This is a genomic window from Gilliamella sp. ESL0443, assembly GCF_019469165.1.
GTDB classification, from domain to species: domain Bacteria; phylum Pseudomonadota; class Gammaproteobacteria; order Enterobacterales; family Orbaceae; genus Gilliamella; species Gilliamella apicola_E.
On the sequence record NZ_CP048263.1, the window covers coordinates 576,715 to 634,385 of the forward strand.

The 57,671-nt window shown below is 35.9% G+C and carries 43 protein-coding genes and 1 pseudogene (1 of these 44 running past the window's edge); 13 read left to right on the forward strand and 31 right to left on the reverse strand.

Features of this window, described 5'->3' with window-relative positions; genetic code table 11:
• Nucleotides 1–158 precede the first annotated feature (158 nt).
• The 7 genes from ruvC to GYM76_RS02700 all read right to left on the reverse strand — a co-directional run bounded on the left by ruvC (nucleotide 159) and on the right by GYM76_RS02700 (nucleotide 5,638).
• A complete protein-coding gene (gene ruvC / locus GYM76_RS02670; RefSeq protein WP_065563411.1) occupies nucleotides 159–647 on the reverse strand; it encodes a crossover junction endodeoxyribonuclease RuvC in 489 nt (162 codons plus the stop codon).
• Nucleotides 647–1,390: a YebC/PmpR family DNA-binding transcriptional regulator gene (locus GYM76_RS02675; protein ID WP_034883630.1), complete on the reverse strand. Its 744-nt coding sequence runs from the start codon at nucleotides 1,388–1,390 to the stop codon at nucleotides 647–649. The genes ruvC and GYM76_RS02675 overlap by 1 nt, the downstream gene beginning before the upstream one ends.
• 369 nt (nucleotides 1,391–1,759) lie before the next feature.
• Complete coding sequence (gene fis, locus GYM76_RS02680; RefSeq protein WP_034883623.1) at nucleotides 1,760–2,056, reverse strand: DNA-binding transcriptional regulator Fis; 297 nt, start codon at nucleotides 2,054–2,056, stop codon at nucleotides 1,760–1,762.
• Between the two features lie 16 nt (nucleotides 2,057–2,072).
• Complete coding sequence (gene dusB / locus GYM76_RS02685; protein ID WP_220225792.1) at nucleotides 2,073–3,071, reverse strand: tRNA dihydrouridine synthase DusB; 999 nt, start codon at nucleotides 3,069–3,071, stop codon at nucleotides 2,073–2,075.
• 36 nt (nucleotides 3,072–3,107) lie between these two features.
• On the reverse strand, nucleotides 3,108–3,974 hold the full coding sequence (prmA, locus tag GYM76_RS02690) for a 50S ribosomal protein L11 methyltransferase (protein ID WP_220225793.1): 867 nt from the start codon (nucleotides 3,972–3,974) through the stop codon (nucleotides 3,108–3,110).
• Entirely contained in the window at nucleotides 3,949–5,400 is a 1,452-nt protein-coding gene (panF, locus tag GYM76_RS02695; RefSeq protein WP_065563415.1) for a sodium/pantothenate symporter, read from the reverse strand. Before panF ends, prmA begins: the two co-directional genes overlap by 26 nt.
• A 10-nt stretch (nucleotides 5,401–5,410) precedes the next feature.
• Nucleotides 5,411–5,638, reverse strand: coding sequence for a YhdT family protein (locus GYM76_RS02700; RefSeq protein ID WP_065563416.1), 228 nt, complete (start codon nucleotides 5,636–5,638; stop codon nucleotides 5,411–5,413).
• A gap of 172 nt (nucleotides 5,639–5,810) precedes the next feature.
• On the opposite strand from GYM76_RS02700, the gene ilvC reads away from it, so the two are divergent.
• Entirely contained in the window at nucleotides 5,811–7,289 is a 1,479-nt protein-coding gene (gene ilvC / locus GYM76_RS02705; RefSeq protein WP_065733793.1) for a ketol-acid reductoisomerase, read from the forward strand.
• A gap of 295 nt (nucleotides 7,290–7,584) precedes the next feature.
• Nucleotides 7,585–8,154, forward strand: coding sequence for a cell division protein ZapC (locus tag GYM76_RS02710; protein WP_220225794.1), 570 nt, complete (start codon nucleotides 7,585–7,587; stop codon nucleotides 8,152–8,154).
• A gap of 373 nt (nucleotides 8,155–8,527) precedes the next feature.
• On the opposite strand, the gene GYM76_RS02715 is transcribed toward GYM76_RS02710, so the two are convergent.
• The 3 genes from GYM76_RS02715 to greB all read right to left on the reverse strand — a co-directional run bounded on the left by GYM76_RS02715 (nucleotide 8,528) and on the right by greB (nucleotide 10,826).
• On the reverse strand, nucleotides 8,528–9,637 hold the full coding sequence (locus tag GYM76_RS02715; protein WP_370632602.1) for a YcbX family protein: 1,110 nt from the start codon (nucleotides 9,635–9,637) through the stop codon (nucleotides 8,528–8,530).
• A gap of 93 nt (nucleotides 9,638–9,730) precedes the next feature.
• A complete protein-coding gene (locus GYM76_RS02720; RefSeq protein ID WP_220225796.1) occupies nucleotides 9,731–10,303 on the reverse strand; it encodes a hypothetical protein in 573 nt (190 codons plus the stop codon).
• A 40-nt stretch (nucleotides 10,304–10,343) separates the two neighbouring features.
• Nucleotides 10,344–10,826, reverse strand: coding sequence for a transcription elongation factor GreB (gene greB / locus GYM76_RS02725; protein ID WP_220225797.1), 483 nt, complete (start codon nucleotides 10,824–10,826; stop codon nucleotides 10,344–10,346).
• Nucleotides 10,827–10,870: 44 nt separating this feature from the next.
• Between greB and GYM76_RS02730 the strand changes: the two are divergent.
• Together GYM76_RS02730 and GYM76_RS02735 are read left to right on the forward strand one after the other, a co-directional pair.
• Nucleotides 10,871–13,039 (forward strand): annotated as a pseudogene (locus GYM76_RS02730) (Tex family protein); the annotation flags it as partial.
• 743 nt (nucleotides 13,040–13,782) lie between these two features.
• A complete protein-coding gene (locus GYM76_RS02735) occupies nucleotides 13,783–15,252 on the forward strand; it encodes a hypothetical protein (protein WP_220225799.1) in 1,470 nt (489 codons plus the stop codon).
• Between the two features lie 213 nt (nucleotides 15,253–15,465).
• Here GYM76_RS02735 and GYM76_RS02740 read toward each other — a convergent pair whose 3' ends face one another.
• The 10 genes from GYM76_RS02740 to GYM76_RS02785 form a co-directional block, all read right to left on the reverse strand.
• Nucleotides 15,466–16,335, reverse strand: coding sequence for a YjjW family glycine radical enzyme activase (locus GYM76_RS02740; protein WP_065563171.1), 870 nt, complete (start codon nucleotides 16,333–16,335; stop codon nucleotides 15,466–15,468).
• The gene (locus tag GYM76_RS02745) at nucleotides 16,310–17,857 is read right to left on the reverse strand and encodes a YjjI family glycine radical enzyme (RefSeq protein ID WP_370632585.1); all 1,548 of its coding nucleotides are present in this window, start codon (nucleotides 17,855–17,857) and stop codon (nucleotides 16,310–16,312) included. The genes GYM76_RS02740 and GYM76_RS02745 overlap by 26 nt, the downstream gene beginning before the upstream one ends.
• A 112-nt stretch (nucleotides 17,858–17,969) precedes the next feature.
• Nucleotides 17,970–19,643, reverse strand: coding sequence for a bifunctional UDP-sugar hydrolase/5'-nucleotidase UshA (gene ushA / locus GYM76_RS02750; protein WP_065563169.1), 1,674 nt, complete (start codon nucleotides 19,641–19,643; stop codon nucleotides 17,970–17,972).
• Between the two features lie 25 nt (nucleotides 19,644–19,668).
• The gene (locus tag GYM76_RS02755; RefSeq protein WP_220225801.1) at nucleotides 19,669–20,970 is read right to left on the reverse strand and encodes a pyrimidine-nucleoside phosphorylase; all 1,302 of its coding nucleotides are present in this window, start codon (nucleotides 20,968–20,970) and stop codon (nucleotides 19,669–19,671) included.
• Nucleotides 20,971–21,126: 156 nt separating this feature from the next.
• On the reverse strand, nucleotides 21,127–21,543 hold the full coding sequence (locus tag GYM76_RS02760; protein ID WP_370632586.1) for a cytidine deaminase: 417 nt from the start codon (nucleotides 21,541–21,543) through the stop codon (nucleotides 21,127–21,129).
• A gap of 10 nt (nucleotides 21,544–21,553) precedes the next feature.
• Nucleotides 21,554–23,515: a bifunctional 2',3'-cyclic-nucleotide 2'-phosphodiesterase/3'-nucleotidase gene (locus GYM76_RS02765; protein ID WP_220225803.1), complete on the reverse strand. Its 1,962-nt coding sequence runs from the start codon at nucleotides 23,513–23,515 to the stop codon at nucleotides 21,554–21,556.
• Nucleotides 23,516–23,541: 26 nt separating this feature from the next.
• Complete coding sequence (gene add, locus GYM76_RS02770) at nucleotides 23,542–24,705, reverse strand: adenosine deaminase (protein ID WP_220225804.1); 1,164 nt, start codon at nucleotides 24,703–24,705, stop codon at nucleotides 23,542–23,544.
• 259 nt (nucleotides 24,706–24,964) lie between these two features.
• Complete coding sequence (locus tag GYM76_RS02775; protein ID WP_065733810.1) at nucleotides 24,965–26,203, reverse strand: nucleoside permease; 1,239 nt, start codon at nucleotides 26,201–26,203, stop codon at nucleotides 24,965–24,967.
• A gap of 189 nt (nucleotides 26,204–26,392) precedes the next feature.
• Entirely contained in the window at nucleotides 26,393–27,109 is a 717-nt protein-coding gene (deoD, locus tag GYM76_RS02780) for a purine-nucleoside phosphorylase (protein WP_220225805.1), read from the reverse strand.
• Between the two features lie 43 nt (nucleotides 27,110–27,152).
• Entirely contained in the window at nucleotides 27,153–28,382 is a 1,230-nt protein-coding gene (locus tag GYM76_RS02785) for a phosphopentomutase (protein WP_065563162.1), read from the reverse strand.
• A gap of 482 nt (nucleotides 28,383–28,864) precedes the next feature.
• Between GYM76_RS02785 and murB the strand changes: the two genes are divergently transcribed.
• The 3 genes from murB to birA are packed head-to-tail and all read left to right on the forward strand — an operon-like array spanning nucleotide 28,865 to nucleotide 31,998.
• Entirely contained in the window at nucleotides 28,865–29,875 is a 1,011-nt protein-coding gene (gene murB / locus GYM76_RS02790; protein ID WP_220225806.1) for a UDP-N-acetylmuramate dehydrogenase, read from the forward strand.
• A 49-nt stretch (nucleotides 29,876–29,924) separates the two neighbouring features.
• Nucleotides 29,925–31,037 carry an MFS transporter gene (locus GYM76_RS02795; RefSeq protein ID WP_220225807.1) on the forward strand — a complete coding sequence of 371 codons (1,113 nt, stop codon included), beginning with the start codon at nucleotides 29,925–29,927 and terminating at the stop codon, nucleotides 31,035–31,037.
• Between the two features lie 7 nt (nucleotides 31,038–31,044).
• Nucleotides 31,045–31,998 (forward strand): bifunctional biotin--[acetyl-CoA-carboxylase] ligase/biotin operon repressor BirA, encoded by a 954-nt coding sequence (birA, locus tag GYM76_RS02800; RefSeq protein ID WP_220225808.1) that lies wholly within the window; start codon nucleotides 31,045–31,047, stop codon nucleotides 31,996–31,998.
• Between the two features lie 75 nt (nucleotides 31,999–32,073).
• Here birA and GYM76_RS02805 read toward each other — a convergent pair whose 3' ends face one another.
• The 6 genes from GYM76_RS02805 to GYM76_RS02830 form a co-directional block, all read right to left on the reverse strand.
• A complete protein-coding gene (locus GYM76_RS02805; protein WP_220225809.1) occupies nucleotides 32,074–33,189 on the reverse strand; it encodes an ABC transporter permease in 1,116 nt (371 codons plus the stop codon).
• Between the two features lie 19 nt (nucleotides 33,190–33,208).
• Nucleotides 33,209–34,327, reverse strand: a complete 1,119-nt coding sequence (locus GYM76_RS02810; RefSeq protein WP_220225810.1) for an ABC transporter permease — start codon at nucleotides 34,325–34,327, stop codon at nucleotides 33,209–33,211.
• Entirely contained in the window at nucleotides 34,324–36,054 is a 1,731-nt protein-coding gene (locus GYM76_RS02815) for an ATP-binding cassette domain-containing protein (protein WP_220225811.1), read from the reverse strand. The genes GYM76_RS02810 and GYM76_RS02815 overlap by 4 nt, the downstream gene beginning before the upstream one ends.
• An 11-nt stretch (nucleotides 36,055–36,065) precedes the next feature.
• A complete protein-coding gene (gene hlyD / locus GYM76_RS02820; RefSeq protein ID WP_220225812.1) occupies nucleotides 36,066–37,055 on the reverse strand; it encodes a secretion protein HlyD in 990 nt (329 codons plus the stop codon).
• Between the two features lie 17 nt (nucleotides 37,056–37,072).
• The gene (locus tag GYM76_RS02825) at nucleotides 37,073–37,567 is read right to left on the reverse strand and encodes a MarR family transcriptional regulator (protein WP_220225813.1); all 495 of its coding nucleotides are present in this window, start codon (nucleotides 37,565–37,567) and stop codon (nucleotides 37,073–37,075) included.
• 446 nt (nucleotides 37,568–38,013) lie between these two features.
• Nucleotides 38,014–40,320, reverse strand: coding sequence for a zinc/cadmium/mercury/lead-transporting ATPase (locus GYM76_RS02830; protein WP_220225814.1), 2,307 nt, complete (start codon nucleotides 40,318–40,320; stop codon nucleotides 38,014–38,016).
• A gap of 975 nt (nucleotides 40,321–41,295) precedes the next feature.
• On the opposite strand from GYM76_RS02830, the gene GYM76_RS02835 reads away from it, so the two are divergent.
• The 3 genes from GYM76_RS02835 (at nucleotide 41,296) to GYM76_RS02845 (ending at nucleotide 46,357) form a co-directional block, all read left to right on the forward strand.
• The gene (locus GYM76_RS02835; RefSeq protein ID WP_220225815.1) at nucleotides 41,296–42,666 is read left to right on the forward strand and encodes a hypothetical protein; all 1,371 of its coding nucleotides are present in this window, start codon (nucleotides 41,296–41,298) and stop codon (nucleotides 42,664–42,666) included.
• Between the two features lie 1,046 nt (nucleotides 42,667–43,712).
• Nucleotides 43,713–44,861: a hypothetical protein gene (locus GYM76_RS02840; RefSeq protein ID WP_220225816.1), complete on the forward strand. Its 1,149-nt coding sequence runs from the start codon at nucleotides 43,713–43,715 to the stop codon at nucleotides 44,859–44,861.
• A 314-nt stretch (nucleotides 44,862–45,175) separates the two neighbouring features.
• Nucleotides 45,176–46,357 carry a sugar efflux transporter gene (locus tag GYM76_RS02845; protein WP_220225817.1) on the forward strand — a complete coding sequence of 394 codons (1,182 nt, stop codon included), beginning with the start codon at nucleotides 45,176–45,178 and terminating at the stop codon, nucleotides 46,355–46,357.
• Between the two features lie 54 nt (nucleotides 46,358–46,411).
• On the opposite strand, the gene surE is transcribed toward GYM76_RS02845, so the two are convergent.
• Complete coding sequence (gene surE, locus GYM76_RS02850; protein WP_220225818.1) at nucleotides 46,412–47,188, reverse strand: 5'/3'-nucleotidase SurE; 777 nt, start codon at nucleotides 47,186–47,188, stop codon at nucleotides 46,412–46,414.
• 23 nt (nucleotides 47,189–47,211) lie between these two features.
• A complete protein-coding gene (locus GYM76_RS02855; RefSeq protein ID WP_220225819.1) occupies nucleotides 47,212–48,060 on the reverse strand; it encodes a neutral zinc metallopeptidase in 849 nt (282 codons plus the stop codon).
• Between the two features lie 272 nt (nucleotides 48,061–48,332).
• Here GYM76_RS02855 and proP point away from each other — a divergent pair, with 272 nt between their 5' ends.
• Both proP and dld read left to right on the forward strand, forming a co-directional pair.
• Nucleotides 48,333–49,811, forward strand: coding sequence for a glycine betaine/L-proline transporter ProP (gene proP, locus GYM76_RS02860; RefSeq protein WP_220225820.1), 1,479 nt, complete (start codon nucleotides 48,333–48,335; stop codon nucleotides 49,809–49,811).
• Nucleotides 49,812–50,611: 800 nt separating this feature from the next.
• Complete coding sequence (dld, locus tag GYM76_RS02865; RefSeq protein WP_220225821.1) at nucleotides 50,612–52,318, forward strand: D-lactate dehydrogenase; 1,707 nt, start codon at nucleotides 50,612–50,614, stop codon at nucleotides 52,316–52,318.
• A gap of 59 nt (nucleotides 52,319–52,377) precedes the next feature.
• Here dld and mutS read toward each other — a convergent pair whose 3' ends face one another.
• Complete coding sequence (gene mutS, locus GYM76_RS02870) at nucleotides 52,378–54,930, reverse strand: DNA mismatch repair protein MutS (RefSeq protein WP_220225822.1); 2,553 nt, start codon at nucleotides 54,928–54,930, stop codon at nucleotides 52,378–52,380.
• A gap of 567 nt (nucleotides 54,931–55,497) precedes the next feature.
• On the opposite strand from mutS, the gene gapA reads away from it, so the two are divergent.
• On the forward strand, nucleotides 55,498–56,496 hold the full coding sequence (gene gapA, locus GYM76_RS02875) for a glyceraldehyde-3-phosphate dehydrogenase (RefSeq protein ID WP_065563148.1): 999 nt from the start codon (nucleotides 55,498–55,500) through the stop codon (nucleotides 56,494–56,496).
• Between the two features lie 134 nt (nucleotides 56,497–56,630).
• Here the strand turns inward: gapA and GYM76_RS02880 are convergent, their stop codons facing one another.
• Together GYM76_RS02880 and ppa are read right to left on the reverse strand one after the other, a co-directional pair.
• Entirely contained in the window at nucleotides 56,631–56,840 is a 210-nt protein-coding gene (locus GYM76_RS02880; protein ID WP_025315032.1) for a cold shock domain-containing protein, read from the reverse strand.
• A 391-nt stretch (nucleotides 56,841–57,231) separates the two neighbouring features.
• Nucleotides 57,232–57,671, reverse strand: the 3' portion of a protein-coding gene (gene ppa, locus GYM76_RS02885) for an inorganic diphosphatase (RefSeq protein ID WP_065563147.1). The gene runs 85 nt beyond the window's last position; the window shows 440 of its 525 coding nt (coding positions 86–525); its start codon lies off the right edge, out of view; it ends in the stop codon at nucleotides 57,232–57,234.

Here is a 57,671-nt window from a genome sequence, read left to right on the forward strand (position 1 = left end):
AAAAAGCACCAATAGTCTTGGTGCTTTTTTTATGTGCTTTTTGGATTAATCGTTTTAAACGATAATTAAGTTTGTATTCAGTTAAATTTTGCGTTGAGGAGCGGGGTTTTTGAGTGATATAAAACAGATATTGAGGTGATTTTTTTAAAGATTGGACTTTATCGATGTGATTTAACTAAGTGTTGGGTCATATGCGCATGGGTAATCGCGATTGCGAGCGCATCAGCGGCATCTGCTTGAGGGCTTGCCGGTAATTTAAGTAATAACTTAACCATGTGCTGTACTTGCTTTTTATCCGCTGCTCCTGTTCCAACTACGCTTTGCTTAACTAATCGTGCGGCATATTCAAAAACGGGTAAATCATTATTAACCGCTGCAACAATGGCAGAACCTCGTGCTTGACCTAATTTTAGCGCAGAATCGGCATTATGAGCCATAAACACTTGTTCAATAGCAAACATGTCAGGTTGAAATTGGAGGATGATTTCGCTTACTCCGGCGTAGACACGTTTTAAACGCGTTGGTAAGTCATCAACTGCAGTACGGATACAACCACTGCCAAGATAGGTTAGTTGTCGTCCCGTTTGGCGAATTACACCGTAACCCGTCAAACGAGAACCTGGGTCAATCCCCAGAATGATAGTCATTAGAGTGCTGCTGCAACTTCGTCTGAAACTTCTCCGTTATGATAAACTTCTTGAACATCATCACAATCTTCAAGCATGTCAATAAGACGTAGTAGTTTTGGTGCAGAATCAATATCCAAGTCAACTTTAGTGGCTGGAATCATTGAAACTTCAGCGGATTCAGCGACTAAGCCTGCTGCATCTAGTGCATCTTTAACTTCACCGAATGATTCAGGTGTTGTAAATACATCAATAGCACCATCGTCATACGTCACAACATCATCAGCACCAGCTTCAAGCGCAGCATCCATGACTTGATCTTCGTCAGTTCCAGTTGGATATGAGATAACGCCTTTTTTGGTGAATAAGTAAGATACAGAACCATCAGTACCTAGGTTTCCACCAGTTTTAGTAAAAGCATGACGAACTTCTGATACCGTGCGGTTTCGATTATCACTTAAGCATTCTACCATTACTGCAGTACCTGCTGGTCCATAACCTTCATAGATGATAGTTTCCATATTAGTATCATCTTCACCACCAACACCACGAGCAATTGCTCTGTTCATGGTATCTCGAGTCATGTTGTTAGATAATGCTTTGTCCATAGCAGCTCGTAGACGAGGGTTAGACGCTGGATCGCCACCACCAAGTTTTGCTGCTGTTACAAGTTCGCGAATAATTTTGGTAAAGATTTTACCGCGCTTAGCATCTTGAGCTGCTTTGCGATGTTTGGTATTGGCCCATTTACTATGACCTGCCATAAAATTCTCCAGATTAAATAATTTAAAAATCGAGCTATTTTAACAAACTTTTAGCTAAAGTTCATTATCAATCTCTTTATTCCTTTTCTGCTGTTAATAATAAAGTTTTTATTAGAGTAATTTCAATAAAAGTTGAGTATGTGGATATACAACATTACTCTTATTTATTGCTGAAAGTTTGAAAAGAATAGTTCTTATAGGTATATAACGTTAAATTGTATTGATAATTAAAAAATCGCTATATAAGCTTTGTGCAACACTTGTTTAGTGCTCTTAGGCTTGAATAAATTTTTAGTTAGTAAAAAATAAAAAAAGCGCCCTATCAATCAGCGCTTTTAATCTATTAAATAATATGGTTTAAAATTTTTACTAACTCATTCCATATTGTTTTAATTTTTTGCGTAAAGTACCACGATTGATACCAAGCATATTTGCTGCTCGAGTTTGATTGCCACGAGTATATTGCATAACCATATCAAGGAATGGGTGTTCAACTTCAGCTAACACTAATTCGTATAGATCAGTAGGATCTTCACCATTTAATTGTGATAAATAGTTTTTTAAAGCTTGTTTTACCGAATCTCGTAAAGGCTTTTGTGTTATTTGGTCTTGAGAGTTTACAGTTGTAAATTTAAGTGCTGCAGCTGTAACGCGTTGTTCTGACATAGTATTTTTAACTCTTTTATTTGTTTCTAATTTGACTAAAAAATGCTTTTAGTGTTTTTACTTGCTCACTTGTATTGCTAAGTACACTAAATAAGCGCCTGAATTGATCACTATCAGCATAACTCTTGGTATACCAATTTACATGCTTTCTGGCAATCCTTAATCCTTTGTATTCTCCATAAAATTGATAAAGATCTTCAAGGTGTGTTAATACAATTTGTTCGACTTCATCAATTGTTTTATTTTTTTTTAACTGTCCGTGTGCTAAATAGAATGCAATTTCTTCAAATATCCAAGGTCGCCCCTGTGCCGCTCGGCCGATCATTATACCATCAGCTTGCGTATATTTGAAAACATCTTTTGCTTGTTCTGGTATACAAATATCACCATTTGCAATTACCGGAATCGTTACCTTTTCTTTCACTGCTTTTATGGAGTCATATTCGACTTCTCCATTGAATAAGCATGCACGACTTCGCCCATGAATAGTAATAGCCTTTATGCCACAATCCTGCGCAATTTGTGCGATTTCAATGCAATTTCTATTATTTTTATCCCATCCAGTCCGAGTTTTTAGTGTTACTGGCACATCAACTGAGCCAACAACTTTTTGCAAAATATTTTTTATTAAATCTGGATGCTGCATTAATGCAGAACCAGCTAATTTTTTATTTACTTTTTTAGCAGGGCATCCCATATTAATATCAATTAATTGAGCACCATGTTTGACATTAAATTCAGCAGCTCTAGCCATTTCATCTGGATCTGAGCCGACAATTTGGACTGCACGTATACCAACATCATCAGTTGAAATCATTCTTAATGCTGATTTGTCAGTATGCCATACATCTGAATTAGCTAAAAACATTTCAGAAATAGTCATTCCTGCACCAAAGCGATGACATAAATTTCTAAATGGTTTATCGCTTATTCCTGCCATAGGGGCCGCAATTAAATTGTTTTTTAATGTGACCTTGCCAATGCTAAGCAAATTAAGGTCGGCTATATTACGCATTTTTCCTCTAAGTTAAAAGGGGGTAATGTCACATTTTTACTTTTTTTTACCAGTAATTCGGCACCACTCTTCTTGCTCAATGATAGGATCAAGTTCAAAATGAGTCTGATATGCTTCATATACACTTTGAGATTGAGTGGCTAAAATACCTGATAATCCTAGTTTTCCATTAGTTTTTACAAGGTTATTGATCTGTGGTTCAAGTTCTTTTAAAGGGCCAGCTAATATGTTTGCGACAACAACATCTGCTTGTAAATTCTTAGGAAGATCTTTTGCTAAATATAGTTCAATTTTTTCACTAACATTATTTCGCTCAGCATTGGCACGACTTGCTTGGATCGCTTGAGGATCAATATCTACTCCAATGACTCGCTTAGCGCCTAATTTTAATGCAGCAATGGCTAAAATACCTGAACCGCAACCATAATCAATCACTATCTTGTTGTTTAGATCTAGACTATCTAACCAAGTTAAACATAATGCTGTTGTCGGGTGGGTCCCCGTTCCAAATGCTAGACCAGGATCTAACATTACGTTGACTGCATTAGGATCAGGAATGTCTCGCCAGCTAGGGCATATCCATAATCTTTTACCAAATTGCATTGGATGAAAGTTATCCATCCACTCTCTTTCCCAATCTTTATCTTCTAGCTGTTCTATTTTATAGGAATATTGATCTAGATTTAGTATCGCTTTTAATTCATCAATATCTATTTGAGCATCATAAAGTCCAACTACGTCGGTGTTTCCCCAAAGTTTCGTTTCACCTGGTAACGGCTCAAAAACAGGGTTATCATAAGTGTCTTGAAAAGTGACTGATACAGCACCTGATTCTTCTAGTTGCTCGCTGATTTGTTCAGCTAATTCATTAGTAGTGTTAATTCTGAGTTGAATCCAAGGCATAGTTTTTTCCTGTTTGGCCAAATAGGTTGGCGATAATAAATACAACTAATCCGATCAGTAACGATGGTATGATTGGATGGAAAGCATAAATCTTAATGTTATAAACAGCGAGAAGAGTATAGCTTATTGCACCAGCTAACATTGAGCAAAGTGCCCCTGTTGCATTCGCTTTTTTCCAGTATAATCCGAGTACTAATGGCCATAAAAATACTGCTTCAAGTCCACCAAATGCGAGTAAATTAAGCCAGATGATCATTTCGGGTGGTTTCCATGCGGCTAATATCAATAATCCACCAAAGAAATAGGTAATGGTAACTGATAATCGAGTTAGCATTTTATCACTAAATTTGGTATTTGGTCTTATCGTTAGGAATAGATCTTTAATAATAACCGATGATACTTGTAGTAGTTGGGCATTAATTGTGGACATTATAGCTGAAAGTGGCGCAGCCAAAAAGATTCCTGCAGCCAAAGGAGGCATAACTTTTATAATTAATGTGGGTACAATTTGATCCGGAATCGTTAAATCACTCACTATCGCACGACCGAGTGCTCCAGATAAATGCATAGTTAACATGATGATTGTTACAACTATAGTACCAATAATAATACCTTGGTGTACCGCTTTACTATCTTTATAGGCCATGCAACGAACAGCAGTATGTGGTAAACCAACAACACCAAAGCAGACTAGAACCCAAAAAGAAGCCATAAAAGGGAAGTCCATAAAATTATTTGGTCCTTGTGGCGTTAATAAAGCCGGATCGATTGTATATAGGCGATCAATAATATTTGTAATTCCACCACCAGCGTAAATAATGGCGACTAAAAGTAAAATGGCACCGATTATCATAACTAAGCCTTGGAAAGCATCATTTAAAATGCTGGCTCTAAACCCCCCAAAAGCCGTATATATTACTGTGCCGAATCCAAAAATAATGAGTCCATTGTCATAAGGAATACCGACAGATGATTCTAATAAACGGGCTCCCCCTACAAATTGTACAGTCATCGCACCAACAAAAGCAGTAATTAAAGCGATACTTGCAAACCATACAATCATTTTACTTTTATAATGAGAATAGAGCATATCACTAAGCGTTATTGCATTGTATTTACGAGCTAAAATAGCAAACTTTTTACCTAAAATGCCCAGTGAAAGTAATACAGTAGGGACTTGGATCATAGATAACAGCACCCAGCCAAGTCCATATTTATAAGCAGCCCCTGGCCCACCAATGAATGAACTGGCACTAATATAAGTTGCAGCCAAGGTCATCGCCAGTAAAAAACCGCCCATGGTGCGATTACCAATAAAATAGTCAGTAAATTGGTTTACTTTCTTTCTTTTTATATAAGCGTAAATTGATAACGCAAATACAAATATAAGGTAAATAATAAGAGGAAGAATAATATCTAATTGCACGCTTAATGGCCTATTCTAATGGAATATTTTTGAATTGTTTTTTTACCACAATATAACATAACAAGATAAAACCAAATGGTACCATTATGCATGACAGCTCAAACCATAATGGCAAACCTATGAAACCTTTTTGATCTTTTAAACTATAAGCGCTAATTACCCATGCAGCGAAATAGATAAGAGTAAGTAACAATGAAAGCTTTGCTTCTTTATTAGCCTGCTTGTAACGAGTATCCATATTAAATAAATGGTTAATTAATTTGGGGGGGACTTAGAGTAAAAGAAAGTGTTTAACTTGGCAAGCTTATTGCAATTTATGCAATATAGTGTTCTAAATATATCAATTTTCGCAATTATGATTTTACGCTATAGTGCTCTGATTAAAAATAATTCAACTCATGGAGAGAATAATGTCTAACTATTTTAATACATTAAATTTACGCGAAAAATTAGAACAACTAGGTCAGTGCCGTTTTATGGCTCGTGATGAATTTGCATCAGAAGCTAATTTTTTAAAAGGCAAAAAGATTGTGATCGTTGGTTGTGGTGCTCAAGGTCTTAACCAAGGGCTAAATATGCGCGATTCTGGTTTAGATATTTCTTACGCTTTACGTAAAGAAGCTATTGCAGAAAAAAGAGCATCATGGAAAAAAGCAACAGAAAATGGCTTTAAAGTTGGAACTTATGAGGAATTAATTCCTACCGCTGATTTAGTTATCAACTTAACTCCAGATAAGCAACATTCAGCTGTAGTACAAGCTGTTCAACCATTGATGAAAAAGGGTGCAGCATTAGGTTATTCACACGGTTTTAACATCGTTGAAGTTGGCGAAAAAATTCGTCCAGATATCACAGTAGTGATGGTTGCGCCAAAATGTCCTGGAACAGAAGTTCGTGAAGAGTATAAACGTGGATTTGGTGTACCAACTCTGATCGCTGTCCATCCTGAAAATGATCCTAAAGGCGAAGGTTTAGCAATTGCTAAAGCATGGGCTGCTGCAACAGGTGGTCATAGAGCGGGTGTTTTACAGTCTTCTTTTGTTGCTGAAGTTAAATCTGATCTTATGGGTGAACAAACGATCTTATGTGGTATGTTGCAAACTGGATCATTACTTTGCTTTGACAAACTTGTCGCAGATGGCGTTGATCCTGCATATGCTTGTAAATTATTACAATTTGGTTGGGAAACGATCACTGAAGCATTAAAACAAGGTGGTATTACGTTAATGATGGATCGTTTATCTAATCCTGCTAAATTACGTGCGAATGCATTAGCTAAAGAATTAAAAGTGATCATGACTGATCTTTACCGTAAACATATGGATGATATTATTTCAGGCGAATTCTCATCAACGATGATGAAAGATTGGGCTAACGATGATGTTAACTTATTGAAATGGCGTAAAGAAACGGGTGAAACTGCATTCGAAAAAGCTGCCGAATATCAAGGTAAGATTGACGAACAAGCTTATTTTGATCAAGGTGTTGTTATGGTAGCAATGGTTAAAGCAGGGGTTGAACTTGCATTTGAAACTATGCTTGAATCTGGTATTTTACCTGAATCAGCTTATTATGAATCACTACATGAGTTACCACTTATTGCAAATACAATAGCTCGTAAACGTTTGTATGAAATGAATGTGGTTATTTCTGATACCGCTGAATATGGTAACTATTTATTTGCTAATGCAGCTGTTCCATTATTAAAAGAGAAATTCATGCCAATGTTACAAGCAGGTGACTTAGGTAAAGCTATACCTGAAGGCAGTGTTGACAATGCACAATTACGTGATGTTAATGAAGCTATTCGTCACCATCCAATTGAGATCGTTGGGCGTAAACTTCGTAGCTATATGACAGATATGAAAAGGATCAATGTAGCAAGTTAATTGATCTTAATCAGTTATGAAAAAGGTGCTAATAAGCACCTTTTTTTATGTCTAAAGTATCTTAACATCAAGCTTTAACTGCATTTAATATTTTGTAAAATTACGATTTGATCACAAAGGATCAAGGATCAAAAAAAGGATCCAACTTAGATCATTCGGATCCTTCTAAAATTTTCATAAAACTTTTAAAAATTAAATAATTAAAAATTTTTTATTTTAACTTTTTATTTATTTTTTATATTAGTTATGGTATATTTTGTTCAAATTTAGTTCAATTTGTAAGGATAAAATATCAATGAAAATGGCTTTTCGACCAACTGATAGCTGGCGTTGGTATTTTGATAAAGAATACGACAGCTTAATGCTTGAAATTTCATCAGAAATGTTATTTCGTTGTAATTATGCAAGCAAAATATTAATACCAGATGTATTTGATGAGTTTTCGTTTTCTGTTGATGACGCGACGGCTTATTATCTATTTTATGATAGTTGCCAATCTTTAGCTTTAAGTGACTCGCAAAAGATTGAATTATCCATTAATGCCATTGTTGCGGCTAATTTTATTAAACCTCAAATGCCAAAAAGTTGGTATTTTTGCCAACAACCTAAGCTATATCGTCCTAAATTAGCGGACATTGTTGAAGTCAGCATGCAAGAAGGTGATCAACGGGTTTTTTTATTAGTCGTTGAAGCGGGTGAAAATGCTTCACTGTGTATTATTGCTCAACCTACATTTGTGGCAATGAATAAAACATTTTATTTTTCCGAAGCAATTAAAGTGATGAATGATCGACTGGCGCCAATCCAAAAAAATGTCATGGATGAGAGTTCGTTGATAGACCTTAAGTTAGAAGCCATTTCGTAAACAATACCATTCTAATCCGACTATTGTCTTGTCAGTAAGACTTAATTTCGATTTAAACCTGCTATATTTTGATTTTGTTATTCACAACAGGTTGTGAAGCAGGCAATGTATTGATCTGTTTAATCGATGACTTAAACGGCATTTCGTTACGGTATCGCAGTTGAACGCTTTAAAACTGAATAAAAATGACTTTAAAGGATAGCATTTAGCATCAACGGTTTTAAATTTAAGCCATATAACATTATTAACGTATTGATTGGCAGGCTAACTTGTCATCATAGTGGGGTAATAATTTATTAAGTGTCAATCAACCATTTTAATCAATAATTAACGATTTATTATTGATAAATCAGAATTCTATAACCAATGATCATTAAGGTTTTTTTATTAATTCAATTTTGATATCACCCTCAGGTATACAACTACAAGCTAAAATACGGTGATCGCGTTTTATTGCAGATTGAGTAAGAGGATTCACTTTTCCTTGTTTTAATACCACTGCACATTTTCCACAAATTCCAACTCTGCATGAATAAGGGAGAGTAATATTATGTTGTTCCAGTTGTTCTAAAATAGTCTGTTGTTGATTTCCTTTGATTGTATTGTTCTCAAAAGTAATATTACACTGTTCGTGGTTAAATCGATTATTTTCGGGAAAAGATTTTAAATACTTTTTGGCCGGTTGCCTTTCAAGTATCTCAACAGGATCGTCAATTGATATTGATCCGACATTGCGAGCTATCATATTCATTCCAAAATCTATTTCCCCTTGCTCATCAGTCCGAAAATAGCGGAGCGTATTGAGTGGTTCATTATTTGCTAAAGGCTTTGCTGTATTAATATTAAAAGTGGTAAGTACACAGCGACTACACGGTTTAACGATATCAAAAATGACATCGCCAATTTTGATGATTTTCCAGCCATCTTCGGCAAAAGGAAGCGCACCTTGAATGATGATATTGCTTCGAAACTGCTGAATATCGAGCTTTTCCAAGCATCTTTGTTGTAAATAATTGAATGATGCTTCATTCAATAGTAGATAAGGATAGCCATCTGCAAAGCTTACCGGTGTTTGAGGATATCGTTTTGTTCGTCTTGTCAAATTAGTGCCAATCCAGCGCAATTGCACATTTTTTTGAAGGATGTGACTAAAAAATTGGTTAAGTCTGATTGGCGCAATATGAGAGGTAAAATGGTTACCCCAAACTTCGGTTGGTTCATTAGTTTCAATAAATTCATCAAATTGAATTGCTATTGATTCGTTATTTGACGTTGAAACAACAATACTGTTGTTAACTATAGCTGTTTTTAGTTTTAAAAGCTCAGGAAATTGTCTTGCGGTGATAAATGTTCCGTCAGGTTCACTAATCATCAATACACGATCATATTTGAATCCCCCTACAACAACATTCGACGTATTTAGGGGAATACCTGCAAGCGATTTAATCGGATAGATAAATAATTGGCTGACAGCGCTCATAATAAATAAAGTGATGAGTAAAAATGATCTTAATTGTAAACTGAATTCATCGTAATTTATAGGCAGTAGATAGTACGCCTATAAATAATCGATTGGCTACATAGGCAGATCTTGTAGAACTTTAGCATATTTTACTACATAGTCTAGGAAAATATTAGCAGAAGAAATGTAATAAACGAAATGTCCTTTAGTTATGATAGCATGAGGACCTTTATTTACTCCGCAGTGGTAACCAGGATTTAATTGAAGCTCTGATTTTTCAATTATTTTCTTATATTTTTCAGCTTCAATCGTAGAATCAAATGTTAATATCAAAACAGAAAAAGAAGGATAATATTTATTGTAAATACGGGTATTACTTTTAAAACCGTACCATTTTATACCAGATCCATTAAATTGATAATATTGATTCGAATTACAATCAGAGAAGCGAACCGAGCCGGATCGTTCAAAATAGAGTCGTTCATCTTGATTGAATCCATCTTGATTAAGTCTCTTAAAGAAAGCATCTAATTTGCCAAATTCGACTTGATCAAATTTTAAGGTTAATTCAGTATATGGTACTGAGGATGTTCTATTATTGAGTTGAAAAAAATAATAAAAAATTATTATTAGTAATATTATTAAAAAAAATATGCATTGAAAAAACAAAATTTTTCTTCTTTTCATACCAATCCTCTAATTCTTTAATGATTAAATTGTTAAAATATTATGAAATTGTAGTATAGCTAATTTCTAGGATAAAAAAATAAGTTTTACCACTAGGTGTCATTACTGATATTTCATCGTCAACTTTATGACCAATTAACGCTCTGGCAACAGGACTATTAATAGAAATCCAATTTTTTTTAGGATCAAATTCATCGGCTCCTACAATGCGGTAAATTTGTACGTGACCGGATTCATCTTCTAGTTTAACCCAAGCACCAAAAAATACTTTGCCTTCTTGCCTTGGATCAGGATCGATAATGGTTAATATTTCTAGGCGTTTTGTTAAAAATCGTACTCGTCTGTCAATTTCACGCAATCGTCGTTTTCCATAAATATATTCTGCATTTTCACTCCGATCGCCAAGGGCTGCCGCATCAGATACAGCTTGAGTAACACGGGGTCTTTCTTCTTTCCATAAATATTTCAATTCACGATCGAGTGCCAAGTAGCCCTCTCTTGTTATATAATTAGCTTTTTGCATAATAAGTTTACATTCCGTTAATCGACGAGATATACAGAGATATCATGATAAATAATCAAATTAGCCATATTATAGCGGGTGAATTAACCGTAAAACCAGAACAAGTTTTAGCTGCCATTCAGTTATTAGATGATGGTAGTACCGTTCCCTTTATTGCTCGATATCGTAAAGAGATGACCGGAGGTCTGGATGATACCCAATTACGTACCTTAGATAGCCGTTTAAGTTATTTGCGAGAACTAGAAGATCGTAAACAAACAATTTTAAAATCAATTGAGGAACAGGGTAAATTAACCCCAGAATTAAGCCAAAAAATTACTGATACGCTTAGTAAAACGGAATTAGAAGATCTTTATCTTCCTTATAAGCCAAAACGTCGTACCCGCGGTCAAATAGCAATCGAGGCGGGGCTTGAATCTCTCGCTGACGATTTATGGCAAAATCCCGATCTCAATCCAGAAATTGAAGCTGAAAAATATATCAATGCAGATAAAGGCATTGCTGATACTAAATCTGCCTTAGATGGTGCCCGTTATATTTTAATGGAGCGTTTTGCTGAAGATGCCGCTTTACTTGCTAAAGTTCGTCATTATCTTTGGAATAACGCACATCTTGTATCTCAAGTTATTACTGGTAAAGAGGAAGAAGGTGCTAAATTTAGAGACTACTTTGCACAAAGTGAACTTATTTCAAAAGTGCCTTCTCATCGTGCTTTAGCTATGTTTAGAGGACGAAATGAAGGATTTTTACAACTTTCACTCAATGCCGATCCACAATTTGAAGAAACGCCAAAAGAGAGCTATTGCGAGCAAATTATTACAGAGCATTTAGGGATTCATTTTAATGATCAACCTGCAGATAAATGGCGTAAAGCAGTTATTAATTGGACATGGCGAATTAAGATTTTAATGCACATGGAAACCGAGCTTATGACCACTTTGCGTGAACGTGCTGAAGAGGAAGCAATTAACGTATTTGCAGCAAATTTACACGATATGTTGATGGCTGCACCTGCAGGTATGAAAGTCACCATGGGAATGGATCCAGGCTTACGAACAGGTGTAAAAATTGCTGTTGTGGATTCTACAGGTAAACTTATTGAGACCGAAACGATTTATCCTCATACAGGACAAGCTGATAAAGCAGCAATGATTGTTGCTGCACTTTGCATCAAACATCAAGTGGAATTAGTTGCAATTGGTAATGGCACGGCATCTCGTGAAACTGAACGTTTTTATCTTGATGTTCAGAAAAAGTATCCGGAAGTAAAAGGGCAAAAAGTTATTGTCAGCGAAGCTGGGGCTTCTGTTTATTCTGCATCAGAGCTTGCTGCTCAAGAGTTCCCTGATCTGGATGTATCAATTCGTGGTGCGGTATCCATTGCTCGTCGTTTACAAGATCCATTAGCTGAGCTAGTAAAAATCGATCCAAAATCCATTGGGGTGGGGCAATATCAGCATGATGTTAGTCAGACCCAATTAGCTAAAAAACTTGATGCGGTGGTTGAAGATGGAGTAAATGCGGTAGGGGTAAATTTAAACACTGCATCAATGATGTTACTTGCCCGTATTGCAGGATTGAATAAAGTTATTGCCCAAAATATTGTAGATTGGCGTAATGAAAATGGTCAATTTACCGATCGCAAACAGTTGTTAAAAGTTAGTCGTTTAGGCCCTAAAGCGTTTGAACAATGTGCTGGTTTTTTACGCATAATGGAGGGTAAAAATCCACTTGATGCATCGGCTGTTCACCCTGAAGCCTATCCGGTTGTCGAACGAATTTTAGAGAAAAATCATAAATCTTTAAAAGAAATTTTAGGTGATACTAATTATCTGAAATCATTAAAAGCGGTTGATTACGTTGATGACCATTTTGGTGTTCCAACTGTCACTGATATTATTAAAGAACTTGATAAACCCGGACGAGATCCAAGGCCTGAATTTAAAACTGCCCAGTTTGCTGATAACATCGAAACAATGGAAGATTTAAAAATAGGCATGATTATGGAGGGTGCGGTAACCAATGTTACCAATTTTGGTGCTTTTGTTGATATTGGTGTACATCAAGATGGTTTAGTTCATATATCAGCATTATCTGATAAATTTATTGAAGATCCACGAACGGTTGTTAAAGCTGGTGATATTGTGAAAGTTAAAGTGATTGAAGTGGATATTGCCCGCAAACGTATTGCTTTATCGATGCGACTTGATGATCCAACAACGCCAAAAGTAGAAGGGGCCAAAGCTCGAACGAATAAATCAACCGGCACTTCTAAAAGTGGACAGTCAGCGCCTATTACAAATAGTGCAATGGGTAATGCTTTTGCTGCAGCTTTTAAAAAAGGAAAATAAATTCAGTTATATTTTATTTGTAAAGGGAGGTTAATGCCTCCTTTTTATTTAACGCTAATTTCAAAATATTTTAATAAAATTATTGATGATAAATCCAGTGATTAAAAATCAAATCACGAGCTCAATCACTTTATTTAGAATTATTATTTTAATAAATATTCATTTGAGAACCATTAAATATCAATAAATTGATATTTCGCTATTCCATATTGTATATATTATTATATACTATGCACAATTGTGTAGATTATTTTTAACATATACAATTAATTATCTTATTTATTCAGCCTGTTAGTAAAGTTAAACTACTTTGCGCTGATCTTTTTAATAGCATTTCTTATTTTGATATTCTTAAATTAGTTTATTAACAACATTTGAATATTACACTTTTTCGATAGCGACATAGTCGTTTTTGCTCTAGATATTAAATAAAAATATACCGTTACATGGATGCAATTTAATAACTTTCTAATGGTTTTTATTGCTTATACCCGTTTTTAAAATTTGAAATTGTAATAGGTAACAATTTTTATCAATCATTTGATAATTCTGTAGTTTATTAAAACTTTAAATCAATAACTTTATTCTAATTTGCAGGAAAGTTTATGAGTAGAGGAATTAGCATGAATAGTAAAATGTTTGTTTCCCCCAAATTTTATTTGATGCAATTAATATTTAATATTACAGCTATTTCTTTTTTTTGCCTTTTTTGCCATACATCTCTAGCCGCATTATCATTTGCTGCAACCACTACGCAATATATTCACGGTAATCCGCCTGAAATTCTAGAATCTGCTGATACAAAAATCTTAAATGGAATTCAATTTAAATTAAATATTGATGGTCTTGATCCTGTGATTGTTTTGCCTGGTACTGATAATAAGATTTCTGTTGCTTACAACACTTCACCAAGTATTTATTCATTTGGGGTAGATACTTCAAGTTTGAATGATAGTGATATAAATGATGTAGATGGTGACAAAGTGGCTACTACCGGCAGTTTTATCATTCAGTCTATTAATACTGAATGGCGGGACTCAAACAATAACATAATTCCTTCTGATTCTACTTCCCAACTTGGTAGTGATGTGTGTAATTCATCGACGGCTAATGCAAAATCATCAGTAAAAGTAACGATTCAATTTGTTGCTAAAACCCAGTACGGTGCTCCTGATCAGTCAGAACCAAGAGAAGTCTCTAAAACATTTCAAGTCAGTGCTGATGATGGTATCTGTTATATTAGGCCTGGTGTATTGGCTCTGATTATGCACAATGGATGGGATGAAGGGGATAACTATGCTCCTTATGGTGCTGATACGATAGATCTTGATGTTCCTTATAACGTAGACCAATTTACTATGCATAAAGGTTTTAAGGCCTCCGCTAAAGATCAAAACGGCAATTACTTCCCAACATATGGTTTCCCGGATGCACGTTTTAGAATTGTGCCGGTAAATCCAATTTCAGATTATAGTTATACCTTGGTTAAAAATCCGAATAATTCACTAATTAGTGCTTCTCGTGATTCAAGCGCTGATTCTAAAAGTGAATTTAAATTTACCGAAAATGTACCAGCTCAAGATAATAAATTTGTAATATTAGTTACCAATAATCGAACGTTAGCACAGTTTTATTACACTTTCTCTATAAAACATTGGTTATATTTTACAAATAATTTGGTGGGCAATTGGCAAAACGCTAATAGTTATTGTCAAAATAATAATGATAGATTACCAATACGAGCTGAGTTATCCAATTCTAGTTTTGCTACCGTTCCAACAACTAATGATAACTATTATGTAAAAAATAATGGATATAGAAGAGCAATCGGTGAAGGATTATTGCCAGAATGGGGTAAAGCCTACTTTTATTCCCCACTTGATTATATTGGGCGAGATATGATGTCTGGTGCGCCAAATTTAAGAAGTTTAATCAATTATGATTTCTATTTTACCAGTGAACCATCATCGGTAAAAGATGTATTAGGTAATTATAGATATTACAGTGTGGGGATGGTAGAAGGTAATATTATTGTTGAACCAGATGTAGCATATACCTTATGTGTTAAATATTAACGTTGATATACAATTAGCTATTTTTTTAAAATCTAAACAGATATTAATGATTTATCTTAATATTTGATTTTGATGTTAATCAAATGAGCAGGTTTTCAAACTGCTCATTTTTATTTCAAAAATCTCATGAGGTAAAAATTTAAGACATTATTTTGGAATTTTATAATAAGCCTGTTAATGGTTTATTAAGCACACACTCATTAAAAAACGCTATTATGATAAATAAACAGTTGGCAAAACAATATTTTTCAGGCCAAATTGTTTTAATTCCATAGCAAAATTTTCGATATGTTGTTTTGAGGCGCTCTGCCATGTTTTGGCTTCACCTCTCACACCATGATTATGAAATGCATTGATTCTAATTTTTATATTTGCATCAAATTGCTTTAAAAAATTAGCTAAATGTTCAGCGTTTTGTTGTAAATCGGTATGCTTAGGAATAATTAGAAATCTGACTTCATATAATTTATTCATTTTTGCAAGATATTCAATTGACTTTTTAACTCTTAAATTTCCCTTGCTAGTTAATGCTTCATGTACTTGATTATCCCATGCTTTAAGATCAATCATTGCCCCATCCATTACGTTGACTATTTTTTGCCAACCCATTTGAGGTAAATATCCATTACTGTCAACAAAACAGCTTAAGTGTTTTAAATCCTGAGCTTGTTTAATCGCACTAAAAAGCTGCTCAATAAACGCTAGTTGCAGTGTTGCCTCACCACCGCTTAGGGTTATTCCGTTTAAAAAAGGTAGATATTTTCGGATAAGTTTTAAAATATCTTCAATACTGTATCGATAAGTCATCGGTGTTGACTGATAGTTACAAGTGTTTATACAAGTATCACATTGCTGGCAAGTTGAACTTTGCCAAATGACTTTGTTGTTGATAAATGATAATGCTTGATGGGGGCAGGAAGCAACACATTCACCACACTCCTTACACCGTGAAATGGTATAAGGATTGTGGCAATTTAAACATTTAAAATTGCAGCCTTGTAAAAAGATGACTAACCGGTTTCCCGGTCCATCAACACAAGAAAAGGGTAAAATTTTATTAACGATTGCCCATGACTTGTTCATGGCTTATTACCCTAGGGGTCCTGCATAAGTAACTATTGTTCACTGTATCTTCGGCTGCTTCACTACCTAAAAATGTGGTATTAATCCGCGAACCTTCTTCTTTATATTTTTTGATATCTGATAATCTCACCATATAACCAGTTACACGCACCAGATCATTACCACTGATATTAGCCGTAAATTCACGGAAACCAAATTTAAATGCTGCTTTACAAATTTGTACTAAGGCTAATGGATTATTTTTAATTGTTTCATCAATAGTTAAAATATCACTAATGCCAGATGTATAATATTTATGGTGTTTAAATAATGCCATAATATGGGTAACAGGATCTGGTTCATGTCCATAAGGGATACGTAAACCAGGTGTTGCACCGCGGTCTGTACTGATACCTGACTGCGCATGTAACATCGCTTTACCTTGCCATGCATGTTTAATTTTATGATTATCAATAAAGTCGGCTAATTGCTCAGAAATGGAGGTAGCTAGTTCATTAGCATCTTCATCAACACCATAGCGACCAGCTAAGTTAGATTTTTCTTGTAGAATATTAACCGCTTCAGCCATAGCATAAATACCAAACATTGGTGCAAATCGAGTTGCGTCAATTAGTCCTTCTTTGACTAAAAAACTATTTTGAAAGAAATTCGATTTTTCATAAAGAAATTCCGATCTCGCTTTGATTAAGTTCAATTGCAATTGGCAATAATAAGGCAGGGTATTTTGTAAAAAGTCGGTAATACTGTTACTTTTTAATGCGACTTCTTTTAAATTAATTCTGGATAAAGTACTACCACCACCCGCAACAGGGAGAGAGTTATAACAACTCACAACACCATAGCCTTTATCATCAAAATCTTTTTTGATCATCATATTATTAGCGATATGTGGTTTTGCTGTTTGGCAGATATTCTCAATTGCTGTATTTAGTAAAGATTCTGGGGTGATATCTTCATCATAAATAAATGTTAAATTAGGCGCAACTTGTTTGAGTTCACGATCAACACGTAAAATTACTCGACAGATCACATTGTCAGTTGGACCAATATTGGCGTGCATAAATGCATCAGGAAGATTGCGATCAAGCATAATCCAAAAACGTTTTAATCGCTGATAAAGCTCTTCTTCTGTTAAATTGCCAACATAAGGTAGTAACACTTTATCTAAACAACCCAAATAAACAGGCATACCAGTGACCGAAGGAACATGATGATAAGCAATTGTCAGCATATTTATGGCATCATCAAAATTTTTTGCAGGCTCAAGCTCTAAATACTCAGATCCTTGTTTAAGGAATTTTGCATAATCTGGTAACACATAACGAGGTTTATACGGTGCATGACCTTCGTACATGTCACAAATTACACGCTCATCTAAGGCTTGCTTAGTTTCACTATCCAAATCAACATAAGGTAAATTATTTTCCGCTGCTAAAGCGAGAAGGTTCGCTTTTTGTTTAGGTGACAGATTGGGATCGGTCACAATATCGTAACAATTTTTTTGAAATTCTGTCATGTTCATAAATACCTCTATATTACCTATATGTTGAAAGCAAAAAATTAAATTTAATGGCTAATTTATAATACCAATTTTACCCGTGCCATTTATATTCTACATTTCTTTTTTAAAACCGTTATTTTTCCAAAATGAAATTAACCGGTTCATAATCTGCCGCATTAATTGGTGAGTGCGCTTCAATATATTCTCTTATCACATCCGCGTCTCGGTAACCTGTATCGACATAAGTTGGTGAAGTATTGGTAACGGGATAACCATCTCCACCAGCCGCTAAATAATCTAACGTGGTAATACGATAAGATTTTTGCAAATCAATTGGCTCATTATTAATTTTAATATCGCTAATCGTATTGCCAGCTAGCGTGATATTTTTTAAGTGAGTATAACCACCAGAACCTTGTTTTTTACTTAATGCAACTTTAAGATATTCCACCAATTCACGGCCGGTTAACTCAAAGTAAACAACTGTATTACCAAAAGGCTCAACTTTCAAAATATCACGATAAGTAATATTTCCTTCAATAAGTGAATCACGAATCATACCGCCAGCCATAATGCCAACATCAGCATTCGTTTTTTCAATAAAGGCACTGAGTAACAGCTGTCCCATATTGCTTTGTTGATATCTTACTACACTACGATCACCTTCTAAACGACCGATTAATTCACCTGTTTTAGTGAGTAATTGCTGTTTACCTTGATCTTGATAAGGTTTAAGTGTTTCTAACAATTTTTTATCTTGTTCTATTTCACTAGTGTAGTATTCAAGACGTTTAGTATCGTTGCCATTGTCGACTTCTTTTTTCAAGTTGATAGGAATTAACTGATAATTTTCCAGTGTAATTTTACCGTTTAAAAAGACAAAGTCGGCACGACCAACATATTTACCCCATTCATGAGCTTGAACAATCCAAGTTCCATTTTGTTGATCGGGTGCACATGGCGTGCCAGGAACATACTCAGTAATACGTTTGTTAGGGCTAGCCATACATACAGGGTTTTGAGAGTGACCACCTACAATCATATTTAAATCACCTGGTTTCAATCCCCGTGCTAACTCAACATCACCCGGTGCCATTGAACCATGTTCACCATTTTCATAATGTCCCATATGAGTAACCGCAATAATCATATCTGGGCGCTCATTATTTTTAATTTGACTTATCACCTTCTCTGCTTCAGGCAAGGTTTTGCGAAACTCAACACCGTCAGTATTTTTAGGTGAAGCAAGGAAAATTGTATCATCAGTAGTTAAACCAAATACCGCAACTCTAATGCCATTTAAATCAAACATTTTATAAGCATCGAAAACGCGATTATCAGTATTTTTGAAGTAAGTATTTGCTGATAAAAATGGAAAGTGAGCCCATTTTTGTTGTTCACGAATAACTGCTAAAGGATGATCAAACTCATGGTTACCAACAGCCATTGCATCATAACCAATACTGTTCATACCCATAAAATCGGGTTTAGCTTGTAAAACATCGGATTCAGGAACGCCTGTATTAATGTCACCGCCAGATAGCAGAAGTAATTTCCCACCTTTTTCGGATACTTCTTTTCTAATTTGGTCAACTACAGTTTTTTGAGCAGCTAAACCATATTCACCAATGTCATTTTGCCAAAAATGGCCATGATGGTCATTAGTATGCAAAATAGTAAAAGAATAGGGCTTATCTTTTTCCCAAGTAGGTGCAGTAGATTGCTTGGTTGCAACTGCTGCGAATGAATTAACTGAGAACAGACCTAAAATAATAACTAGTGACAGTTTAAATTTAAAACAATACATGGCATCTCCCAAATCCTTATTAGAGCTATTCCGTAATTACTTTGAAAATCAATTGTGGTTGTTTAGCACTATCACTGATAGTAATATTGTCATACAATTTTTGTTTAATTGCATCAATCTTATCGCTACTTGAATGAATAGTTAATAATGGTTCACCCACTTCAACTTTATCACCCACTTTTTTATGTAAAACAATACCAACAGCTGGATCAATAACATCTTCTTTAGTTGCACGTCCAGCGCCTAATTGCATCGCCGCAATACCAATTTGGTCGGCAATAATGCGTGATACATAACCTGATTTTTGTGCAGGTAGATCGATTTGGTAAGGGGCGTTGGCTAATTTTTCAGGATGATCAACAACAGAGCTATCTCCACCTTGAGCTTCAATTAACGTTTTAAATTTCTCTATCGCTTTACCATTTTTAATGACTTCTTGAAGTTTTTCTCTTGCTTCCTCTAATGTCTTAGCTTTATTGGCTAATACAACCATTTGACTACCAAGCGTTAAAACTAACTCAGTTAAATCAGCAGGACCATGACCATTTAATGTATCAATGGCTTCTTTAACTTCTAAGGCATTACCAATAGCATAACCTAAAGGTTGAGACATATCTGAGATAATCGCCATGGTTCTACGACCAATTTGATTACCAATATTAACCATTTCATGTGCTAATTTCTCAGAGTCTTCCATCGTTTTCATTAAAGCACCGTCACCGGTTTTGACATCCAACACAATAGCGTCAGCACCCGCAGCCAGTTTTTTACTCATGATTGAACTGGCAATCAGCGGAATAGAGTTAACCGTGCCGGTTACATCACGTAATGAATAAAGTTTTTTATCAGCTGGGGTTAAGTTACCTGATTGACCAATAACCGCAACACCTTTTTGGTTAACCTGATCGATAAACTCTTGCTTACCTAATTCGATTTTAAAGCCGGGAATAGTTTCAAATTTATCGGTTGTTCCACCAGTATGGCCTAATCCTCGACCTGACATCTTGGCAACAGGAATATCTAAAGCAGCAACTAATGGTGCTAATACTAAAGTGGTTGTATCACCCACACCTCCGGTTGAATGTTTATCTACTTTAATACCTTTAATTGATGATAGATCAACAGTATCACCGGAATACATCATAGCACTAGTTAAATCAGCACATTCTTTCGAAGTCATACCTTGATAATAAATAGCCATAAGTAAAGCACTTACTTGGTAGTCAGGAATCGTACCATTAGTATAATTGGTAATAAAAAATTGAATTTCTTCGGTAGTTAAGGCATGTCCATCACGTTTTTTTTCAATAATATCTACAAATCTCATTACACTTCTCTCTTAATATCAATAAATCAAATTAGGATTATATTTTTTCATCCATTATATGGATTGATGATAATTCTGATCTTAGCTTCATCACTCTCTTTTATTATTTTCTATCAAATTTTTTGATAGTTAAAATTTTCTTATTCAGAAATAATACTAATCTAAATCACTAGGTGAAAAAGACCAAGGCAACAATTCACCGACATTGGTTTCTTGGATTTTACCATGCATATTTGTCAAAATAACTGGCATATCTTTGGCGCAAAATTCACTAATGACTTGGCGACAAGCTCCACAAGGTGAAATTGGTCCATCAGTATCGCCAATCACAACTAATTTTTTAAATTTTGTTTTACCTTCTGATACCGCCTTAAAAATCGCAGTTCGTTCAGCACAGTTGGCTAGGCCATATGAGGCATTTTCAATATTGCATCCTAAAATAGCTTCGTCATCTTCGGTAATTAATACTGCACCTACTTGAAATTTAGAATAGGGTACATAAGCTTTTGAGCGTGCTGTTTTAGCTAGTTCAATTAGTTTTTCAATCTTCATATTCATAATCCTTGTTATCATCAATAGATTTTTAGTTTTGCGATTTTGTTGGTGCTTGTAAATTAAGTTGATATACACCAAAGCCTAAATTATCTTTTTCAATAAACTTAATTGGGTACAATGAATGTTTTTCAATATAGGCTTTGGCTTCTTCAGTAGGGGAAGATTCAAAGCGAATATCCAAATTAATTTTGCTGGTAATTGGTGCAATTCGCCAGTTATTATCAACCTTCACATTCACTTCACCTTGTTTTTTAGTGTGATTAGTAATATAGGCTGAAAGAATGACCCTTAAATCATCCGGAGAATTAAATTTAACATTTTTACCACCAGTACCAGGGAATGTTCCGGTATAAGCACGATAGTTATTGGTGGCAATTAAAAATGCTTGATTGGAAGCAATAGGTTTTTGTTGATAAGTTAAGTTTACGATACGTTCTGAATCAGGATTAATTAACTGACAATTTCCATCATAACGTGCAGGTTTAGTAATATCAATTTGATAACTCACACCATCAATGGTATCAAAATTATAAGTTCTAAATTTATCCCAATTAATCAAATATTGTGGTTGTGACGAATTGATATCAATTTGATTATAAACACCTGCTGAGCATTCCAACCACTCTTTAACATCTTTACCCGTTATTTTTACCGCAGATAAAATATTAGGATAAAGATAGATATCAGCTGCATTTCTAAAAGTTAAATCACCTTTTTTAACATCAACATAAGCTGAAGGATCGTTTTTACGACCACCAGCTTTAAATGGCGCAATTGCCGATAAAATGGGTAATCCATCCAGATCTGGATCACCTTGAACAAACTGTTTCACATAATCAATTTGCGTATCACTAATAATTTGCAAAGCAGAAGTATCTTCGACTAATGCTAAATAACTATTGATATCGGTTGAAACCTTGCCAATTGGTTTACCAACAAATTCACGGGTACCTTCGTGGTCGTCTCTTAACGCATTCGTAATATTTTTATCTGATTCAACTAATGCTTTTTTATTTTTAATATCAAAGATCGGGCGAGCTTCTGATTTACCAGAAATGACTTTCCAATTAGCTTTATCACCTTCAATAACTAAATCAACTACACCTAAATGACTTCCCCATTGTCCAGGCATTACTGCGGGCACATGATTGATATTTCCGGTGCTAATATCAGTATTAGGCAATGATTTAAAATCCTCGCTAGGAAAGACCCCATGAGAATGACCAAACATAATAGCATTAATACCTTCAACTTGGCTTAAATAATAGACTGAATTTTCAGCTAAAGCCTTATATGGTTCGGCAGAAACACCTGAATGCGGAATTGCAACAATGATATTTGCACCTTGCTTTTTCATTTCAGGCACTAATTGTTTCGCGGTTTCAGTGATATCTTTAACAATTACCTTACCTTCCAAATTAAGTTTATCCCACTGCATAATTTGTGGTGGCACAAAACCAATATAACCGATTTTAATAGTGTGTTGTTTACCTTCTCTATCAACGACCGGTTTATCTAAAATAATATATTGCCTAAAGTAAGGTTTATTTGTTTTCGCATCAAAAACATTAGCATTAACATAAGGAAAATTAGCACCAGCTAGACTTTTTTGTAAAAAATCTAAACCAAAATTGAACTCATGATTACCGATGTTACCAACTACATAATCTAGCGTATTAAGTGCTTTATAAACAGGATGAGTCTCACCTTTGTTTAGACCTTTATTCAAAGCATAATCAGCCATTGGACTGCCTTGAATCAAATCGCCGTTATCAACTAAAACACTGTTTTTTACCTCTTTTCGTGCTTGATGAATTAAATTAGCTGTTTTAGCTAAACCAAAAGTATCAATGTACTGATCTTTGAAATAGTCATAATTCATCATATTACCGTGCAAATCGGTAGTTTCGATAATTCTTAAATCTACTGTTGCTGCTTGAAGTGAACCAGATATTAATAGGGTTAGTAGGCTTAATCGGGTTTTATTCATATCAATCTCCTATTTCTCTGATGTTGTTAATCATTAACATATAATAAAACGAGATAATTCTTAAATCGTTCAATAATAGCCGGGTGATATTGCTGATCGTTGATTGCCTGTTGTAGACATTGCTTATCATTACTAGTAAAAAAGGCTAAAACGTCATTAAACAAACGTGATTTTTCGGTTGGTTCAATAAATGCAGCATCAATTCCACAAAGTGTAATATCAAACAGTTCCAATCGAGAAAAATGAAAAAAATGCTCAGCGAGCTGATATTCTTTCTCTATATCGGTGCCAAATATGCCTGCGTCATCGGTATTAAGCGTTATTCTGACCCCTCTATCATAAAGTTGTCGAATTGGGTGATTAAGAATATCACCATTTAACTTATTGACTAAAATACGATTACTAGTAAGCGCTATTTCTAAAGTGATCTTGTTATCAATTAAATTCTCAATCAACTTATCATCTTCAATGGCGGCGATACCATGTCCAATACGATTCGCGCCATGTTTAAGCGCTTGGATAATACTTTCAGCAGAATCAATTTCACCAGCATGATAAGATTTTTTTAAATTCAATTTAGAAGCAAGTTGATGGGCTTTTTCAAAATCATCAAAATGACCTGCTTTTTCATTACCTGCGATATTAAATCCGGTAATAAATGGGTGGGGGTTATTCTCAATAAATTGCAGTGTATCGTATACCACATCGGCACCCAGATGGCGTACGCCAATCACATGGTATCTTACAGTAATATTATGTTCTTTTTGAACATCAATAATCGCTTTATCCATTTGATTAAGCGTTTGTTTAAATCTTTCTTGATCCCAAACTATTTTACCTTCGCTTTCCATGGCACAAATATGATAGGGAGACAAAAATAGCTCGCAATAGATTAACCCTTGCTTGGCATTTCTGCTTAAAAAATCGTAAGTAATTAGGTAATAATCGTCGGGATGTTTAACAAAATTAGAGACAGTATCATAAGTTTGGATAAATGAAACAAAATCGGATTCATCATAATTATATCGACCATTTTTATAATCGGTTGCATCATATTCACCGGGTCGATAGCATAATGAATCAGGAAAAGTCAGATGATTCTTATCGGCTAGTTTTTTTGCCATAAATGGTGTAATACTACCTTCCACATGCTCATGAAGTATAACTTTTGGGATTATTTGCTTATTCATCTAGTTCTAATCTGTTTAAGTATATGCTTATAGGGCACTTGTAAATTATTCATCAGACTAAAGTGATACAACTTTTACAAGCATTTTATTCTACCTTGATAAGACAATTATTTTCCATACATTTTGTGTGACTTATCAATTTCTTTGAAATCAAGTGGCAACAATAGACAGGCAACAAATTAGATGCCTGTCTATTGATGTGGCCAAATTGGTTAATTTAGTCTATCTATTTAATATTAACCTTGCCTTGAGTTTGGTATTAATTTCTGTTCTCAAGAGTATCATTCTTGAAAATAAAGACAAAAATAATAGCAAGTAATAAAGAATATCCTGCAAAAATTAACCAAATTGTACGCCAGTCAATGACACCATTTACAGTGTAAAGATCCACAACAACACCACTGATAGTTGAACCTAAATAAGCCCCAATACCATTGGTCATAATCATAAATAAACCTTGTGCACTATTACGGATATCTGGTGAAACTGTTTTATCAACGTACATAGAACCCGAAATATTATAGAAATCAAATGCACAACCATAAACAATCATTGACAGAAGAAGTAACGTGAAACCTACAGGTGATGGATCGCCAAAAGCAAATAATCCAAACCGAGCAACCCATGCCAACATACTGATTAACATGACATATTTGATACCAAATCTTTTCATAAAAAATGGTACAAATAAAATAAATACAACTTCTGACATTTGTGAAATAGATAGCAATACTGACGGATATTGCACAACTAAACTATCAGCATATTCCGGAATACTTTTAAATGAAAGTAAGAACGGATTACCAAAAGTATTGGTAATTTGTAAAATACCACCAAGGAAGACAGCAAAGACAAAAAAGATAGCAATTCTAGGTTGTTTGAATAATACAAATGCATCTAAACCTAAAGAACTTACAAGCGACTTTCTTTTTGACTCATCTTTAGCAATGACAATTAATGGCAATGTTAATGAATATAGGCTGAGTAAAATCGAACCGCCAGCTGCAATATAGAGCTGTACATTGCTTAATCCAACTTTTAAGAAACTAACAAGCCACATAGCAACAATGAAGCCGATAGTACCAAAAATTCTTATACTAGGGAATTGCGATATAACATCAAGACCTTCTGATTCTAAACAAGAATAAGAAATTGAGTTAGAAATCGCGATAGTTGGCATAAATGCTAAACAATGAATTAAAATTACCACGACCATCATAAATGGTGTTGTGACTGAAGCGGCAATAAAAAGGGTTATTGCCCCAAATAAGTGACAAAGCATGAATAAACGATTAGCAGGAATCCATCTATCTGCCACAACACCAAGCAGACCTGGCATAAATAAGGATGCTATGCCCATAGTACCATAAACTGTACCTACTGTTGTTCCAGTAAAATGCAAGGTCTCCATCATGTAAGAGCCTAAAGTTATAAGCCAGCTACCCCAGATAAAAAATTGCAAGAAAAATATAACTTTAAGTTTGAACTTAATATTCATTTCGTTTCCTTATTAAATGAGTTCTCTTCTAACCTATTAGATAAAATTAATAAATAAATAAAAATTGTTATTACTATCGATGCGTTAGTTATAACGTCAAACACATTTACTGATAAAGTTGATTAATGACAGTCAATGTAAAACTTTTATTTCTTAAACAAAAAAAATGGCAGAAATTCTGCCATTAATTTAATCTGAATTGAGTAATACCGACTCTAACGCAACAGTAATCATCTCTTTGAAGCCTAGCTGGCGTTCTTCGGAAGACATCGCTTCGCCTTTTCGAATATGATCTGATACCGTACAAATCGCCAACGCTTTTGCGCCATATTCAGCCGCCACACCATAAATACCAGCAGCTTCCATTTCGACACCTAAAATATTGTATTTTTCCATGATATCGAAAAGATCAGGCTCAACGCTATAAAACAGATCAGCTGAGAAAATATTACCAACCTTCACATTAACATTTAAATCTTTAGCTGCATTAACTGCATTACAAACAAGACCAAAGTCAGCGATGGCAGCAAAATCATGATCTTTAAAACGCAAACGATTCACTTTAGAATCCGTACAAGCGCCCATACCAATAACAACATCACCAAGATTAACATTTGGACTAATTGCACCACACGAACCGATACGAATAATGTTTTTAACACCATAAAACTTAATCAATTCGGTTGTATAAATAGAACAAGATGGGATACCCATTCCATGCCCCATAACAGAAACTTGTTTACCTTTATACTGACCAGTAAAACCGAGCATTCCTCTGACATTCGTTACTTCTTTAGCATTATCTAAAAAAGTTTCGGCAATAAACTTAGCTCGTAATGGATCGCCGGGCATTAATACCGTTTGAGCAAAAGCACCATCGGCGGCGTTGATATGAGGGGTAGGCATTTAACTCTCCTGATTTATTACTAAAAAACGTCCTAAACAATTGCTATTTACGAATAAATGACTTGCCATAATCCATTGGTGACAAATCAAAATAATCAGCAACACTTTGTCCAATATCAGCAAATGTTTCACGATGACCTAATGATCCAGCTGGAACACTATCACCATAAACTAAAACTGGAATATGCTCACGAGTATGATCCGTACCAGGCCATGTTGGATCACAACCATGATCGGCACTAATAATTAAAAGATCGCCTGGTTCAATAAGGGCTAACATCTCAGGTAAACGGCGGTCAAAATATTCTAAAGCCGCAGCGTAGCCTGCAACATCACGTCGATGACCATAAGATGAGTCAAAATCAACGAAATTGGTAAACACAATCGTGTTATCTTTCGCTTGTTTGATTTCTTCTAGCGTAGCATTGAATAAAGCCTCAATACCTGTAGCTTTAACTTTCTTAGTGATACCCACTTCGGCATAAATATCGGCAATTTTACCAATTGATACAACAGTACCTTGTTTTTCTTCAACTAGCTTTTTAATCATTGTCGGAGCTGGTGGTTCAACGGCTAAATCATGACGATTACCAGTACGCACAAATTCACCTGGCTTATTACCTAAAAATGGACGAGCAATAACGCGACCGATATTATAATCGCCTTTATTAAGCTCATCACGAGCTATCTCACAAACCTCATAAAGTTTATCAAGACCGAAAGTCTCTTCATGGCAGGCAATTTGAAAAACAGAATCAGCAGAGGTATAAAAAATAGGTTTACCAGAAGCCATATGCTCAAGCCCAAGCTCATCAAGAATCACTGTACCTGATGAATGACAATCACCAAGATAACCCGGCAAGTTAGCACGTTTAACAATATTATCTAATAATTCTTTAGGAAAACTATTGGTAGTATTGGTAAAATAGCCCCAATCAAACAGAACAGGAACACCCGCGATTTCCCAGTGACCTGAAGGCGTATCTTTACCCGACGAAATCTCACTGGCAAAGCCATAAGCACCTATAACTTCACCTTCGGTAGCCATTCCTTTAGGGTATGAACCAGTTGATTCATAAGCGGCTTCTATCAAACCTAACTTTCCTAAATTAGGTAATTTTAATGGGCCTTGACGACCATGATCTGCATTACCTGAAGCACAAGCTTCGGCAATATGGCCTAAGGTATCAGAACCTTCATCACCATATTTTTTTGCATCTTCAGCACCGCCGATCCCAAAGGAATCGAGGATCATAATAAAAACTCTTTTCATAATTTCCTCTAAATCACAACTACCACTAAATATTGTAACAATCTTAAAACATAAAGTTATATAAAACCGTGATCGATAACTTATTTTTTAAATTTCATTAATAATAACGTCTACCACAAGGTTGAGTAAAATAGATTTTAACTAAATTTATAAAAAAGATCGTTTGGGTAGCTATAATACATGATAAAAAAAAACAAAAAAGGGAAAGTGTCCAATTTGTAGACTATTTGTCTAATCTTTTGACACTTATATCAACCTAAAAATAGTTAAGATCATTAAAAAAAATTTTAATGCATAAAAGATCGTTTTGCGTTGTGATAATATAGCAAATAAATAAACAATCGACACAATAGAATAAATTGCTTTATCAAAATAGATAAAGGCATTGATTAAATACTTTTAAATAATAAAAGGTATAAAAAATGCCGAATAAAACTAATTTAATTGAATTTAAAAGTATTTCTAATAAAAGGTAGTTATTAATGAACCAAAAAATTCCTAACACATTTGCTTTAGATGTATATGCCAACCAAGTAGAAACAGTAGAAACTGTGGAACAGCTAATGCAAGTTTGGAAAACTAATACCGATAGTCAACCAATTATGATTATTGGACAAGGTAGTAATACACTATTTACTGAAAATTTTGCTGGTACAATCATTGTTAATCGAATTAAAGGATTAACGATAACCGAAACCCCAACACACTGGCATTTAAAAGTGGGTGCGGGTGAATATTGGCATGATCTAGTTGCTAACACCATTAATCAAAACATTCCCGGCCTTGAAAACTTAGCTCTAATACCAGGATGTGTGGGATCTGCACCAATTCAAAATATTGGCGCTTATGGCATTGAATTTCAAAAAGTAGCCGATTATGTCGAATTACTTGAATTTGCAACGGGTAAAATTATTCGCGTAACTGACGGCCAATATGGCTATCGTGAAAGCATCTTCAAACAAAAATATGCTAATGGTTATGCGGTTGTATATGTTGGCATCACATTACCAAAACAATGGAGCCCGGTGTTAACTTATGGTGAATTAAGGAATTTTGATCCAGAAAGTGTCACCCCAAAAATGATCTTCGACAAAGTGTGCGAAATCCGTCGTAGCAAACTGCCTGATCCTAATGTATTAGGAAATGGTGGAAGCTTTTTTAAAAACCCAGTAGTAGACAAAAAATTTGCTGATAAACTACTTGAAAAATATCCAACAATGCCAATATATCCACAATCAAATGATCAAATAAAATTAGCTGCCGGCTGGTTAATTGATCAGTGTGGTCTAAAAGGCTATCAAATTGGTGGTGCAGCAGTGCATCAACAACAAGCTCTTGTATTAGTCAATAAAGATAATGCGACAGCGCAAGATGTCGTTGCGTTAGCGCGTTATATCATAAATGCAGTATTACAAAAGTTCTCGGTGCACCTCTCGCCTGAAATTCGATTTATGGGCGCAACTGGTGAGATTGACGTGGATAAATTTCTATAACGTAAATAACGTTTATTAGACAATAAAACAGCTTATATACAACAAAATTATGAAACATTCGTATTCATTTCCTATTTTATTAACAAGTTTATTATTTGTAACCATCGCCTTATCGGCACTTAATACCCAAGTGCCACTTTGGCTAGTGCGTGAACATTTTTCACTAGGACAAATAGGTTTAGTCGGCTCAAGCTACTTTACAGGTAACTTAGTGGGAACGATTATGGCAAATTGGTTTATTAGCCGATTTAACGCCAGATTCACTTACACCTATAGTTGTATTATCTTTGCGATTGCAACTATTGGATTAAGCTTTTCAATGGATTTCTATAGTTGGGCGATATGGCGATTTTTTATTGGAATAGCCTGTGCAGTTACTTGGGTGGTCATTGAAAGCTGTATCTTAGTTACGGGTACTGTTCGTACTCGCGGAAAAATGCTGGCAGTTTATCTAACCACCTACTACTTAGGTACTGTTTCAGGGCAAGCATTGCTCCAATACTTTCCGCAAAACGTACTCTATTTTGGCCTAGTAATAGCAGTGCTAATGGGGTTAGCCATCTTATTTATATTACTAACCCATTACAAATTACCTAAAAAGAAAAAAAGCAGTTTCAACATCATCCCCATGATATTGTATAAACCTTCTCGAGTTGGTTTAATTGGTTGTGCGATTGCTGGTATGTTAATTGGATCGCTATACTCTCTAATGCCAGCATACTACTCGCATCTAGGTTATACAGATAACCAAGTCGCAAATTGGATGGTTTTACTAATACTTTCTGGGGTAATCGCGCAAATGCCTGCCAACTGGTGCGCAGATAGGTTTGGTCGTCGTATTGTTTTGTTGGTTGAATCAATCTTAATGATGATAGCTTGTTGTTTACTGATATTTAACCTCTATGGCGTATTAGCCATCATTTTACTTGGTGCGACCATTTACACTATCTACCCAATCTCAATGGCGTGGGCTTGCTCATGTGTTCGCAAACAAGAAATTGTATCAATGAATCAAGCTATGTTATTAACCAATACACTTGGTAGCCTTGTTGCGCCAGCGGTAATTGCCTTTATAATGGACACATTTAACAATACCTATTTATTTATTAGTTTTGCTATAATTTCGCTTTACTTTATTGTTTTATTATCACTCAAAAAGTGAGGGTTTAATGCGCAGTAACCAAAATCCATTGAAATTAATCAATATATTAGCTGATGGGCAGTTTCACTCTGGTGAAGAACTTGCCAACCAATTTGGAATAACGCGAGCTGGCATCAACAAATATATCAAAGTGCTACGGGAATGGGGGATTACCTTATCATCCGTGCAAGGTAAAGGTTACTGCTTAGCATCACCAATAGATCTACTTGATAGAGTCAAAATCGACAATGACTATGGTGCTGATAGTCATGTGGAAGTACTGCCTATCATTGAATCAACCAACCAATATTTATTAGATAATATTGAGAAATTACAAACTGGCGACAGCTGTGTTGCCGAGTTTCAATCAAAAGCGCGAGGCAGGCGAGGGCGACAATGGTTTGCACCATTTGGCAGTAATCTCTATTTCTCAATGTATTGGCGACTTGAACAGGGCATCGCAGCAGCCATGGGGCTAAGCTTAGTCGTTGGTGTTGTGATAGCCGATACGTTAAGAGAAATCTCAGGGCAAGATATTAAAGTAAAATGGCCAAATGACCTCTATCTTAATGACCAAAAACTTGCAGGCATATTAGTTGAACTTGCAGGCAAAACGGGAGACTGTGCACATGTTGTTATTGGTGTTGGAGTCAACCTAATGATGAATAATCCCGATACAACTATCGTCAACCAAAAGTGGGCTAATTTAGGTAAAGTTGATCGCAATTTATTAGTAGCAAAAGTCGCGAAAAATCTAAAAGTAAAACTTCGAGACTTCGAACAACATGGACTAACACCGTTTCTTAACGATTGGCAACGGCTCGACAATTTTGTAGGGCGTCCTGTTAAATTATTAATTGGTGACGAAGTGATCCGTGGCGTAGCCAAAGGCATCAATGAACAGGGTGCGTTACTCTTAGAACAAAATGGCAAAACGAACGCATATATTGGTGGTGAAATCTCATTACGCAGTGATGAGTAACTGGCTCTGCCTGTTTCTACAGGGAGACCTGCACTAAATTGATTTAAACACCTTACGACTCAATACCGATTAATTCTACACATACTTTTTAAAAAGATAATATGCAATTCCCCCTAATGAGAGGGTGATTGCATATAGCTTCCATAAACTTTGCCAGATGATTGTAAAACTGGCATCTTTTAAATAAATCTGTTTAGTCAATTCGATAAAGTGACGAACCGGGTTTATTTCAGTTAAATACTGTAAACATTGTGGCATGTTCTCAATTGGTGCAATAAAACCTGAGAGTAAAATCGCAGGCACCATAAAGGTAATAATGCCAATAAAAGCTTGTTGTTGCGTTGAGCAAAGCGCTGAAATAAATAATCCAAATCCAACCAAAGATAATCCGTAAGTTATCATACATAAATAGTAGTAGGACAGTGAGCCTTGAAAAGGGATGTGATAGATCAAAACACTGGCGGTTAACACCATAGTACCTTGTAATGTGGCAACGATAATTGCAGGGATCGCTTTACCTATAAAAATTTGCCAAGTCATTAAGGGGGAAATACGTAATTGGTCAAGTGTGCCTTGTTCTCGCTCACGTGCCACCGATAGTGAGGTGACAATCATCACACCTATCGTCGTAATTAAGGCAACCAGCGACGGTAAGATGAAATTTTTATAGTCTAAATTACTGTTATAACGGTGACGGACTATTAATCCGGTATTATCTTGCGCATTATTTTGTTGTTGATATTGCATAATAATTTGCTGAATATAGTTGGCAGCGATTTGCGCACTATTTGATTTACGTCCGTCTAAAATAATTTGGATTTGTGGCGATTGCCCACTAAGTAATTTACGCGAAAAATCAACAGGTAATTGCACAACTACTAAGGCTTTTTGATGATTAATGATGTCGGTTACTGCTTGCTTCGAATCTAATATAATCACTTTAGAAAAACTACTGGCATTAGCTAGCCGATCAATTAACTCGGTGGTGGGTTGATCTACCGTTGGTCGATAAATTGCAATCGTTGCATTATTAACATTCAACGTCGCTGCAAATGGAAAAATAAAAATTTGCAAAAGGACCGGTATAATTAGAATAGTGCGAGTTTGCTTGTCTTGCCAAAGTAGGGCTAGCTCCTTTTTAATTAATGTTACAGTTCGGTAGAAAGTCATATTGTTGATAAATCTTAGCATGGTCTTTATTCCTGTAACCTCAATCTAATTGCATCTGAGTTTTTTTGAAGATCACCACAAATAACAGCAACAGACACATCAGTAAAAATCCAACATTAATCAACATTACTGAAAAAATATCGCCATCTAAAAATAGTGTTTGTAAGATGTTGACGTAGTAACGTGCAGGAATGATATAAGTAATAATTTGGATGATAGCTGGCATACTATTAATCTCAAATACAAAACCTGAAAGCATGACCGCGGGTAAAAATGCAACATTTAATGCTATCATCGCTGCGTTAAATTGATTTCGAGTAACGGTAGATATTAACAATCCCAGTTGCAAAATAACCCATAAATATAGGCTGCTTAGTATTAATAATAGCCAAAATGATCCTCTGAAAGGCACATGCATAATACCAACTGTTACCAGAAAACAGATAATTAAAGCAAGTAAACCAATGAAATAATAAGGGATCAGTTTAGATAATAAAAACTCCAACTTGGTCATCGGTGTTGATAGCAATGCTTCCATCGTGCCACGTTCCCATTCACGAGCAACGACTAACGAAGTCAAGATTGATCCAATAATAGTCATAATTATGGTTATTGCACCGGGTAAAATAAAATTCTTGCTAATCGCAGCTGAGTTAAACCAGACATGGGAATTGATATCAATCATTGGTTTACGGTTAATTAATTGCTGTTGACTTTGTTGCTGTAACCAAATTTGCCAAATGCCGGTTAGATAACCTTGTACAAAATTAGCGGTATTCGGTTCACTGCCGTCGGTAATTAATTGAATTGTTGCTTGTCGATTTTGTGCTTGTTGAGCAAAATTAACCGGAATAATCAGTATGCCTCGAATTTGCCCGGCATTTAATTTCGCCGACAATTGCGAACGATTATCCGAAAATATGGGTTCAATATAAGGGGAGCCATTTAATACCTGAACGAAATCATGGGCAGGTTGGCTAGTTTGCTCAACCAGCACGCCAATACGCATTTTATTGGCGTCCAAACTAATGCCATAACCAAATAAAAACAGTAATATCAATGGAATGATGATTGCCATAATCCAGCTGCTGGGGTCACGGATAATCTGTTTCATCTCTTTTTTACAAAGTGTTACTGTTCGGCAGAGTGAAAAACTCATTTTGGCGCCCTCAAGTTAGCATCGTTCACCAATTTAATGAAAGCTTGCTCCATAGTGGCATTGCTTGCGACCGATTGCTTAAGTTGGTTAGGCGAGCCTAAAGCAATTAACTTACCGCCATTAATTAATGCAATACGATCACAATATTCCGCTTCATCCATAAAGTGTGTGGTGACCATAACCGTAACACCTTTTTCGACTAAACTGTTAATATGGATCCAAAATTCACGGCGAGTGATAGGGTCGACGCCTGATGTTGGCTCATCGAGAAACACAATATCGGGCTTATGCATTAAAGCGCAAGCTAATGCTAATCGCTGTTTAAATCCTAAGGGAAGTGATTGCGGGGTTTGGTCTAAAATTGGCTCAAAGCTAAATGCCGTTATCATCTCATTAATGCGCTGTGTTTGTTCGCTGCCCATTAAGCCATAGATGCCCGAAAAGAAGTTTAAATTTTGCCGTACGGTTAATTTGTCGTATAAAGAAAACCGTTGAGCCATATAGCCAATGCGCTCTCGCACTTGAGTAGCACTTTTTTTGAGGTCAAATCCCAATACTAATGCCTGCCCACTACTAATCGGTAATAAACCGCACATCATTTTAAATGTAGTGGATTTGCCGGCACCATTGGGACCTAATAAGCCAAAAATTTCACCACGCTTAATAGTAAAATTGACATGATCAGTTGCAATGAAATCACCAAAAGTGCGGGTCAAATCCTTTGCTTCAATGACAATATCATTAGGCAAACCGGCAACATTCGGCATAATTTTAGTTAATATTGATTCTTTATTAGATATGCCGCCCAAACGATCAATAAAAGCATCTTCAAAACGCCCTGCGGTGGGTTGATAGCTAATATTAGCTATTTTAAGGTTTGCTATAACTTGATCAATAGACTCATTAGGTTTGAGTATCAAACGAATACGATCACCTTCAATCACACCGTCACTAATTTGTGGTAGTTTTAATGCCGCTCGCAATAACTGACGATGTGAAATTGGCGAAGAAAGTAGATAAACCCGATCTTTAACACGTTGAGTCAAACATTGTGGTGCACCTTGAAAAAGCAATTCTCCCTGATTCATAAGTAAAATTGTTTCACACTGTTCGGCTTCATCAAGATAAGAGGTGCTCCAGATAATTAACATTCCTTCGTTCGCTAATTGATGAACCATATGCCAAAGTTCCTGTCGTGAAATAGGATCTACTCCAACTCCGGGCTCATCAAGTAATAAAATTTGTGGATCACCGATCAAAGTACATGCTAATCCTAGTTTTTGCTTCATTCCACCCGATAACTTCCCCGCCAGTCGCTGGGTAAATCTTGCCAAATCAGTAAATTTTAGTAATTTGTCAAACATTTGTTGACGCTCATCTTTTTTGATATGGCGCAGATCAGCAAATAGATTAAGATTTTCAATAACGGTCAAATCTTCGTACAGCCCAAATTTTTGTGGCATATAACCCAGCATTGCTCGCAATTGATCACGATCATCAATCGGATTATATTGCGCAACTTTAATTTGACCTGAACTTGGTGTAAGCAACCCTGCTAGCATTCGTAATAACGTTGTTTTACCGGCACCGTCCGGACCAACTAAACCTGTTACACCATGGGCAGAAATTGTGGTTGATAAAGGTTTTAGTGCAGTAGTGACTTGATAATCTTTATGCTCAAACTGTTTTGTCACCTTATCGAGTACTATTTGTTGACGGTTTTGCATAGATTCACTCGTTATTGGGCAAATTTTATTGTTACCGGCATACCTTGGCGCAACATATCATCTGCTTGACCTTCGCCAGTTTGACGTATTTGAATACGTAAGCGGTAAACTAAATCTGTACGTAATACAGGCGTTTCGACGGTTTTAGGTGTAAATTCGGCCGTGGGCGATACAAAACCAATCTGTCCAATATAAGTTTTATCTGGCTGTGAATCGGTATAAACATAGACAGTTCTACCCGGAATGGCTTGATGTAGATTGATCTCGTCAATATAAGCACGTACCCAGACAGGTCTATCTATAGATATAGCATAAATCGGGGATCCTGCGGTTAACATTGTGCCTGATTCTACTGCCCGAGTTAAAATGGTGCCATCGGTTGGTGCATAAAGTTCGGTATCCAATAAATTAAGTTCCGCTTGGTCTAACTCGGCTTGAGCCGCTTGCAAGGTGGCTTGTGCAGCTTCAATTTCTTCTTTTCGGTAACCATTAGTGAGTTGATCAAATTTTTGTTTTGCTGTTTGTAAATTAGCGTTAGCTTGATTACGCAAAGTTAAACTGTTTTCAAGTTGATCTTTAGAAATTGATAATGATTTCATCAATTTGACCATGCGTTGGTAATTATTTTCTGCATAATCATAACTTGCTTGATTCTGTAAAACTTGTGCAGCTGCTTGAGCTACTTCTTCTTTGCGATAACCATTTATCATTAAATCAAGTTGCGCTTGCTTAACCATTAAATTGGCTTTAGCTTGATTAAAGGCATTTTGATAAGGTTTAACATCGAGTTTGGCTAATAGATCGCCTTGTTTAATATGATCACCTTCTTCATAATTCAATTGCATCAGACGCCCTGACACACGAAAGCTACTGTTTACGGTGCGGATATCAACATTACCATATAAAACTAATGAAGAAGGGCTTTTATTAATAAACCAAATTGCACCGCTGATTAGAATTATTATTAACAATAATAGCGGGATAAGTCGTTTTTTTGTCATCGATATTCTCGTTTAGTTTACTGCCCAAGGTGTTTTAAAAGTTTTAATAAGATTGAACGCAATTGTTGACGCTCTTCTTGGCTGATAATTTGCCAGGCTTGCACAACCTTTTTTTCTATAGGGGGGATTTCATTTTTAAAAAAATTGATCCCTTTGTTGCTTAAAATTAAACAGTGTGAGCGGCGATCATGCGGATCAGCTTGTCGTATAACTAATTCATTTTTTACCAATGTTTCTACACATCGTGTCACTTGCACCCGAGAAAAATGGGTTAATTCACTGAGTTGAGACGGTTTGACTCCTTCAGGGTGAAAGGCGTTTATTACTAATAAAACAGCAAATAATTTATCGTCCAGCTGGTATTGTCGGTAGGCTTGATTTAGGTTTTCTAAAAGTACTTCAGTGCTAAACTGCAATAAACGACTTAAAAATATCTCATCATAATTTGAAGACATTCCACGAGATTTAAATTTTTCAATCAGTTGTTCAACCGTTGCAATAGGGATTGCCATAATATTACCTTTTCAATATAATTTCATTTGAAACTATATCAAATGAAATTATATTTCGCAATTATTTAATATTTTTATAAGTTAAATAAGCAATTGAAAAATTCATCTAACGTTTATGCAAACCTTTCATTGTCTTTGTGGCTTTTAAAATATTTGCTAAGTGTTTGAAAAGATATTATAAAATACCGTAACTTTTCCTAGTTTGGTTATTTAAACTATAAGTTCTACGCTTTGTTATATAACTATAGACCACAAATAAAAAACATATGATGAAAGTTGTTCTATCATGTTGGAGATTATCTCTAAATAATTCAAGTTAGATTGGGTTGAATCGCTGGTTTATTTCGTACAGACGAGAATGTATAAAAATAAGGCAATAATGGATTTTTACGTCGCTAAACTTATTTTTATACCAACGTAATAATACAAATTGCCTTTTGTAACCCTTATTTTTTAACCTTAAGCAATCTTAAAGCATTGGCTGTAACAATCGCTGTGGTACCCGAATCGGCTAATACTGCAAGCCAAAGCCCAGTAATACCAAATAAACTAGTAATTAAAAATACCAACTTAATTCCTAAGGCAATTGTAATATTTTGTTTGATATTACGATTAGCGAAGCGAGTTAAACGTATTAATTTAGGTAAGCTTAATAAACTATTTTTGGTTAAAGCGGCATCGGCTGTTTCAAGTGCAACATCCGTACCACTACCCATAGCAATACCGACAGTTGCAGCCTTCATAGCAGGGGAATCATTAATTCCATCACCAATCATCGCAATAGACGTATGTTGGCCTATTTTTTCGATTTCTGCTAACTTATCTGCTGGCAACAACTCAGCACGATAATCTATGCCTAATTGTCCTGCAATTGCTTTTGCTGCACGTTGATTGTCGCCGGTTAACATCAATGTTTGCAAACCAAGTTGCTTAAGCTCAGTTATAGCAGCTAAAGCATCACTTCGTAGCACATCTTGCAAAGCAATAATCCCCAACAACTGCTGGCTAGTTGTAACCACCACAACGGTCTTACCACCATTTTCGAGTTGAGTGATTGTTTCAGCATCTTTAGCACTTATAGCCGTTGATACGGTTTCAATCTTATTAGGAGATACAATAAAATAAATTTGCTGATCTAATTCACCTTGAATCCCAACGCCAGCAATCGCCTTACGATTTTGGGCTTCTTCAAAATAGATCTGTTTTTGCTTAACATAATCAACTAAAGCCTTAGCTAAAGGATGGTGTGATCCACTTTCAATCGAGGCAACAATCGCTAACAACTCCTCGCTAGAACAATGAAGATTAATGACATCAGTTACCTGTGGCTTACCTTCAGTTAAGGTGCCTGTCTTATCAAACGCCACCATCTTAATTGAGCCAATATGCTCAAGTGCTGCACCGCCCTTAATCAACACCCCATGTTTGGCTGCGGTTGACAAAGCCGAGGTAATAACAGCGGGTGTAGATATCACTAATGCACAAGGACAACCAATTAACAACAACGTCAATCCTCGATAAATCCAAGTATACCAATCGGCACCCGTCAACAATGGTGGAATTACCACCACCAAAAACGCAAATAGCGTAATTGCAGGCGTATAATAACGACTAAACTTATCGATAAAACGCTCAATAGGCGCTTTACGATCTTCGGCATCCTCAATCAATTGCAAAATCCGATCAACGGCATTTTGTCCTGATTCCGAAATCACCTTGAGTTGAATGGTATTATCCACCACTAATGACCCAGCTAAAATTTTATCACCACTTAAATAATTAACTGGAATCGACTCACCTGTTAATGCGCTCTCATCAATGCTGGCTTGTTCGCTAACCAAAATAACATCAGCAGGTAAACGTCCACCAGATGAAATTTCAATAATATCATTAGGTTTTAACGTATGGCTGGCAACTGTTTTTCTTTTACCATCAATAATAATCACCGTTTCATCAGGCATCAATTCTACTAGTGACGAAATTCCTTTTTTCGCCTTACTCGTTGCAAAGCCCTCGAGCATCTCACCGATCATAAATAAAAAGATCACCATGGTAGCTTCTTCCGCTGCTCCAATAAACAGCGCACCAAGAGCGGATATACTCATTAACGACTCAATTGCAAATGGAGTGCCACTACGGGTTAAAACAATTGCCTCCTTCAAAATGGGGATAATTCCAACAATAGCAGTCACAATAAAGGCATATTCGCCAGCTGTATGATTCACCAACAAAATAAGATAACTTACTACAATTAAAGTACCTAAAACGGCTAACGGAATAAATGCTTTTTTATCAAAATTATGTGAATGTTCGTGGTGATGGGATTGGTTAGCTGATGCCTCAAAAATCGGGGTATAACCCAATTCTACGACTTTATCTTCAATCATCTTTATTACCGCATCATCATGCTTTGGAACAAAAACGATTAACTTTTCGGTTGAAAAAATAATTTTGGTTTGATTAATATTGGGCAGTGTCTTAACACCGTTTTCGATTTTACTTGCGCAATGTGCGCAATCCATACCTTGAATTTTCCAAGTTAATTTAACACCTTGGCAACTCCGCTCAGGCTCTTCGGGAGGATCTTCAATCTCATGTCCATGATTATGCCCATGATTATGTCCATCACAAGATACTGTTGGATTTTCGTTATGAGAATCATGCGTATGATTATGTGCAATATTATGACAATCTCCATGACAATGGTCGTGATTATCGTGATGGGATTGCGTAGATTTGTTATTATATAACATAACGTTACCTCTATTTGTGGATGATTTTTATTGTACGCTCAAAAAAACAAAAAGAAATATTTTTAACCCACTTTTCTAAAAAAAAGTTGAGGAACGGGGTTTTTGGGGTTCAAAATTGTGCTTTGCAATGTTGTCTCAAGTAAATAATTCCGCTTTAAACTGTGTCGCTTTTTAGTAGCTGTATTTTTCCATCAAAAAAAGTTGAGGAGCGGGGTTTTTGAGGTTCAAAATTGTGCTTTGCAATGTTGCCTCAAGTAAATAATTCCGCTTTAAACTGTGTCACTTTTTAGTAGCTGTATTTTTCCATCAAAAAAAGTTGAGGAGCGGGGTTTTTGGGGTTCAAAATTCTGCTTTGCAATTTTTTCTCAAATAAATAATTCTGCTTTAAACTGTGGCGTTTTTTAGTAGCTGTTTTTTCCATCAAAAAAAGTTGAGGAGTGGGGTTTTTGAGGTTATAAATTACGTTTAAACTTTATTAAATGATCCAAATCGCTAATTTTAAAAACCAGAATAAATTAATAGGATCATTAATTACATTTTTAAAGATTTGTAATTTAAATATATTCAATTAAAACAATATGTAATAATTTAACACTTAGATCCTTTTTAGATAATCTTTACGTAGGTTTACATAATTGAGTGAAAAAAAGTGTTGCATCGTGTTTTTCCAATCACTATACTTTTTACACGGTTTTAGCTAATAGGCTAAAATTTGACATAAAAGCATAAAATTGCAAATTAATCAAAAAATTACTTGACAGGATAGTCTAAAATGCAATATAATTTTCAACAGCCAACAGCCAACAGCCAACCTGCCGAACCTATCTTTTAAATTCGTCTAAGTCCAGCTACCAGCTTAAATTTTTTACTGAAACTTATTTTTCCACTCAATCAAGTGAAATTCTGCGAGTTTTCGCGCGATCCTTTTTTCGATCCTTCCATTTTCCGAAACTATCCCGACAGATTGTTTTTTTCGTGGCGGTTTTTCTTCCTTTTTCGAGTCAGGCATTGACTTCACAGACTACAAAAAATCAGATTCAGGGGAGTGCGCCGTATTTAACCTTAGACGAAGGACGCACACGTTTAATAACCACAAGCGGCTTGCTTGGGATTACTTTATCTAATGGCTCAAAATACACACCTTCAAACAATACTTCATCTTCTTCAAGACCAATTGAGTTGCCTACTGCCGGTGAGAGTTTTGCTGATATAAATATGTTGATCCCTACTGATACTAATTCAGTCACTTTAAGCGCTCTTATTGGTCCTCCTAATAATTATTGGGGGGATGATGATGGTGATTTTGATGTTACTGCTACAGGTAGTTTAAATTTATCTATTGTTGATAAAAATAATCAAGCTGTATCACGTAATTCTGTGTTAACGACTTGTAATTCTCCTTATAAGGTTACGTTATCCAGTACTAACGGCACATTAGCTACTCGTTACGGGTTTCCTAATCGTAGGGATTTCAGTGAAAGTAGTGTGACTTATTACGTTATTCCTAAAGTTACGCCTGTGGTTTGTTTTGCTCGGCCTAGTTTAATGTATGGCAAGATTGGTGATGATTTTATTTACCCATCTTATGATTATGCTGGTCCTGCTTCGATATGGGACCCTGCTAATGGTTTTCTTACTCAAAAAACAGACCCATCCTCTTACGGTCAAAACTTTCCTACTACAGGTCTTCATGGATTGTACTTTGATTTACTCATTACTGGTAGTAGTCAATCTTTGTCTTGGTCTCCGGTATCTCATGGTGGTATTACTGCTACAATGTCTAATTCTACAGCTACAAGCGTACGCGTTACTTTAACTGGTCCTTTCGCTACTTCATCCCATATTAATTCAGACAATCCTGGTCGTATTTCTACACCTTCTTTGCCTCAGACATTCGAGTTGGTCGGTCGTGACGGTCAAGGTAACCCTGCCGTTAAATATGGTTTTAGATTAAAGCAATGGTTCGTCAAAGGAGGTTCTGAGTATTTTCACTTTAAACCATATTCTAATATTTTATCTTGGTGTAATAGTCTAGGTTATCGCCTTCCTAAGGTAAAGGATTTAACCAATTCATCTTGTAAGAATACGCAAAACAACGAGCCTGCTTGTCGCGATTATGTCAGCGCTACACCTTCCGCACCTGGTATTTTTTACCAACGTAGAATTGGTTCTGGCTTTATCACTGAGTGGGGTTGTATGAACAATTATTCAGGTCTTGGCTCCAACTACGATCCGGTGTGGACTAGTGACTTGACCTTTTATAACCGTGGATTTATCGTTGATACGTGCAGAGGTGAAGAGTATCATAACTTCTACTTAGGGCTCGGTCTTTGTACCTATCCTTAGTATTTATTTCTTCGACCTTAATTCTTAGGGCAGGGTGGGAAAAGATAATATTAAGTTATTAAAATTAAGCTGACTCTCAATGTTGCTGAGCTATAAAAAATCGATTTTGTGGCTAAGCGACGCTTCAATTACCCGCTTCGGCGGGTTTATTTTTTTAGGTATTTTATCTTAAAAAAAGTTAAGAAAAGGGGTTTTTGGGGTTCTAAATTCTGCTTTGCAATGTTGCCTCAAGTAAATAATTCCGCTTTAAACTGTGGCGTTTTTCAGTAACCGTTTTTACATCAAAAAAAGTTGAGGAGCGGGGTTTTTGAGGTTCTAAATTTTATTAAAAAAATTATTAGAATATCAAAATTACTAAATTTCTTATTCAAAGCTCTAGAATAAAATTTTCAAGGATCAATAAGCTTAATTTTAAAAAATTGTAATGATGATATATTCAATTAAAACAGCATATAACCGGTTATTTTTTAGATCCTTTTCAGATCCTCTTTACGAAAATTAACGTAATTGAGTGAAAAAAAAGTGTTGCATCGTGTTTTTCCAATCACTATACTTTTTACACGGTTTTAGTTAAGTGACCAGAAATTGAGTATTAAGTATAAAATTCCAAATAAATCAGAAAATTACTTGACAGGATTGTCGAAAATGTTTTATAATTTCCAACAGGCAACAGGCAACAGGCAACTTGGCCAACCTCTAATTTAAATTCGTCTAATTTCAGCTTCCAACGTTCATTTTACACCGAGATTTATTTTTCCACGCAATTATGTGGAATTCTGCGAATTATCGCGCGATCCGCTTTTCGATCCTCTTATTTTTTTAAATTATCTTGGTGGGTTTTTTTAGGTTCGGTTATTTTACATCCTTTTTCTAGCTTCGCATTAACTTCACAGACTACAAAAAATCCGATTCAAGGTAGCGCGCCTTATTTAACCTTTGATGGTGGTCGTACTCGTGCTGTTGATACTAATGCTCTGCTTGGGATTACGTTATCTAATGGTGTTAAATACACGCCTTCAACTAATACTTCCTTTACAACGCCAATCGTGTTGCCTGTTGCAGGTCAAAGTTTTGCTGATATTGGTATGTTGGTTCCAGCTTATACTAATTCAGTTGCTTTAAATTCTCTAATCGGTCCGCCTTATAATTATTGGGGAGATGATGATGGAGATACTGACGTTACCGCTACTGGTAGTTTAAGTTTATCTATCGTTGATAAATATAATCAGCCCGTCACACGTCATACTGTTCCAGATATTTGTAAGGCGCCTTATCAGGTTAAATTAACCAGCACTGACGGTACATTGAGTACTCGTTATGGCGTTCCAAGGAGTCGTAGTTTCAGCGCAAGTAATGTTACTTATTATATCAATCCACAAGCAAGGGCTGTGGTTTGTTTTGCTAGACCTAATTTAAAGTATTTTTTAATTAATGAACGTGATTATTCTAATGAAGTCCGTGGTCCTGCTTCTATTTGGAATGAAAATAAGGGCTTTTTAACTCAATCAACTAATCCGTCATCTTATGGTTTAAATTTTCCGACTACTGGCGCTAACAATTTGTATTTTGACTTAGACATTGCTGGTAGTAATGAGGCTTTATCTTGGGCTCCTGTTTCACATGAAGGCATCACTGCTACTATGACAAATTCATCAAGAACAGGTGTTCGAGTTACATTAACACGTTACGGTTTAAATAGTCTATTTAGACCATCTTTACCCCAGACTTTTGAATTAGTTGGTCGTGACGGTCGTGGTAATGAAGTTGTTAAGTATGGTTTTGTGTTAAAGCAGTGGTTCTATACCTATGATAAACGTTATACTTATGATAAAGCATTATCTGGCTGTAGTGACCTACGTTTACGTTTAGCTACGGTTAAAGATTTAACTAATGCCTCTTGTAATGGGTTAAATGTTAATAGTGAATGTATAAGAGCAGTCGGCGCAATACCTTCATCACCGAATAATTACTTTCAGCGTATAATTGGCGCAGGATTCTTTAGTGAGTGGGGCACAATGAGCCTATATTCTAAAGCTAATTTTGGATTCGATGACTACTGGACTAGTGAGGAAAAAGGGCATATGTTACCGGGAAAAAGCCGTAAATATACTGTTAATCCAAGAAATGGCTCGGTAGGTGCTTCTCTATTTTCATCGAATTATTTTACAGGTCTGATGGTTTGTGTCTGGCCTTAGCCTTTTTATTTTTTGAACGAGGGAATAAGTGCTAGGAACTATAGTGTTAAAAAGTATAGCTTACTTGAAGAGTCAACGATGAAATGCGATTTTGTAGAGATGCTTGAATTACTTGATATGTGGATTAAATTCTAGACGTTTTAAAAAAAAGTTGAGGAGCGGGGTTTTTTAAGCCTTAAATCTACCATTTATTATTACATTTATAGTATTAATGTTGATGGATTGTTTAAAAAGCCTTTATTTAAATACGCCTATATTCCCACTAATTTTAGGGGTATAATTGATGCACTTAATTTCATGGTAAATCGGCTTTTATGACTTCTTCATTCCTTCGAAAATCGGGTGTTGTTTTTGGTGCTTTTTTAGTGGCGACCTTTATTATTGGGGTGGCTGGTGCTTTGCAATCACCTACTTTAAGTCGTTTTTTATCGTTTGAAGTTGGCGCTGACCCTCGCTTAGTGGGGGCGTTTTATTCGATTAATGCGTTAGCCAGTATTATTGGTAGTTATCTGTTAGCTAAGTATTCAGACAATAAGGGTGATAGGCGTAAGATTGTTATTTTTTGTTGTTTGATGGGGCTGGCAAATAGTCTGACTTTTGCCTTTTCACGCAACTATTATGTCTTAATTACATTAGGCGTATTTTTTGCTGCGTTAGCGTCTGCCGCGATGCCACAGATTTTTGCTATGGCGCGTGAGTATGCAGAAAAGAGTGGACGTAATGCGGTTGCCTTTAATTCTCTGATTCGTGCACAGTTGTCATTAGCGTGGGTGATTGGGCCCCCATTATCTTTTGCTTTGGCGATCAAGTATGGTTTTACCATCATGTATTTGTGTGCAATGTCGATGTTTATTATTTCGATGATTGTGGTAGCAATCTATTTACCACCCATTGAAAAAAAGGTTATCAGTTCGTTTACTGCTAATGAGTTAGCGGTGGCAAACCAATCAATTTTTACTAATCGTAATGTCATGTGTTTGCTAATTTCTACCATTTTTATGTGGACCGCTAATATGATGTATATCATCGATATGCCGATTTATGTAGAAGCGGTTCTGCACTTATCTGATTCATTACCTGGTGGGTTGATGGGGTTAGCGGCAGGGATTGAAATTCCTATTATGATTATTGCGGGTTATTTGGTCCCCGTGTTAGGTAAGCGAAATCTATTTTTTATCGCTATAATTTGCGGAATTTTGTTTTATATTGGGATGATTCTGTTTAAAGATTCAACCATGTTATATGTGTTGCAACTTTTTAACGGGCTGTTTATTGGGATTGTTGCTAATATTGGTATTATCTATTTCCAAGATTTGCTACCAACTCGTATGGGTGTGGCTTCAACGCTATTTAATAATGGTATTATTTGCAGTGTCATTTTAGCTGGTATCATTCAAGGTTTTGTTTCACAAGCTTACGGGCATGAAGTGATTTATTGGATTGGTTTAGTGATGGTGACGATTTCGTTTTTATTCTGTGCTTTAGTGAAGAAATAATTTATTTACGTCTTCCTGAGTGATTTAGGAAGACGTATAGACAATATCTAAGTTTTATACTTTAAACGTTGCTTTTATTTTTTGATATAACGCGTAATTAGTACGTTCATAATTTAACGGTGTAATAGCAATATAACCATCATTAGCTGCATCAAGCTCTTTGTCGATATCAACCTTTACACTTTGGTTACGTTTAGCTCTAAACCAAAAGTAGTCATGACCTTCTGGATCTTGAGTTTCTGCAATAACAAATTGGCTTACATCCGGCTCGCCCTGTTTTGTGATTTTTATCCCTTTTATTTGATCGGCTTGGCAATTAGGGAAGTTGATATTGAAGCAAGTCTTATCTGAAAGGGGGTAGAGTTGTCTGATTATCGATTCAGCAAGATGAGTTGAACAGTGCCAATTGGTTGGAGTGTTATCTTCACTGCTGACTTGACTTAGTGCCATGGCTGGCACACCTAGCGTCATTGCCATCATTGCTGCCCCCACTGTGCCCGATAATATTGTTTCAAATCCCAAATTAGATCCATTATTAATTCCTGACAGCACGAGATCGGGTAATTGATTAGCCATTAGTGATTTTATGGCAAATAGTGAGCAGTCAGCAGGGGTGCCGTAGACTGCGTATTCTGTATTGCTACGTTTTTGAACGCGAAATGGCGACTTTAAACTAACTGAACAAGAAACGCCACTTTGATCAACAACAGGTGCGACAATCCAAACTTCGTTTGCTATGTTTTCAGCCACGCTTTTTAAAATCTGAATTCCAGGGGCATCAATGCCATCATCATTGACTAAAAGTACTCGGTTGACTAATTTTTTTGACATATTGGTTCCTTTTTTATATTTCCTTATTGAATAAATGTATTGCACTGATCCATCGACCCACTGTCATAACCACGTTTAAACCATGTATAGCGTTGTTTTGATGTACCATGAGTAAAGCTATCAGGAACAATATAACCATTATTTTGTTGTAGGCGATCATCGCCAATTGCTTGCACAGTATTGAGGGCTTGCTCAATATCACCCGTGTCTAAAATATTTTTTACGCCATTGCCCCATAATCCCGCATAACAGTCAGCTTGTAATTCGAGTTTGACCGACAATTGGTTACGGATTGGTGCTGATTGATTTTGCGATAATTGTTCAACTTTATTAAATGTGCCAAGTAAATTTTGTACATGGTGCCCAACTTCGTGTGCAATCACATAACCTTGTGCAAAGTCACCTCCGCCACCTAGGCGTCTTTTCATCTCTTGATAAAATGATAAGTCCAGATAAACCGTTTTATCGAGATTGCAATAAAATGGTCCCATCATGGCTTGCCCGGTGCCACACATGGTTTGGGTTGATCCGTTATAGAGTACAAGTTTAGGGGGAATATAGGTTTTGCCTAATTTTTGGAATTGTTCGCGCCAGAAATCTTCGGTACTTGCTAATATTACTGAAGTAAATTTATCTGCGTCGCTAGGTAGGGTGTTGTCAATCTGGCTTGTTGATGAGGAATCATCCAAATCAATCACATTGCTGTCGAGCAAACCAGTTAAATCAACGCCATAGTAGCCTGCTACTAATACAACAACAAATAAAACAATTTTACCTTTACCACCAATTGGGATGCGTGTCCCAATATCACTTCCTGATTGTGAGCGGCGATCTTCAATGTTATCACTCTCTCTTTGGTCTCTCCATCTCATAGGGAATACCTCATCAGTTTTGGTAACATCATTCTAAAGGATAATAGATGAGGTTACTAGCACTACTCATCATAAAAAGAGGATGTGATAAATGGGTTATTTTTGCTTTTTTTAGGTATATAATTCTTACCTATATCGCATCAATTGAATAAGTAAAATTGGTGTGATTAAATTTAAAACCTCATCTGACTCGCATAATTTGATTTAGTTTATCTTTGGCATGGTAGCCGGTTATTTATTTTTATATTAGTGAATTTTAAAGGCGGTACTTCATGGCGCAATCGAATAATAAACCTTTGGATATTGATGATATCCCTATCATTAATGACAATCAGCTAAAAAAAGCCACTTGGGCATCGGCGTTTAGTAATGCTATTGAGTGGTATGATTTTGGGGTATACAGTTTTGTGGCGTATATTATTGGGCAGGTGTTTTTTCCTCATGTTTCACCTAGCGTGCAGATTATTGCTGCGTTATCGACTTTTTCTATTCCTTTTTTTGTTCGCCCTTTAGGGGGGATTATTTTTGGTTTAATTGGTGACAATATTGGTCGCCAAAAAGTGCTATCTATCACTTTAGTGATAATGTCGTTAAGCACATTTTGTATTGGGTTGATTCCAACTTATGAGACGATTGGTATCACTTCGCCTGTGTTGCTATTGATTGTTAAATTAGCCCAAGGGTTTTCAATCGGTGGTGAATACTCTGGCTCAGCAACGGTAGTTGCCGAATATTCGCCCGATCGTAAACGTGGTTTTATTGGTGGTTGGCTTGATTTTGGTTCAATGGTGGGTTTTATAATTGGTGCGGGGCTAGTGGTGTTTTTATCAATGTTACTCAGTCAATCGGCGCTATTTAGTTGGGGCTGGCGAATTCCATTTTTAATAGCCTTACCGCTTGGGATCATTAGCTTTATCCTACATCATATTTCGGAAGAGACGCCAACTTTCCAACAACACCTAGAAGCCAGAGAGTCGCAAGATAAGGCTGAATTAACGTTAAAAAAAGTTGTCGGTAAATATTGGCAGCATATTTTAATTTGTGCGGGATTGGTTATTGTAACAAATGTCTCGTTTTATCTGTTGCTAACGTATATGCCGAGCTATTTAGCACATAATTTGAATTATGATACTGAACAAGGTTTGCTTATTATTATTGCGATTATGGTCGGTATGTTAATTATTCAACCTATTATCGGGTTATTAAGTGACAAGGTGGGTCGTAGACCTTTCATTTTAATTGGAAGTATTGGTTTATTGCTATTATCTTATCCTGCATTTATGTTAATTAATAGCCAACAAATACCTTTGGTTTTTTTAGGCGTATTTATTTTGGCCATGTTTATCAACTGTTTTACTGGGATCATTACCTCAATATTACCCGCAATGTTTCCAACTAATATTCGCTATAGCGCTATTGCAAGCATTTTCAATGTTGCCATTATTATTGCAGGGGTAACACCAACATTTGTGGCCTGGCTTGTTGAATCAAGTGGTAACTTATATATGCCCGCTTACTATTTAATGTTAGCAGGATTCATTGGTGTGATTACTGGGCTTGCTATGCATGAAACTGCAAATAAACCTTTACACGGCACTAATCCAACCGCAGCCAATCGAGACGAAGCGCAATCACTTCTATCTGAACATTTTGATTCCATTGAAGAGGAAGTTGAAGATATCGATGAGCAGATCGAGGCGCTACAAAATAAGCGACAAGAACTTGTCGATCAACATCCTAAATTGGATTAGTTAACTTTTTCCATTGCCTAAAATTAGTTTAATAAAGTTGAGGAAAGGGGGCTAAAGCTATTAAGCGCCCAACCTTTTACTGACTATTGGCTAAAATTGTTTAATATAAAATTATATTTTATACTGGATCGTTTTTTTAACTTAGTAGTAACGGCAAAGGAATGTTTAAAGTCACTTTTGAACAATTTATTTATTTAAGGATTGTGGAATTAATCTTCGTATTGTTTTTTATAATGATTAATATACTCAATACTTTTGATGCCTATTTAAAAAAAAGAGAAAGTCAAAAGCGAAAGACGCCGAAAAAAATATTCAAAACCGATATTCCATTAATTAAGTCTGTACAAGAATTTAAAAAATTAAAAAAGAGTAAATATCAACGCCACAAATTTAGTTTTCTGTGGAAGTGTTTCTATCGAATAAAGGATTTCTTTAGAAAAAAAAGTTGAGGAGCGGGGTTTTTGAAATATTAAAATCGCTCATTTTTATATCTTTTCTAATATCAAACCGTGGTCATTTTATATAACTTTTTTTATTCTAAACAAGTCTATTCTTAACTGGCTGTTCATCATTTTTTTATAAGCATGTTATTGAAAATTTATTCTAAAAACGTTGACTTTTTGGTCTGCAAAATAGGTTAACTATTTTTCCCTTTTTTTTGATTATTTTTAGCTTTTTGTGTCAGTTTTGATATTTAGCGCTATAAAGTTTACTCCCCTCTTTTCAATAGATTATATTGGTTATAATATATCCAAAATTGGTTGAATTTACTTATAATAATTCAAAGAAGGGAAGATAAAATGGTTGCAAATAGTACATCAGATCTGATAACAAAATTAAAAAATATTGTTGGTGATAAATATACCTTAACTGATCCAAATCGGACTTTACCTTATCGCCAAGGTGCACGTTTTGGGGTGGGAGATGCATTAGCTGTTGTTATCCCTGGCACGCTTTTAGAACAGTGGGAAGTTTTAAAGGCTTGTGTTGAGGCGGATGTGATTGTCATTACACAGTCTGCCAATACGGGGTTGACTGGTGGTTCTACTCCTGATGGTAATGATTATGACCGGCCAATTGTTATTGTTAGTACTCGTCGATTAGATGGTATTCAAGTGATTGAAAATGGTGATCAGGTGGTCTGTTTACCGGGTAGTACGTTATTCCATTTAGAAAAAGAGTTAAAAAAATATCACCGTGGTCCTCATTCTGTGATTGGCTCGTCTTGTATAGGTGCTTCGGTTTTAGGTGGCGTTTGCAACAATTCTGGCGGTGCTTTGATTCAACGTGGTCCTGCTTATACGCAAATGGCGGTATTTGCCCAGTTGGATGAGCAAGGTCAGCTACATTTAGTCAACCATTTAGGGATTGAATTGGGTGACACACCAGAAGCAATTTTAGAAAATTTACAAAAACGTGCTTATACCGATAACGATGTTAACCCTAATGCTGGTTTAGGCCATGATCACCATTATTGTGATCATGTACGACAAATCGATGCTGATACACCCGCTCGATATAATGCCGATCCAAGTCGTCATTATGAAGCGTCAGGTAGTGCTGGTCGATTGATGGTTTTTGCGGTGCGGTTAGATACTTTTCCTTTAGAAGAAAAGACCGCGGTATTTTATATTGGAACTAATGATACCAACGAGCTGGATGATATTCGTCGTCATATTTTAGGAACTTTTAAGCATCTGCCAATTTCAGGTGAATATATTCATCGTGATGCGTTTGATATTGCAGCGGTATATGGCAAACATCTATTTTTAGCTATTCAGAAATTGGGTACCGATACGATCCCTCGTTTGTATGCATTTAAGAATGTTGTCGATCGTATTGTGAGAAAAATTCCTTTCTTCCCTAACAGTTTTTCTGATTGGTTTGCGGTGAATGTGTGTAAGTTGTTACCTAAGCATTTGCCAAAATCGATGCGTGATTATCGTGATCGCTATGAGCATCATCTCATTTTGAAAATGTCTGATGACGGCATTGCCGAAGCTGAGGAATATTTGAAGGAGTATTTTGCAAATAGTGAGAAACGTAGTGGTAGTTATTTCCGTTGTAATGATAAGGAAGCTGAGGCTGCTATGTTACACCGCTTTGCAACAGCCGGTGCTGCTACGGTTTATCGTAATGTTCATACTAAGACTGTCGAGGATTTGGTCGCTCTAGATATTGCTTTGCGTCGTAATGATAAGGAGTGGTTCGAAACGTTACCAGAAAGTATTAGTCAGCATTTTATTCATAAACTTTATTATGGACACTTTTTCTGTTCAGTGTTCCATCAAGACTATTTGGCTAAAAAAGGGACTGACTGTACTAAGATGAAAGAGGAGATGTTGGCGATACTCGATCAGCGTGGAGCACAATATCCGGCCGAACATAATGTTGGTCATTTGTATCATGCTAATTCTGATTTGAAAAATTTCTATCACGAGTTAGATCCAACTAATAGCTTTAATCCGGGTATTGGTAAAACATCTAAAAAGAAATTTTGGAAATGATTTAGAAACTAAACTGAACATTAAAACCGCCATTATTGAATTAATGGCGGTTTTTTTATTTAGAGTAATTTTTTTAGTTGATAGATTGCTTCTAACGCTTGTTTTGGCGTTAATGCATCTGGATCGAGCTGTTGTAGAGCTAGCTCGACTTCTGATGGTTCAGTATCACTGATCAAGGTCAGTTGTGAGCTTTCAATATGGCTGTCAGCTGTAGAGAGAACTTCTAGCTCTTTTAGCTTCTGTTTGGCTCGTTTTAATATCGTTTTAGGCACACCGGCTAATCCTGCCACAGCTATACCAAAACTTTTGCTCGCTGCACCTTCGGATACTTCATGAATGAAAGCGACAGTATTGTCGTGTTCAATCGCGTCAAAATGGATGTTGTAGACACCTTGTATCTGTTGAGGTAGTTGCGTTAGTTCAAAATAGTGGGTTGCAAATAGTGTCATCGCTTTGATTTCGTTAGCCAAATTTTCAGCGCACGCCCAAGCTAATGATAGACCATCATACGTTGATGTTCCTCGGCCAATTTCGTCCATTAAAACTAAGCTATTTGGTGTAGCGTTATGCATAATGTTGGCGGTTTCGGTCATTTCAACCATAAATGTCGAACGCCCAGATGCTAAATCGTCAGATGCGCCAATACGTGTAAAGATACGATCAACAGGGCCTATTATTGCTTTCGAAGCTGGGACAAAGCTACCAATGTAAGCAAGTAAGACGATCAACGCTGCTTGGCGCATGTAGGTGCTTTTTCCGCCCATATTAGGGCCAGTGATAATTAGCATTCTTCTATCTGATGATAGTGAGAGTGAGTTTGCGATAAATGGCTTTTGTGATACTTGCTCGATCACAACGTGCCGCCCATCTTTGATTTCAATCCCGGTTTTGTTGGTTAATGTTGGGCATTGGTAGTTGAGTGTTAGTGATCGTTCAGCAAGATTCGTTAGTACATCAAGCTCGGCAATCGCATCAGCGCTGGTTTGCATGTTAGCTAATTCTGGCATAAGTAGGTCGAACAGCTGTTCATAAAGCTGTTTCTCTAGTGCTAATGCACGACCTTTAGACGTTAAGACTTTGTCTTCGTACTCTTTTAACTCAGGAATGATGTAGCGTTCAACATTTTTAAGTGTTTGTCTTCGTGTGTAGTGTATTGGCGCTAGGTGGCTTTGGCCTCGGCTAATTTGGATGTAGTAACCATGTACCGCATTAAAGCCTACTTTTAAGGTGTCAATTCCTAAGGTTTCACGTTCTCGAATTTCAAGTTGTTCTAAGTAGTTAGTTGCACCATCTGCTAAATTGCGTAGTTCATCTAATTCTTGATGATAACCGGCAGCAATTACGCCTCCGTCTCGAATAATAACGGGTGGGGCTTCGACTATTGCACGATTTAAGATATCAGCAATTTGGTCAAACTGGTTAATTTTAGCGCGTAATGCAATTAGTGATGGCGCGTTGAATTCGGATAGCTGTTGTTGAAGCGTTGGCAATAGGTTATAGGCATCGCGTAGGCGAGCGAAATCTCGCGGGCGAGCACTTCTCAATGCTAATCTTGCTAAAATTCGTTCAAGATCACCAATCTGTTTTAATAGCGGTTGTAGGTCGGTGATATGGTTTTGCAGTTCTTGAATTGCTAGCTGTCGGTTTTGTAATATTGCTAGATTACGGATTGGCGAATGCAGCCACCGTTTAAGCATTCGACTACCCATTGCAGTTTGGGTTTTATCTAAGATATCAGCTACAGTATGTTCTGTTCCACCTGATAGGTTTTCGGTAATTTCTAAGTTTCTGCGAGTGGATGCATCGAGCACAACAAAATCAACTGGCGATTCTTTAACTATTGAGCGAATATGTGGCATAGCTGTGCGTTGGGTATCTTTTACGTATTGTAATAAACAGCCTGCTGCACATAATGCATAATGGCACTCTTCTACCCCATATCCAATTAAATCATTAGTTCCAAATTGTAAATTGAGTTGTTGTTTGGCGGTTTCGAGATCGAAGTCCCAAATTGGTCGCCGTCTTAATCCGTGACGATTTTCAATTAGGTTCATTGATTGAAAATCTTCAGGGTAGAGTAACTCAACTGGGTTAGTTCGCTGTAATTCTGCTTGGATAGCTTCTGGATTATCGCATTCAAATACAAAAAAACGGCCTGAACTTATGTCTAAAGTGGCGTAACCAAAGTGCTCTTTTTGTTGCCATATGCACGCGAGTAAGTTGTCTTTACGATCTTCTAATAGTGATTCATCACTCACTGTGCCTGGTGTAACAATTCGAACAATTTTACGTTCAACGGGGCCTTTGCTGGTTGCAGGATCACCTATTTGCTCACAAATTGCTACTGATTCGCCAAGCGATATAAGTTTAGCTAAGTAGCTTTCAACTGCATGATAAGGCACGCCAGCCATAGGAATTGGCTGTCCATTTGATGAGCCTCGTTTAGTCAGCGATATATCTAAGAGTTGCGAACCACGTTTGGCATCATCATAAAACATCTCATAAAAATCACCCATTCGATAAAACAGTAAAATATCCGGATTTTCAGCTTTCAATTTTAGGTATTGTCGCATCATTGGTGTGTGGTCGGTGAGGTTGTCGTATTCGGTCATATTATTAATTCTTTTTTATCTAAAACTCTGGCGATTATTATCTCTAACCTTGCTTGTATTTTGTACAATCTTCGATTTTGCTCTTTAAGTAACCCTGTTTTTAAAATGCTAAAAATTGGTTCAACTTATTATTTTATTCGATATTGTATATTTTGGGGTGATTGTATCATTTTATATGATGTAATGAAAATGAGCTGATTGTTTGTAAATAATAAAAACAATGAATAATGTAGAGTTTAAATCGATGATTATATTTCATCTATCAACTTTTTAAGTCAATCGATATTATCGCTTTTGAGGTTGAAGTGAGTTTAAGTCATTATCAATAAAATGAGTGTTAGTGCATTATCATCCTTGATTTAAAATAAGTTTATATTGAAAATAAAATTAGCTTTTTGATTTATAATATGCCTATTTAGGCTGGCTATCATCGGATGATAATTAAGATGGTTTTCTGTTAAATTTATTCTTACCAATTATTTTAATTCAGCTTGAATAAACCACAAAAATTTGGTAGTTTATTGCCAATTATTTTATCATTTAACACAAATAAAGAAGGTAATTGTTATGACAATCAAAGTAGGTATTAATGGTTTTGGCCGTATCGGTCGTATTGTTTTCCGTGCTGCACAAAAACGTTCTGACATCGAAATTGTTGCAATCAACGATTTATTAGACGTTGATTATATGGCTTATATGCTTAAATATGATTCAACTCACGGTCGTTTTGACGGTACTGTTGAAGTTAAAGACGGTAAATTAATCGTTAATGGTAAAACAATCCGCGTTACTGCTGAAAGAGATCCTGCGAACTTAAAATGGAATGAAGTAGGTGTTGATGTTGTAGCTGAAGCAACTGGTTTATTCTTAACTGATGAAACTGCTCGTAAACATATCCAAGCTGGTGCTAAAAAAGTTGTTTTAACTGGTCCTTCAAAAGATAGCACACCAATGTTTGTAATGGGTGTTAATGATAAAGATTATGCTGGTCAAGATATCGTTTCTAACGCATCTTGTACTACTAACTGTTTAGCGCCTTTAGCTAAAGTAGTTAATGATAACTTCGGTATCGTTGAAGCGTTAATGACTACAGTTCACGCAACTACAGCAACTCAAAAAACTGTTGATGGTCCTTCTCATAAAGACTGGCGTGGTGGTCGTGGTGCTGCTCAAAACATCATCCCTTCATCAACTGGTGCTGCTAAAGCTGTAGGTAAAGTTATCCCTGAATTAAATGGTAAATTAACTGGTATGGCTTTCCGCGTTCCAACTCCAGACGTTTCTGTTGTTGACTTAACTGCACGTTTAGCTAAACCAGCTAAATACGAAGATATCTGTAAAGTTATCAAAGCAGCAGCTGAAGGTCCTATGAAAGGCGTTCTTGGTTATACTGAAGATGACGTTGTGTCTACAGATTTCTTAGGTGAAGTTTGTACTTCTGTATTTGATGCTAAAGCAGGTATCCAATTAAGCGATAACTTTGTTAAATTAGTATCTTGGTACGATAATGAAGTTGGTTATTCAAACAAAGTATTAGACTTAATCGCAGTTGTTTCTAAAAAATAAGAAGCATTGTAATTGATAAAAAAGCGACCTTGAGTCGCTTTTTTTATTTCTGCTAAGAATGATTATTCGTAAGCATAAAAAACGCCTATTTTTTCAAATAGGCGTTTTACTTTTATTATTTAATTAAAATTTAATTAGATAACAACAACTTCAGCCGCTGCTGGTCCACGTGGGCTATCTTGGATCGCAAATTCGACTTGTTGTCCTTCAGCTAAGGTTTTAAAGCCGTCGCCTGAGATTGCAGAGAAGTGAACAAATACGTCTTTGCTACCATCGGCTGGGGTAATAAAACCGAAACCTTTACTTTCATTGAACCATTTTACTTGGCCTGTTTTTTTATTCATTTACTAGACATCCTAACAATAATTAATAATTTGCCTTATCGGCTGTTTAGGCTTAACAAAACATTGTTTACATCAACTCAAAAACTAATCTAACCAGTTTACCACTAAATTAAAAAGTTAATCGTTTCCATAAAAATGCTTCTTTTGTTCACCCACGACTATTACCTCATAAATCATAATCGAAAGCAAGAGTTTCATGACATTTTTTTCATCTTAGGATGAAGTTTTTTATATGATTTTTTGGTAATTGATCGTTTTTTGATCTATAGCAAATTACTGATATTATAACTACTTGAAGTTATTTCGAAAGTCAAAAAAAGTCTAAAAATGCGAGTCATAAAAATTTTTCTTTATGACTCGGTAAAGCGATTACTTTTTTGTAAAGAAGGGTTTATTTTGCACGTTCAAATGATTCGATAATTTCTTTTCGAGCTGCTTCTGCGTTATCCCAACCTTCAACTTTTACCCATTTACCTTTTTCAAGGGCTTTGTATTGTTCAAAGAAGTGTTTGATTTGAGATTTTAATAATTCAGGTAAGTCATCTACATCTTTAATATGATCGTATTCTTTTGAAAGTTTAGTGTGTGGTACTGCAACTAATTTAGCATCAGAACCCGCCTCATCAGTCATTTTTAATACACCAACTGGACGGCAACGAATTACTGAACCTGGTTGTAATGGGTATGGTGTTGGGACTAATACGTCAACAGGATCTCCATCTAGTGATAAAGTGTGGTTGATATAACCATAGTTACATGGATAGAACATTGCTGTTGCCATAAAACGATCGACAAATACTGCACCAGTGTCTTTATCAACTTCATATTTAA

Bases quoted from the DNA above. Each gene is read 5' to 3' on its own strand.
- ruvC (WP_065563411.1), bottom strand. From the start codon at position 647: ATGACTATCATTCTGGGGATTGACCCAGGTTCTCGTTTGACGGGTTAC.
- GYM76_RS02675 (WP_034883630.1), bottom strand. From the start codon at position 1,390: ATGGCAGGTCATAGTAAATGGGCCAATACCAAACATCGCAAAGCAGCT.
- fis (WP_034883623.1), bottom strand. From the start codon at position 2,056: ATGTCAGAACAACGCGTTACAGCTGCAGCACTTAAATTTACAACTGTA.
- dusB (WP_220225792.1), bottom strand. From the start codon at position 3,071: ATGCGTAATATAGCCGACCTTAATTTGCTTAGCATTGGCAAGGTCACA.
- prmA (WP_220225793.1), bottom strand. From the start codon at position 3,974: ATGCCTTGGATTCAACTCAGAATTAACACTACTAATGAATTAGCTGAA.
- GYM76_RS02700 (WP_065563416.1), bottom strand. From the start codon at position 5,638: ATGGATACTCGTTACAAGCAGGCTAATAAAGAAGCAAAGCTTTCATTG.
- ilvC (WP_065733793.1), top strand. From the start codon at position 5,811: ATGTCTAACTATTTTAATACATTAAATTTACGCGAAAAATTAGAACAA.
- GYM76_RS02710 (WP_220225794.1), top strand. From the start codon at position 7,585: ATGAAAATGGCTTTTCGACCAACTGATAGCTGGCGTTGGTATTTTGAT.
- GYM76_RS02720 (WP_220225796.1), bottom strand. From the start codon at position 10,303: ATGAAAAGAAGAAAAATTTTGTTTTTTCAATGCATATTTTTTTTAATA.
- greB (WP_220225797.1), bottom strand. From the start codon at position 10,826: ATGCAAAAAGCTAATTATATAACAAGAGAGGGCTACTTGGCACTCGAT.
- GYM76_RS02735 (WP_220225799.1), top strand. From the start codon at position 13,783: ATGAGTAGAGGAATTAGCATGAATAGTAAAATGTTTGTTTCCCCCAAA.
- GYM76_RS02740 (WP_065563171.1), bottom strand. From the start codon at position 16,335: ATGAACAAGTCATGGGCAATCGTTAATAAAATTTTACCCTTTTCTTGT.
- GYM76_RS02745 (WP_370632585.1), bottom strand. From the start codon at position 17,857: ATGAACATGACAGAATTTCAAAAAAATTGTTACGATATTGTGACCGAT.
- ushA (WP_065563169.1), bottom strand. From the start codon at position 19,643: ATGTATTGTTTTAAATTTAAACTGTCACTAGTTATTATTTTAGGTCTG.
- GYM76_RS02755 (WP_220225801.1), bottom strand. From the start codon at position 20,970: ATGAGATTTGTAGATATTATTGAAAAAAAACGTGATGGACATGCCTTA.
- GYM76_RS02760 (WP_370632586.1), bottom strand. From the start codon at position 21,543: ATGATAACAAGGATTATGAATATGAAGATTGAAAAACTAATTGAACTA.
- GYM76_RS02765 (WP_220225803.1), bottom strand. From the start codon at position 23,515: ATGAATAAAACCCGATTAAGCCTACTAACCCTATTAATATCTGGTTCA.
- add (WP_220225804.1), bottom strand. From the start codon at position 24,705: ATGAATAAGCAAATAATCCCAAAAGTTATACTTCATGAGCATGTGGAA.
- GYM76_RS02775 (WP_065733810.1), bottom strand. From the start codon at position 26,203: ATGAATATTAAGTTCAAACTTAAAGTTATATTTTTCTTGCAATTTTTT.
- deoD (WP_220225805.1), bottom strand. From the start codon at position 27,109: ATGCCTACCCCTCATATCAACGCCGCCGATGGTGCTTTTGCTCAAACG.
- GYM76_RS02785 (WP_065563162.1), bottom strand. From the start codon at position 28,382: ATGAAAAGAGTTTTTATTATGATCCTCGATTCCTTTGGGATCGGCGGT.
- murB (WP_220225806.1), top strand. From the start codon at position 28,865: ATGAACCAAAAAATTCCTAACACATTTGCTTTAGATGTATATGCCAAC.
- GYM76_RS02795 (WP_220225807.1), top strand. From the start codon at position 29,925: ATGAAACATTCGTATTCATTTCCTATTTTATTAACAAGTTTATTATTT.
- birA (WP_220225808.1), top strand. From the start codon at position 31,045: ATGCGCAGTAACCAAAATCCATTGAAATTAATCAATATATTAGCTGAT.
- GYM76_RS02805 (WP_220225809.1), bottom strand. From the start codon at position 33,189: ATGCTAAGATTTATCAACAATATGACTTTCTACCGAACTGTAACATTA.
- GYM76_RS02810 (WP_220225810.1), bottom strand. From the start codon at position 34,327: ATGAGTTTTTCACTCTGCCGAACAGTAACACTTTGTAAAAAAGAGATG.
- GYM76_RS02815 (WP_220225811.1), bottom strand. From the start codon at position 36,054: ATGCAAAACCGTCAACAAATAGTACTCGATAAGGTGACAAAACAGTTT.
- hlyD (WP_220225812.1), bottom strand. From the start codon at position 37,055: ATGACAAAAAAACGACTTATCCCGCTATTATTGTTAATAATAATTCTA.
- GYM76_RS02825 (WP_220225813.1), bottom strand. From the start codon at position 37,567: ATGGCAATCCCTATTGCAACGGTTGAACAACTGATTGAAAAATTTAAA.
- GYM76_RS02830 (WP_220225814.1), bottom strand. From the start codon at position 40,320: ATGTTATATAATAACAAATCTACGCAATCCCATCACGATAATCACGAC.
- GYM76_RS02845 (WP_220225817.1), top strand. From the start codon at position 45,176: ATGACTTCTTCATTCCTTCGAAAATCGGGTGTTGTTTTTGGTGCTTTT.
- surE (WP_220225818.1), bottom strand. From the start codon at position 47,188: ATGTCAAAAAAATTAGTCAACCGAGTACTTTTAGTCAATGATGATGGC.
- GYM76_RS02855 (WP_220225819.1), bottom strand. From the start codon at position 48,060: ATGAGATGGAGAGACCAAAGAGAGAGTGATAACATTGAAGATCGCCGC.
- proP (WP_220225820.1), top strand. From the start codon at position 48,333: ATGGCGCAATCGAATAATAAACCTTTGGATATTGATGATATCCCTATC.
- dld (WP_220225821.1), top strand. From the start codon at position 50,612: ATGGTTGCAAATAGTACATCAGATCTGATAACAAAATTAAAAAATATT.
- mutS (WP_220225822.1), bottom strand. From the start codon at position 54,930: ATGACCGAATACGACAACCTCACCGACCACACACCAATGATGCGACAA.
- gapA (WP_065563148.1), top strand. From the start codon at position 55,498: ATGACAATCAAAGTAGGTATTAATGGTTTTGGCCGTATCGGTCGTATT.
- GYM76_RS02880 (WP_025315032.1), bottom strand. From the start codon at position 56,840: ATGAATAAAAAAACAGGCCAAGTAAAATGGTTCAATGAAAGTAAAGGT.